Annotated in this window: 57 protein-coding genes, 1 other RNA gene and 3 pseudogenes (1 of these 61 cut by a window edge); 34 read left to right on the top strand and 27 right to left on the bottom strand. The window is 67.5% G+C overall.

Annotation, left to right across the window (positions count from 1 at the left end; translation table 11 throughout):
- The 4 genes in view from N415_RS00305 to N415_RS00290 are tightly spaced (at most 35 nt apart) and all read right to left on the bottom strand, a layout consistent with a single transcriptional unit that may run on beyond the window.
- Window positions 1–143: the 5' portion of a UBP-type zinc finger domain-containing protein gene (locus N415_RS00305; RefSeq protein WP_068175732.1), read on the bottom strand. The gene continues 211 nt to the left of window position 1, outside the view; the window shows 143 of its 354 coding nt (coding positions 1–143); the start codon lies at window positions 141–143; the stop codon falls past the left edge of the window.
- Between the two features lie 35 nt (window positions 144–178).
- Window positions 179–1,195, bottom strand: coding sequence for an NADP-dependent oxidoreductase (locus N415_RS00300; protein ID WP_068175730.1), 1,017 nt, complete (start codon window positions 1,193–1,195; stop codon window positions 179–181).
- 3 nt (window positions 1,196–1,198) lie between these two features.
- Complete coding sequence (locus N415_RS00295; protein WP_068175728.1) at window positions 1,199–2,164, bottom strand: LLM class F420-dependent oxidoreductase; 966 nt, start codon at window positions 2,162–2,164, stop codon at window positions 1,199–1,201.
- Window positions 2,161–3,285 (bottom strand): acyl-CoA dehydrogenase family protein, encoded by a 1,125-nt coding sequence (locus N415_RS00290; RefSeq protein WP_068175720.1) that lies wholly within the window; start codon window positions 3,283–3,285, stop codon window positions 2,161–2,163. The genes N415_RS00295 and N415_RS00290 overlap by 4 nt, the downstream gene beginning before the upstream one ends.
- Window positions 3,286–3,365: 80 nt before the next feature.
- On the opposite strand from N415_RS00290, the gene N415_RS00285 reads away from it, so the two are divergent.
- Window positions 3,366–3,848 (top strand): helix-turn-helix domain-containing protein, encoded by a 483-nt coding sequence (locus N415_RS00285; RefSeq protein WP_068175717.1) that lies wholly within the window; start codon window positions 3,366–3,368, stop codon window positions 3,846–3,848.
- 142 nt (window positions 3,849–3,990) lie between these two features.
- Here N415_RS00285 and N415_RS00280 read toward each other — a convergent pair whose 3' ends face one another.
- Window positions 3,991–5,181: a PE domain-containing protein gene (locus N415_RS00280; protein WP_081664987.1), complete on the bottom strand. Its 1,191-nt coding sequence runs from the start codon at window positions 5,179–5,181 to the stop codon at window positions 3,991–3,993.
- 204 nt (window positions 5,182–5,385) lie between these two features.
- Here N415_RS00280 and N415_RS00275 point away from each other — a divergent pair, with 204 nt between their 5' ends.
- Entirely contained in the window at window positions 5,386–6,981 is a 1,596-nt protein-coding gene (locus N415_RS00275; protein ID WP_152531181.1) for a protein kinase family protein, read from the top strand.
- Here the strand turns inward: N415_RS00275 and N415_RS00270 are convergent.
- From N415_RS00270 to N415_RS00240, 7 genes are all read right to left on the bottom strand, one after another.
- The gene (locus tag N415_RS00270) at window positions 6,968–7,876 is read right to left on the bottom strand and encodes a DUF808 domain-containing protein (protein WP_068175701.1); all 909 of its coding nucleotides are present in this window, start codon (window positions 7,874–7,876) and stop codon (window positions 6,968–6,970) included. The two genes, N415_RS00275 and N415_RS00270, sit on opposite strands and share 14 nt — an antisense overlap.
- A 25-nt stretch (window positions 7,877–7,901) precedes the next feature.
- Entirely contained in the window at window positions 7,902–8,717 is an 816-nt protein-coding gene (locus N415_RS00265; RefSeq protein WP_068175700.1) for a crotonase/enoyl-CoA hydratase family protein, read from the bottom strand.
- Between the two features lie 77 nt (window positions 8,718–8,794).
- Complete coding sequence (locus N415_RS00260; RefSeq protein WP_068175699.1) at window positions 8,795–9,262, bottom strand: glucose-6-phosphate dehydrogenase; 468 nt, start codon at window positions 9,260–9,262, stop codon at window positions 8,795–8,797.
- Window positions 9,263–9,424: 162 nt separating this feature from the next.
- Entirely contained in the window at window positions 9,425–10,156 is a 732-nt protein-coding gene (locus N415_RS00255; RefSeq protein ID WP_343203444.1) for an SDR family oxidoreductase, read from the bottom strand.
- Between the two features lie 29 nt (window positions 10,157–10,185).
- Entirely contained in the window at window positions 10,186–11,217 is a 1,032-nt protein-coding gene (locus N415_RS00250; RefSeq protein WP_068175691.1) for a phosphotransferase family protein, read from the bottom strand.
- Window positions 11,214–11,804 (bottom strand): TetR family transcriptional regulator, encoded by a 591-nt coding sequence (locus N415_RS00245; protein ID WP_161630261.1) that lies wholly within the window; start codon window positions 11,802–11,804, stop codon window positions 11,214–11,216. Before N415_RS00245 ends, N415_RS00250 begins: the two co-directional genes overlap by 4 nt.
- Entirely contained in the window at window positions 11,794–13,044 is a 1,251-nt protein-coding gene (locus tag N415_RS00240) for an acyl-CoA dehydrogenase family protein (protein ID WP_343203443.1), read from the bottom strand. Before N415_RS00240 ends, N415_RS00245 begins: the two co-directional genes overlap by 11 nt.
- Before the next feature lie 133 nt (window positions 13,045–13,177).
- Between N415_RS00240 and N415_RS00235 the strand changes: the two genes are divergently transcribed.
- On the top strand, window positions 13,178–14,179 hold the full coding sequence (locus N415_RS00235) for an NADPH:quinone oxidoreductase family protein (protein ID WP_068176126.1): 1,002 nt from the start codon (window positions 13,178–13,180) through the stop codon (window positions 14,177–14,179).
- A gap of 126 nt (window positions 14,180–14,305) precedes the next feature.
- Here N415_RS00235 and ssrA read toward each other — a convergent pair.
- The 10 genes from ssrA to prfB form a co-directional block, all read right to left on the bottom strand.
- Window positions 14,306–14,673, bottom strand: a transfer-messenger RNA (tmRNA) gene (gene ssrA / locus N415_RS00230).
- A 185-nt stretch (window positions 14,674–14,858) separates the two neighbouring features.
- Window positions 14,859–15,821 (bottom strand): hypothetical protein, encoded by a 963-nt coding sequence (locus N415_RS00225; RefSeq protein WP_068175684.1) that lies wholly within the window; start codon window positions 15,819–15,821, stop codon window positions 14,859–14,861.
- Window positions 15,822–15,969: 148 nt separating this feature from the next.
- Window positions 15,970–16,815, bottom strand: coding sequence for a maleylpyruvate isomerase family mycothiol-dependent enzyme (locus N415_RS00220; RefSeq protein WP_068175680.1), 846 nt, complete (start codon window positions 16,813–16,815; stop codon window positions 15,970–15,972).
- Window positions 16,816–16,848: 33 nt separating this feature from the next.
- The gene (locus N415_RS00215) at window positions 16,849–17,598 is read right to left on the bottom strand and encodes an EamA family transporter (protein WP_193376373.1); all 750 of its coding nucleotides are present in this window, start codon (window positions 17,596–17,598) and stop codon (window positions 16,849–16,851) included.
- 92 nt (window positions 17,599–17,690) lie between these two features.
- Complete coding sequence (gene smpB / locus N415_RS00210) at window positions 17,691–18,200, bottom strand: SsrA-binding protein SmpB (protein ID WP_068175674.1); 510 nt, start codon at window positions 18,198–18,200, stop codon at window positions 17,691–17,693.
- 2 nt (window positions 18,201–18,202) lie between these two features.
- Window positions 18,203–19,096 (bottom strand): permease-like cell division protein FtsX, encoded by an 894-nt coding sequence (gene ftsX, locus N415_RS00205; protein WP_068175672.1) that lies wholly within the window; start codon window positions 19,094–19,096, stop codon window positions 18,203–18,205.
- Entirely contained in the window at window positions 19,097–19,786 is a 690-nt protein-coding gene (gene ftsE / locus N415_RS00200; protein ID WP_068131799.1) for a cell division ATP-binding protein FtsE, read from the bottom strand.
- Between the two features lie 43 nt (window positions 19,787–19,829).
- Window positions 19,830–20,309: a hypothetical protein gene (locus tag N415_RS00195; protein ID WP_068175667.1), complete on the bottom strand. Its 480-nt coding sequence runs from the start codon at window positions 20,307–20,309 to the stop codon at window positions 19,830–19,832.
- Window positions 20,306–21,301 (bottom strand): mechanosensitive ion channel family protein, encoded by a 996-nt coding sequence (locus N415_RS00190; protein ID WP_068175665.1) that lies wholly within the window; start codon window positions 21,299–21,301, stop codon window positions 20,306–20,308. Before N415_RS00190 ends, N415_RS00195 begins: the two co-directional genes overlap by 4 nt.
- On the bottom strand, window positions 21,291–22,409 hold the full coding sequence (gene prfB, locus N415_RS00185) for a peptide chain release factor 2 (RefSeq protein WP_068175662.1): 1,119 nt from the start codon (window positions 22,407–22,409) through the stop codon (window positions 21,291–21,293). Before prfB ends, N415_RS00190 begins: the two co-directional genes overlap by 11 nt.
- Before the next feature lie 140 nt (window positions 22,410–22,549).
- On the opposite strand from prfB, the gene N415_RS00180 reads away from it, so the two are divergent.
- Window positions 22,550–23,920, top strand: a complete 1,371-nt coding sequence (locus tag N415_RS00180) for an FAD-dependent oxidoreductase (protein WP_068175659.1) — start codon at window positions 22,550–22,552, stop codon at window positions 23,918–23,920.
- 9 nt (window positions 23,921–23,929) lie between these two features.
- Here N415_RS00180 and N415_RS00175 read toward each other — a convergent pair whose 3' ends face one another.
- Both N415_RS00175 and N415_RS00170 read right to left on the bottom strand, forming a co-directional pair.
- A complete protein-coding gene (locus N415_RS00175; RefSeq protein ID WP_275450748.1) occupies window positions 23,930–24,580 on the bottom strand; it encodes a response regulator transcription factor in 651 nt (216 codons plus the stop codon).
- 10 nt (window positions 24,581–24,590) lie between these two features.
- Complete coding sequence (locus tag N415_RS00170; RefSeq protein WP_068175653.1) at window positions 24,591–25,382, bottom strand: universal stress protein; 792 nt, start codon at window positions 25,380–25,382, stop codon at window positions 24,591–24,593.
- A 400-nt stretch (window positions 25,383–25,782) separates the two neighbouring features.
- Between N415_RS00170 and N415_RS00165 the strand changes: the two genes are divergently transcribed.
- On the top strand, window positions 25,783–26,955 hold the full coding sequence (locus N415_RS00165) for a PPE family protein (RefSeq protein ID WP_068175650.1): 1,173 nt from the start codon (window positions 25,783–25,785) through the stop codon (window positions 26,953–26,955).
- 3 nt (window positions 26,956–26,958) lie between these two features.
- Here N415_RS00165 and N415_RS00160 read toward each other — a convergent pair whose 3' ends face one another.
- Complete coding sequence (locus tag N415_RS00160) at window positions 26,959–27,288, bottom strand: hypothetical protein (RefSeq protein WP_068175648.1); 330 nt, start codon at window positions 27,286–27,288, stop codon at window positions 26,959–26,961.
- 22 nt (window positions 27,289–27,310) lie between these two features.
- Here N415_RS00160 and hisN point away from each other — a divergent pair, with 22 nt between their 5' ends.
- The 3 genes from hisN to N415_RS00145 all read left to right on the top strand — a co-directional run bounded on the left by hisN (window position 27,311) and on the right by N415_RS00145 (window position 30,827).
- Complete coding sequence (gene hisN, locus N415_RS00155; RefSeq protein ID WP_068175645.1) at window positions 27,311–28,090, top strand: histidinol-phosphatase; 780 nt, start codon at window positions 27,311–27,313, stop codon at window positions 28,088–28,090.
- Window positions 28,091–28,179: 89 nt separating this feature from the next.
- Window positions 28,180–29,589, top strand: a complete 1,410-nt coding sequence (locus tag N415_RS00150) for an acyl-CoA dehydrogenase family protein (protein WP_068175642.1) — start codon at window positions 28,180–28,182, stop codon at window positions 29,587–29,589.
- Between the two features lie 32 nt (window positions 29,590–29,621).
- The gene (locus tag N415_RS00145) at window positions 29,622–30,827 is read left to right on the top strand and encodes an acyl-CoA dehydrogenase family protein (RefSeq protein ID WP_068102903.1); all 1,206 of its coding nucleotides are present in this window, start codon (window positions 29,622–29,624) and stop codon (window positions 30,825–30,827) included.
- Here N415_RS00145 and N415_RS00140 read toward each other — a convergent pair.
- Complete coding sequence (locus tag N415_RS00140; RefSeq protein ID WP_068175640.1) at window positions 30,820–31,341, bottom strand: GNAT family N-acetyltransferase; 522 nt, start codon at window positions 31,339–31,341, stop codon at window positions 30,820–30,822. The genes N415_RS00145 and N415_RS00140 overlap by 8 nt on opposite strands.
- Before the next feature lie 136 nt (window positions 31,342–31,477).
- Between N415_RS00140 and N415_RS00135 the strand changes: the two genes are divergently transcribed.
- The 26 genes and pseudogenes from N415_RS00135 (at window position 31,478) to nuoN (ending at window position 56,853) form a co-directional block, all read left to right on the top strand.
- Window positions 31,478–32,449 (top strand): NADPH:quinone oxidoreductase family protein, encoded by a 972-nt coding sequence (locus N415_RS00135; protein ID WP_068175636.1) that lies wholly within the window; start codon window positions 31,478–31,480, stop codon window positions 32,447–32,449.
- Window positions 32,450–32,713: 264 nt separating this feature from the next.
- Entirely contained in the window at window positions 32,714–33,805 is a 1,092-nt protein-coding gene (locus N415_RS00130; protein ID WP_068175634.1) for a homogentisate 1,2-dioxygenase, read from the top strand.
- Entirely contained in the window at window positions 33,805–34,980 is a 1,176-nt protein-coding gene (locus tag N415_RS00125) for an alpha/beta fold hydrolase (RefSeq protein WP_068175631.1), read from the top strand. Before N415_RS00130 ends, N415_RS00125 begins: the two co-directional genes overlap by 1 nt.
- A complete protein-coding gene (locus N415_RS00120) occupies window positions 34,977–36,176 on the top strand; it encodes a CoA transferase (protein WP_068175628.1) in 1,200 nt (399 codons plus the stop codon). Before N415_RS00125 ends, N415_RS00120 begins: the two co-directional genes overlap by 4 nt.
- Window positions 36,173–37,069: a hydroxymethylglutaryl-CoA lyase gene (locus N415_RS00115; protein ID WP_068175626.1), complete on the top strand. Its 897-nt coding sequence runs from the start codon at window positions 36,173–36,175 to the stop codon at window positions 37,067–37,069. Before N415_RS00120 ends, N415_RS00115 begins: the two co-directional genes overlap by 4 nt.
- Window positions 37,069–37,686 (top strand): TetR/AcrR family transcriptional regulator, encoded by a 618-nt coding sequence (locus tag N415_RS00110; protein WP_068175622.1) that lies wholly within the window; start codon window positions 37,069–37,071, stop codon window positions 37,684–37,686. The genes N415_RS00115 and N415_RS00110 overlap by 1 nt, the downstream gene beginning before the upstream one ends.
- 2 nt (window positions 37,687–37,688) lie before the next feature.
- Window positions 37,689–38,927 (top strand): acyl-CoA dehydrogenase family protein, encoded by a 1,239-nt coding sequence (locus N415_RS00105; RefSeq protein ID WP_068175620.1) that lies wholly within the window; start codon window positions 37,689–37,691, stop codon window positions 38,925–38,927.
- Window positions 38,924–39,922 (top strand): phosphotransferase family protein, encoded by a 999-nt coding sequence (locus N415_RS00100; protein WP_068175618.1) that lies wholly within the window; start codon window positions 38,924–38,926, stop codon window positions 39,920–39,922. The genes N415_RS00105 and N415_RS00100 overlap by 4 nt, the downstream gene beginning before the upstream one ends.
- A complete protein-coding gene (locus N415_RS32145; RefSeq protein ID WP_068175615.1) occupies window positions 39,919–40,260 on the top strand; it encodes a DUF6285 domain-containing protein in 342 nt (113 codons plus the stop codon). Before N415_RS00100 ends, N415_RS32145 begins: the two co-directional genes overlap by 4 nt.
- Before the next feature lie 68 nt (window positions 40,261–40,328).
- Window positions 40,329–40,730, top strand: a complete 402-nt coding sequence (locus N415_RS00090; protein ID WP_068175612.1) for a nuclear transport factor 2 family protein — start codon at window positions 40,329–40,331, stop codon at window positions 40,728–40,730.
- Between the two features lie 34 nt (window positions 40,731–40,764).
- On the top strand, window positions 40,765–41,301 hold the full coding sequence (locus N415_RS00085) for a YceI family protein (RefSeq protein WP_068175609.1): 537 nt from the start codon (window positions 40,765–40,767) through the stop codon (window positions 41,299–41,301).
- A 29-nt stretch (window positions 41,302–41,330) separates the two neighbouring features.
- Window positions 41,331–41,732 carry a response regulator transcription factor gene (locus tag N415_RS00080; RefSeq protein WP_068175606.1) on the top strand — a complete coding sequence of 134 codons (402 nt, stop codon included), beginning with the start codon at window positions 41,331–41,333 and terminating at the stop codon, window positions 41,730–41,732.
- A 263-nt stretch (window positions 41,733–41,995) separates the two neighbouring features.
- On the top strand, window positions 41,996–42,373 hold the full coding sequence (locus tag N415_RS00075; RefSeq protein WP_068175601.1) for an NADH-quinone oxidoreductase subunit A: 378 nt from the start codon (window positions 41,996–41,998) through the stop codon (window positions 42,371–42,373).
- A gap of 8 nt (window positions 42,374–42,381) precedes the next feature.
- On the top strand, window positions 42,382–42,936 hold the full coding sequence (locus N415_RS00070) for an NADH-quinone oxidoreductase subunit B (protein ID WP_068175599.1): 555 nt from the start codon (window positions 42,382–42,384) through the stop codon (window positions 42,934–42,936).
- 14 nt (window positions 42,937–42,950) lie between these two features.
- Window positions 42,951–43,586 (top strand): annotated as a pseudogene (locus tag N415_RS00065) (NADH-quinone oxidoreductase subunit C); the annotation flags it as partial.
- A complete protein-coding gene (gene nuoD / locus N415_RS00060) occupies window positions 43,586–44,878 on the top strand; it encodes an NADH dehydrogenase (quinone) subunit D (protein ID WP_068175594.1) in 1,293 nt (430 codons plus the stop codon). The pseudogene N415_RS00065 and the gene nuoD, both read left to right, overlap by 1 nt.
- On the top strand, window positions 44,875–45,597 hold the full coding sequence (nuoE, locus tag N415_RS00055; RefSeq protein ID WP_068175591.1) for an NADH-quinone oxidoreductase subunit NuoE: 723 nt from the start codon (window positions 44,875–44,877) through the stop codon (window positions 45,595–45,597). The genes nuoD and nuoE overlap by 4 nt, the downstream gene beginning before the upstream one ends.
- Before the next feature lies 1 nt (window position 45,598).
- Entirely contained in the window at window positions 45,599–46,915 is a 1,317-nt protein-coding gene (nuoF, locus tag N415_RS00050) for an NADH-quinone oxidoreductase subunit NuoF (RefSeq protein ID WP_068175590.1), read from the top strand.
- Complete coding sequence (locus N415_RS00045; RefSeq protein WP_239645415.1) at window positions 46,915–49,212, top strand: NADH-quinone oxidoreductase subunit G; 2,298 nt, start codon at window positions 46,915–46,917, stop codon at window positions 49,210–49,212. The genes nuoF and N415_RS00045 overlap by 1 nt, the downstream gene beginning before the upstream one ends.
- The gene (gene nuoH / locus N415_RS00040; RefSeq protein ID WP_068175566.1) at window positions 49,209–50,426 is read left to right on the top strand and encodes an NADH-quinone oxidoreductase subunit NuoH; all 1,218 of its coding nucleotides are present in this window, start codon (window positions 49,209–49,211) and stop codon (window positions 50,424–50,426) included. Before N415_RS00045 ends, nuoH begins: the two co-directional genes overlap by 4 nt.
- Window positions 50,419–50,832, top strand: a pseudogene (gene nuoI, locus N415_RS00035) (NADH-quinone oxidoreductase subunit NuoI); the annotation flags it as partial. The gene nuoH and the pseudogene nuoI, both read left to right, overlap by 8 nt.
- Window positions 50,833–50,843: 11 nt before the next feature.
- A pseudogene (locus N415_RS00030) lies at window positions 50,844–51,518 on the top strand (NADH-quinone oxidoreductase subunit J); the annotation flags it as partial.
- A gap of 125 nt (window positions 51,519–51,643) precedes the next feature.
- Window positions 51,644–51,943 (top strand): NADH-quinone oxidoreductase subunit NuoK, encoded by a 300-nt coding sequence (gene nuoK, locus N415_RS00025; protein WP_068175563.1) that lies wholly within the window; start codon window positions 51,644–51,646, stop codon window positions 51,941–51,943.
- Between the two features lie 10 nt (window positions 51,944–51,953).
- A complete protein-coding gene (nuoL, locus tag N415_RS00020) occupies window positions 51,954–53,834 on the top strand; it encodes an NADH-quinone oxidoreductase subunit L (protein ID WP_068175561.1) in 1,881 nt (626 codons plus the stop codon).
- Window positions 53,831–55,336, top strand: a complete 1,506-nt coding sequence (locus tag N415_RS00015; RefSeq protein WP_161630260.1) for an NADH-quinone oxidoreductase subunit M — start codon at window positions 53,831–53,833, stop codon at window positions 55,334–55,336. Before nuoL ends, N415_RS00015 begins: the two co-directional genes overlap by 4 nt.
- Window positions 55,333–56,853: an NADH-quinone oxidoreductase subunit NuoN gene (nuoN, locus tag N415_RS00010; RefSeq protein ID WP_081664982.1), complete on the top strand. Its 1,521-nt coding sequence runs from the start codon at window positions 55,333–55,335 to the stop codon at window positions 56,851–56,853. Before N415_RS00015 ends, nuoN begins: the two co-directional genes overlap by 4 nt.
- A 10-nt stretch (window positions 56,854–56,863) precedes the next feature.
- Here the strand turns inward: nuoN and N415_RS00005 are convergent.
- A partial coding sequence (locus N415_RS00005) for a type I glyceraldehyde-3-phosphate dehydrogenase (protein ID WP_161630259.1) occupies window positions 56,864–57,460 on the bottom strand: 597 nt, incomplete at its 5' end.

Below are 57,460 nucleotides of genomic sequence, written 5' to 3'. Positions count from 1 at the left end.
TGCCGTGCCAGCGAATCGTCGCAGCAACCGACGTTGCCGCAGGCGGCGCACCGCCGCAGGTGCACCCACCAGCCGCCGGTGGCATCACACTCGGCGCAGCCGGTCCCACTGGGCGGCACCGATGGATCGACAGCAGCAGTCATCGCGCCTCCCGGAACAATGTGCCAATAATCGAGCCCTAGCGAGGGCCGTCGAGCGCGAGAACCAGTTTGCCGGTGTTATGCCCGCGAAACAACGCCAACAAGACCTCGGGAAAGTTGCCGACGTCGCCGTGGATGACCTGCTCACGCGAACTCAACTCGCCGCTGCGAAGCCAATTCGCCAGCTGCGCAACGGCTTCGCCGTATCGATCGGCATAGTCGAAGACGACGAAGCCGGTCATCGATGCCCGCGCGACCAGCAGCTGCATGTAGTTCGCCGGGCCGCGGCGTTCGCTCGCGGTGTTGTACTGCGAAACAGCCCCGCAGATGACTACACGCGCGCCGCGCGCCAGCCGGGACAGCGCGACCTCCAGGGCCTCTCCCCCGACGTTGTCGAAAAAGACGTCAATGCCGTTGGGAGCGTGCGTCTTCAGCTCCGCACGAAGGTCGCCGGCCTTATAGTCGATGGCGGCATCGAATCCGAGCTCTTCCACGAGCCAACGACACTTGTCCGCGCCGCCGGCGATGCCGATCACCCGACAACCGTTGATCCGGGCGATCTGCCCGACGATGTTGCCCACCGAACCGGCGGCCCCGGAGACGACGACCGTCTGGCCCGGCTGCGGGCGACCAACGTCGAGTAGCCCGAAGTAGGCCGTCAGTCCGCTGCCGCCGAGGGCGCCGAGATGCACCGGAGCGGGCGCGAGGGTGGTGTCGACCGAGGTTACGCCGGCCCCATCGGAGAGCGCGTAGCGCTGCACCCCGAACATGCCATACACCTCGTCGCCGACCGCGAAATCCCCGTTACGCGAATCGATCACGCGCCCGATGCCGCCAGCACGCATGACCTCGCCGATCCCGACTGCCGGCACGTATGACCGCCCCGCGTTCATCCACGTCCGCATCGCCGGATCGACCGACAAGTACTCGACGCGCACGAGGAACTCGCCGTCCGCGGGACTTCCGGCGGGCTCTTCGGTGATCTGCCAATCCGACGGCTTGGGCAGGCCGCTCGGACGCGCGGCCAGGCGGCATTGGGTGTTGATGAGCGTCAAAATTCACCTCTTCTGGATAGCGCCGAGGGTTTCCCGTCCGCCCGGGTCTTCGGCGGTCGAGGGCACCACCGCGACGCAGTCGGCGCCGGCTTCGCGGTAGGCGTCGAGCCGTTCGGCGACTCGATCGGCGGTCCCCAATGCGCCCACCCGGTCGGGCAATTCGACGGGAATGGCTGCGGCGAGTTCGCGGCGGGTGGCACCGGCACGAGCCTTGCCGACGAGGTCGGCAAAGCCCAAGGCGCTGAACATTTCCCCGTAGCCGGGCGGGCCGAGATATACCGCCAGCTGAGCGGCCAGCTGGGCGTGCGCGGCGGCACCGGGGTTGAGCGCGGCGGGCACCCACACCGTCAGGCGCGGGGCGGGGCGCCCGGCAGCGGCGGCTGCGGCGTCGATCGCCTCACGAACCCCGGCGACGCGGGCCGTCGAGGCGAGGTTGAGCACGACCTCGTCGGCGCGCCGCGCGGCCAGGCGGATCATGCCAGACCCAAACGCCCCCAAAGCAATTCGCGTATCGGGACGCGGATCGCGCAGCCGAAACCCATGACTGCCGACGTGCCGGCCGCTGTACTCGACGCGCGTGCCCGTCAATATCGCCCGCAGACATTCGATGGTTTCCCGCATGACAGGGACGTGGTGCGCCCATTCACGGTCATGCCAGCCGGTCACGATCGCCGGACTGGAGGCCCCCAACGCGATGTCGACCCGGCTACCGGTGAGGGAGGCGACCGAACTGACACCCAGCGCCAGTCCCACCGGGCCGCGAACACCAACGGCCAGCGGCCCGATCTTCAGCGTCATGCCGGGCGCGCGCAGCCCGACCGCGGTCGCGAGCGCGAACGCGTCATAGGTGGCCATCTCGCCGATCCACACCGCGTCGAAGCCCGCATCGGACGCCGCCAGCGCAACGTCCATTGCCTCGTCGTCGGGCCGGTCCAGCCAGAACGGCAGGGCGACTTCGATGCCGGTCACAGCATCGACGCGTCGGAGGGCACGTCGAGCAGGACCCGGCCGGGCAACTCGCGCGATGCCTCGTTGACCTGGAAGTGGGCGGTGGCCGTGAACGCGTCGCGCAACCGGCGCTGCAGGGGTGCGCTGTCATAGATCGCGCTGCCACCCGCCAGGTCATACATGGTGCGCACCACGTCGGCCGACGTCCGCACTGCATGCGTGGCCGCCAGCCGGAGCCGGTTGCGCATTGCCACCGGCACCGCGTCAGGATTTTGGCTGGCCCGCCAGGCCTCCTCGATTGCCTCGTAGTACAGCGCGCGGGCGGCGCCCAGCGTGGCCTCGGCGGTCGCCACCGCCGCCTGGGTCGCCGCCCGTTCGGCCAGAGTCCGCGTCGCGCCCAGTCCCTTCTTGGCGCCGGCCAGCTCGACGAGATCGTCGATCGCGGCCCGCGCATTCCCCAACGCGGCCGCACCGATGCACAACGCGAAAAATCCGAACACCGGGAAGCGATACAGCGGGCGGTCTATCACCGGCCCGTCGAACACCGAGAGCACGCGATCGGCCGGCACAAAGACCTCCTCGGCGACGGTGTCGTGGCTGCCGGTGCCGCGCAGGCCCAACGTGTGCCAGGTGTCGAGCACCTGCAGGTCGTCTTTGGGTAGCGCGACGACGGAGGGCACGCGCTGCTCGTCGACGAAGCAGCCGGCGAACATCATGTCGGCGTGGTTGATCCCGCTGCAGAACGGCCATCGCCCGGACACCACCACCCCGCCGTCGACCGACCGGGCCTTGCCGCGCGGCGCCCACACCCCCGCCGCGACGCCCCGGCCGCCGCCGAACATCTCGCCGCGGCTCGACGCCGGCAGGTAAGCGACCAGCAGCGCGCTGGTGATCGCGATCGACACGCACCATCCGGCCGATGCGTTGCCGCGCGCCACCGCTTCGGCGCACCGCAGCGCCGGTCCGGGCGCCAGCTCCAGCGCCTCGACCTCCCGCGGCATGGTGGCGCGCAACAGCCCGGCCTCGCGCAGCCGGGCTACCAGTTCGTCCGGAAGTCGGCGATCGCGGTCGATCTCGGCCGACATCTCCCCGGCCGTCAACGCGATCTTCTCGGCGAGGGTCTCGGTGTCGCTATGAGTCATTGGGGCTCCCGGTGGCTGTAGTGGTTCAATTACGTTACCACCTATGGTTCAGCAATTGAACCGGGTACAGTTATTGAACTATGGCCGCCGATCTGTCCCACCGCTTCGAAGGGGAGTCGGTCGGGCGTGCGCTCGAATTGGTGGGCGAGCGGTGGACGCTGCTGATCCTGCGCGAGGCGTTCTTCGGGGTGCAGCGCTTTGGTCAGCTCGCGCGCAACCTCAACATTCCGCGGCCCACGCTGTCGTCGCGGCTGCGGATGCTCGTCGATGTGGGCCTTGTTGACCGGGTGCCCTATTCCCGGGATCCCGAGCGACACGAGTACCGGCTCACCGATTCGGGACGGGAACTCTTCGGGGCGATCGTCGTGCTCATGCGGTGGGGTGACGAGCACTTGCCGAACCCCGACGGGCCACCGATCGTGCTGCGCCACCAAACCTGTGGCGAGTCCATCGAGCCCCGCCTCATCTGCGCGCACTGCGGCGACGAGATCACCGCACGCAATGTGACACCCGAACCCGGGCCGGGCTTCCGCGCCCACCAGGCATCGCGTAGCCGGCCGTGACTGGCTCAGAGGGCCGCCTGCGAGACGACATTTCCCGTGAGCGGATCTTGCTTTGTACTGCTGCTGAGGATTCCGCCGTCGACGGCGGGCCAGCTAGCGCAATGGACTAGTTAAATCCCCCGCGCGCTTACGTGGCTCAAGGTCAGTGCACGAGACCGAGTTCCTGATCGATCTGCGCCCAGTAACGGGGGCCGGTCGGGGTCAGCAGAATCCAGTCGTGAACTTGGCCCTGCGCAAGCACGAAGCCCATCGGGGCCCCGTCGGCCAGGGCTATTTGCTGGAGGGCAAGCGTCTCGTTGTAGAGGGAATCGAACGAGCCCGAGTAGACATATGTCGGGGGCAGGCCGGTCAGCGGCCCGTACAGCGGACTCACCTCGGGATCGGTGATGGAAAGGCCGCCCGCCCACACCCTGCCGATCTGACCCCCGTCGTGCGCCAGGTCGAGCCAGGGAGAAAGCAGGACCATCGACGACGGCACCGGTTGACCGTGGGCCACCAGGTATTTGGCAGCCGCCAGGGCGAGGTTGCCGCCCGCGGAGTCACCGGTCACGCTGACGTGCGAGGCACCGTGCAGGGTGATCTCCTGCGAGATGAGGCCGGCGATATTGGGCACCACGGTGTTGGCGGTGCCGCCCTGCTGCAGCAGCGGGTAGATCGGCACCTCGATGGTCGCGCCGGTCTGATAGGCCATCACCGTGTAGTCGATCCAATGGAAGATCGACGGCGGCAAGATGAACGCGCCACCATGAATGGCCACCACGTAATCGCCGTTCGGATGAGCCGGCGTGATCTGCACGACGGGCATCCCGTTATAGGTGGTGTGCTGCACCGTTTCTCCGAGCAGCAACGTCAACAACCGCGGCGGGTTGTTGGTTCCGATGATGCCCGTGAACGGATTGTCGCCGGTAAGCAGCGCCAACAGGGGTGAATGCGGGTCTGCGAACAGAACATCGAATCCCTGGCTGACACCGTTCCCCAGCGCCGTGGGGATCTGCTGGATTTCCTGCTGCACACCGAGCAGCGCCTGCTCGAGCGCCGCCAAAGGCGATGCGTTGGCCGCCTCGGCGGCGGAGTACGCGCCGGATGCGCCGCTCAAGGCCTGCACGAACCGGTTGTGGTAGGCCGCCGCCTGCGAACTGAGGGCCTGATAGCCCTGGCCGTGCGCGGAGAACACGGCGGCGATCGCCGCGGAGACCTCGTCCTCGGCCGCGGCCAACACCTCCGTGGTGGCGCCTGCCACGCCGCGGTTTGCCGTCGCGACCACCGAACCAATCGAAGCCACGTCCGTGGCCGCGGCGGACATCACCTCTGGCAACGCAACAACATACGACACCGAGCCGCTCCCATTACCGATCGCCGAATAGCCTGAGCCTATGCCCGCGCCGCGGAGTCAGGGGCAAGTTTGCGAGTACCTCTGCCCCCTGCGAATACAGGGTTTAAGAGTGTCCACCCCCGGCTATGTATGGATGACCAATATCAGCGTCCGTGCGCGTCCGGCCGATGCGGTCGATGAGCACCGCGGGAGCGAGACGAAGCGATGACCGCCACGCAACCGGTTACACCTGATCCGCCGACGACTGACATTCCTCGCTACTGGGCAGAGCCGTATTCGCCCCGAGAAAAGGCGCCCCTTGTTGCCGGTGCCACGATCGCGGGCGGCCGGATTCGGCTAATGATCTTCTACGGCAAATCTTCGCATCTTCAGTTCTGGCAAGCCGCTGACACGGTCACGGGGCAACATCTGGCCGTCACGGTGGTCGACTCCGAGAACTCGCTCCCGACCAGCACTGTCGACGCGATTCTTTCCAACACCTCAAGCCTGCGCGGCATCGAGTCGCCGGGCTTGGCGAGGGTAATTGATGTGGGACGCGACTGGTGCGGCGGAGTAGTTGTTTCCGACTGGACGCGCGGTGCCACGCTGAAAGAAGTAGCCCGCACGCAGCCGTCGCCCGTCGGGGTCGCAGACGCGGTGTTATCCCTGGCGGAGACCGCCGACGTCGTGCACGGGGCAGGTTTCGCGTTGTCAATCGACCATCCCGAGCGAATCCGCGTCAGCGTCGACCGGCGCCTGGTGTTGGCTTTTCCGGCGACCATGCCAAATACAACGCCGCGGGATGACCTTCGGGGCATCGGTGCGGTCATGTATGGATTGCTTGTCAACCGCTGGCCCTCCAAAGTCGGTGCCCCGGTTGAGGATTGGGAGAGCGTCGAAACCGATGCAGAGGGCCTGATCCCAGCGCCCGCGGTCCTCAACCCGCAAGTTCCGTTCCTGATTTCATCCACCGCCGCGGGGCTAGTGCGTGATGGCGACGGCATCCGCAGTGCCAAGACGATTTCGACGCTGCTGCGTGAGGCCAGCGACGACGCCAAGAATTACGCGGGGCCCTCCACCACTCGCGAGCTGCTCTTACCTCCACCGCCCGGCTGCTATGCCAGCTTTCGCAATTTCGGACCGGCCGAAAAGGCCGAATACGCGCGCCGTCAGCTGTTGAAAACAATGCTAGGGACAGCGGCGGCTGTCGTTCTCGTCGTGTTGATGACGTTCGCTAGCGCAATCAGTCGGATTGTGGGCGCCGTCAACACCGACGCAGCGATGCACCCGGACAGGCTGGGACTCCAGACCACCACGCCGAGTCCGGCGTCGCCGGCAGCGCCTCCGCCTGCGGCACGAAGTGGAACGGTAAAGCCGCTCAAAGCCTCAGTCTTTTCACCCGGCGGCTCCCCGGACAGCCCAAACTCGGCCGGGCTGGCGATTGACGGTAATCCCGCCACGGCGTGGTCGACCGACACTTACTTTGACCCCGAACCGTTCCCAAAGTTCAAGGACGGGGTCGGATTACTGTTGGAACTTCCCGAACCGACATCGCTGAGTGCCGTGACCGTCGACCTGGACAGCACCGGCACGGTTGCACAGATACGGTCATCGGCGGGCGCGGCTCCCGCCAAGCTCAGCGACACCGCCGAACTCAGCCCGCGAACCGGGTTGCGGCCCGGCCACAACGTCATCTCCGTGAACAAGCCCGCCCCGGTGACCGTCGTGGTGCTGTGGATAAGCACCCTCGGCAGCACTGGCGGGAAAAGCCACTCCGACATTTCCGAGGTAACGCTTCAGCGGGCAGTCAGCCCAAGGTGATGAACAAAGCAGTCCGGATCCGCTTGGACAGTCGTATGAGCGCGAAGACCACGAAACCGACGACCAGTCCCACCACCGCGGACACTCCGGTGTCGACCAACCAGCCCAGCACCGCACCAAAAGACTTGGCGCTGTTGCGAACCTGATCCTCGGCATGGTGGAGCAGGTCATACGGCGGGTGCCAACCGAGGCGGTCGCTCCCCGCCAGCAGTATGTGGCCCCCGACCCAGAGCATCGCCAGCGTGCCGACGGCTGAAAGCGCCGAGAGCACCATGGGCATCCCCGCGACGAGACCTCGGCCGACCCGTTGCCCGATTCGGGATCTGGTCTCGGTGAGGCGCAGGCCGACGTCGTCCATCTTGACGATGACGGCGACGACGCCGTACACGACGACGGTGAGGACCAAGGCGACGACGATGAGAATGATGAGCCGCGGCACCAACGCCTGGTCGGCCACCTCGTTGAGGGCGATCACCATGATCTCGGCGGACAAGATCATGTCGGTCCGGATCGCCCCGCTCACCACTTCGTGCTCGGCGACCGGCGGAGCGTCGGCATCATGACCGCGGATGCTGTCCCAAATCTTCTCGGCGCCTTCGTAACACAGGTAGGTGGCGCCGAGCATCAAGACCGGGGTCAGTAGCCGCGGCGCGAACTGACTGAGCAGCATCGCGACCGGCAGGATCACCACGAGCTTGTTACGCAGGGATCCGATCGCGATGCGTTTGATGATCGGCAGCTCGCGCTCGGCGGCGATGCCGTGGACGTATTGGGGCGTCACCGCGGTGTCGTCGATGACGACCCCGGCGGCCTTGGCGGTCGCGCGGCCGGAGGCGGCGGCGAGTCGTGCGAGGACCGCGACGTCGTCGAGTAGTCCGAACAGGCCGGCGCTCATCGCGTCTCCCCGATCGCGTGGGAGGTTATGCGGGGTCGGCTGCGGGGTTGGCGAAGACGGGTTGCTCCCCGGACATTCCGGCGACGACGGCAGCGATCTGGTTGGGCGTGCCGATCAGCCCCCTTTGCAGAACTGATTCCCGCGCAAGAGCCGTCGCGGGTTCGTCGCTCATCCATGTCTCGTTGTAGAGGCGCTTCGCGGCCCGGACGGCATCCGGTGACTTCAGCGCGATCTCGCCCGCGAGTGCCAGCGCCGCCGACAGCGGATCCGCGGCTGTCCGGGTGACCAAGCCGAGCTCGGAACCCTCGCTGCCGGAAACGATACGGCCGGTGAACGTCAACTCCTTCGCGACGTCGATCGGTAGAAGTCTCGGCAGTGTCTGCGTGATGCCCATGTCGGGAACGAGGCCCCACTTGATCTCCATGATGCTCAGCCTCGCGTCCGGCGCCGCGATCCGGATGTCCGCGCCGAGCGCGATCTGCAGACCGCCGCCGAAGCAGTTGCCGTGGATCGCGGCGATGACCGGCGCCGGTACCAACGACCAGTCGTAGCTCACGCGCTGAGCGAGGTTCGCGGGCCGGTCCTGGTCTCTGTCCAACAGGACGCCGGTGCCACGTTCGCCACCCATGAAACTCGCGACGTCCAAACCCGAGCAGAAGCTCTTGCCCTCACCGTGCAGAACGACCGCGCGGACCGACGTATCACCGGCCAGCTTCTCCGCGGCGTCCACCAAGGCTTCGAACATCGCTTGGTCGAGCGCGTTGTGTTTGTCGGCGCGCACCATCGTCGCCGTTGCCACGCCGTTGTCCGCGGCCCGCACACGGACCCTGTCCTCGCTCACGCTTAGCAATCTATCGGGCCGGCACCCGACCAAGTCGGCCGCGGCAACCAAAGGTGGAGCTGCCGGAAATCGAATAGCTAACCGGGCAGACCCACTCGCAGCGCAAGGTGCTCATCGAGTATCCGGCGCAGCGCAGCGTCCATCGGATGAGCGGATGCGAGGTCGCGGCCGAACCGATTGTCCACCGCAACCGCCGCGCCTTCGCGCAACTCGGCGGTGTCGACCTGATCGACGAAGGGATCGAACAACGCGGGCGGCGTGGCCAGGTAATACAGCGCCCGGCGCGACTCGGTCAACCCGACCGCATACATCAGTCCGTGTTGGGTGATCACGAAGAGTTCGGAGGTGACCCTGGCGTTCGGGGTCTCGGTCTCGCCCCATGCCATTGCGGCGCGCCGGCTCTGCGCCAATCGATCCGGGACGTGGTCAGTGAGCGTGAGCAAACTATCGACGAGTGCTCCGCCGGTTCGCGGATATGCGCCGATCGCTGGTCCGAAGTACCGCTGGAAGATCTCGCCGAAAAAGTCGTACTGTTGCTCGCTCATCGCGCACTCCCGGGTTTCAGACAGGCCCTTCAATTGTGCGCCCAAAATCGTCAGCTGGGCAGCACGAGTTTGGCCAGGACGGCGACCTCGCTGATGTCGACGTCCTTCAGCCGAACGGCCCACCCGCGGCATCAACAACGGGCCGCGATCGCGGCCAGCGCGTCATACAGCGACGCCGCCGTCGACGGTCATCAGTGATCCAGTGGTGTAGCTCGAAGCATCGGACAGCAGATAGATCACGGCGCCGACGATTTCGTCAGGACGTCCTATCCGGCCCAGTGCGATGGGTCGCAGGATGTCAGGCAGGAGTGCAGCGTCCCGCACGAAGCCCGAAGCCGCGTCGGTGTCAAAGGTTCCGCAGATGATTCCGTTGACTCGAACACCCACTTGCGCGTATTCGATGGCGGTCGCGGTGGTCAGCGCGTTCAACCCCGCCTTGGCCGCGGCGTAGACCGTGGTGACGGGCGTGGGTCTTACCGACGCAAGCGAGCTGACGTTGACGATCGATCCGCCGCCGGTGCGGGCCATGGCCGTTGCGACCAGCGCCGTCAGGCGCGTCGGCCCCTTGAGGTTGACGCCGATCACCTTGTCGAACAAGGTCTCTGAGGTCTCCAACAGCGACGGAGCCAATGGACTCATCCCGGCATTGTTCACCAGGCCGTCGAGCCGCCCCCACCGCGCGGCGGCGGAATCGACGACGGCATCCAGCGTGTCCCAGTGACCGACATGGCAGGCCAGCGGATGAGCGTGACCGCCCGCATCGGTGATCCGGGCGGCGAGTTCTTGGCACGCTGACACCTTTCGACTGGCGACGATCACCCGCGCCCCGCGCTGCGCGAGGCCGAGGCTCATCGCGGCGCCGAGGCCCCGGCTGCCACCGGTGATCAGCACCACGCGGTCACTGACGTCGAACAGTGGATCGGTCATTGCGCGAACCTTTCGGCGCGCAGGAGGAGTTGGTCGGCGATAGGCCCGAATAGCTCGTGCAGCGGGTTGCGGGATTCACCACGAAGGAACGTTGCGTAGGAACCTTCGAGCACGATGGCGAGCTTCCACGCGCTGAACGCCTGATACCACCCGAATAGGGACAGGTCGCGTCCCGTGGCATCCGCGTAGCGGTTCACCAATTCCGAAGGCGGCTGGCAGGATTCGGACGCCATGCCGTTGGGCGTGCCCGGGGCGGCCAGGGCGATGGAGTTGCCCTCTTCTGGCCAGAAGATCATGGCCCACGCCAGGTCGATGAGCGGGTCGCCGACGGTGGTCATCTCGAAGTCGACGACGCAGGCGACCCTCGGTGGCGCGGCCGGCGCCCAGATCAGGTTGTCCACCTTGTAGTCGCCGTGCATGACGGTCAGTTCGCCGTGTTCGGGCATGTTCGTCTGCAGCCAGCGCGCGATGTCGTCGACGCCGGCGAGGCTGCGGACCCGGTAGCTGTCGAGTTGAGTCATCCAACGATCGACCTGCCGGTCCAAAAAGCCCGCCGGGCGCGATATCTCGGCAAGCACTGTCCTGGTCCAGTCCACCGCGTGCAGATCGACGAGCGTGTCGATGAGTTGCTCACCGATCAGCCGCTGCGAGCCGGGGTCGTCGCGCAGCTGCGATGGCAATCCGTTTCGGCGGATGACGCCACCGTCGACGAAGGACATCACGAAGAACGGAGCCCCGAGGACGCTGACGTCTTCGGTCCACGCCAGCACGTGAGGCACCGAAACCCGCTGTTCCGCCAGCGACTCCATGATGCGCGCCTCGCGAACGACTTGGTGGGCCGTATCGGACACCGCGGTCCGCGGGGCGCGCCGCACCACCCACGATTCACCGAGCCGGTCGACGCGGAACATCTCGCAGCTACCGCCCCCGCGAATCGCCGTCACCTCGAGATTGGCATGCTCGCCAGTTCTTTCCGCCAACCATGCGGCGAATCGGGGAATGTCGAAATCGACCGGCGGCGCGCTCATCGCGTTTCCTCGTCGCGCCGGATGCCCTCGATGAGGTATCCGATGTGGGCCGTGAACAATTCGTCGATCTCGCCGGACGTCACGCCGGCCGGGTCACTGCCGGCCAGTCGGTTCCGTCGTCGAGACCGTGTGGCCGATGGGGGGTGATCCATGGCGACGAAACCCACGGTCGCCCACGTCAGTAGCCGGCACGCGCGCACCGCTGCGTCCTTCGAAATTCCGTCGCGACGCATGCATTTGAGCAGCGGTCTGGTTGCCTCCAGGTATGTCGGCCGCTTCACCTGCAGAAAGAGCCCGCTGTCGGCGGCCTTGGTGAGGCGCCGGCGCATCTGCTGCGTCCAGCGTCGGGCGTAGTCCGGCCAGGGTTCGTCGGGCTTCACGGCAGGCGCGAGGTCGGCCAGGAAGTGCTCGGCGATCGCATCCAATAGTGCGTCCTTGTTGCCGATCCGCGCGTATACCGGGGGCGGGGTCACGCCCAGCCGACCGGCCACGTTGCGCATGCTCACCGCATCGAGGCCGCCTTCGTGCAGGATCTCCACCGCGGCGGCCACGATCTGCTGCGCGTCGAGCTCTATCTCATTGGGCACGTACACCTGCTGCCTCGCACAATTCGGACCATTTCCGTTGTGCGGCAGGTCGACGCGAGGGCAGGTGCTCGGTTGGCCACCCCTCGACGGGTCGGTACTTCTTGAGAACGTGACGCGCCAGCACGGACTTGTGCAACTCGTCCGGGCCATCGCCGATCGAACCGAAACGGGTCATGCGGTACCACTGCTCGACGGGCAGATCGCCGGAATATCCCAAGGCTCCGCATACCTGGATTGCCCGGTCGAGCACCGCCAGCACCACCTTGGACACATGTGCCTTGACCATGCCCAGCTCGGCGCGCACCGCGCTGGCCCCGTCACGATCCATCTTCCACGCGGTCTGGAATGTCAGCAGGCGCGCGGCTTGAATCTCCATGTGCGATAGCGCGATATAGTCCTGCACCATCTGGTGCTCGCCGAGCAGCCGGCCGTGCGATCGCCGGGACACCGCCCGCTCCCCCATGATGTCCAGGGCACGCTGGGCTTGACCGAGCCAGCGCATCGCATGATGAATGCGGCCGCCGCCAAGTCGCTGTTGCGCCAACCGGAACCCCTCGCCGCGGGCCCCGATCAGATGATCGCCGGGCACGCGGCAATCGTCGAAAACCACCTCAGCGTGGTTGCCGCGACGGCCAAACTCGGGATTCGGGTGAGCCATCGTGGGAATCTCGCGCAGGATCTGCAACCCGGGCGTGCCCGCCGGCACCACGAAGATCGAGGCGTGCCGATGCGGACGACCGGCCGGATCGGTCTCGGCGACAACCAAAATGATGTCGGCGCACGAGGCATTGGTGGTGAACCACTTGTGCCCGTTGATAACCCAGTCGTTGCCGTCGAGCACCGCCGTGGTTTCGATCACGGTCGGATCGGCACCAGCGAGGAAAGGCTCGGTCAAGGCGAATGCGCTGGAGATCTCCCCGCGCAGATTCGGATACAGCCACCGCTGCTTCTGGGCTTCGTCGGCGCCGTGGGCGAGCAACTCCATGTTGCCGCTGTCGGGTGCCTGCACGCCGAACAACTCCATCGAGACCATGCAGCGGCCGATGATCTCCGACATCAGCGCGAGCTTGAGCTGACCCGAGCCCGAACCGCCGAGGCTGGGATCGAGAAACATCCCCCACAGGCCCTGGGACTTCACGCGGTCCTGCAACATGCGCTTGACCGCCGCCCATTCCGAGGCAGGCAGCTCCGCGAGGATGGGTTCGAGGGGGATGACCTCGGTGTCGATGAATTCGCGCATCCACGCAAGCTTCTCGTCGAACTCGGGGTCGGTCTCGAAGTCCCACGCCATCCTCGACCCCTTCCAATCGATCAAATCACAGTGTAATCATGGTGTGATCGTCGTTGGCAATACCGTCGACCGGAGGACTCCGATGAAGGCGTGGCAGGTGGATGGGGCCGGCGAGCCCGCCGAAGTCATGCGGCTGGTGGAGCGGCAGCTCCCCGATCCGGGGCCGGGCCAGGTGAAGGTCCGGGTATCCGCGGCAGGAATCGGATTGCCGGACGTCCTGATGTGCCGCGGCACCTACCCGCTGACGCCCCCGGTGCCGTTCACACCCGGACAGGAACTGGCCGGCACGGTTGTCGCGGTCGGTTCCGGCGTCGACTTGTCCCTCGGCACCCGGGTCATGGGTGTCAGCGACTTCATGAACGGCAACGGCTCGTTCGCCGGCGAGGCCCTCGCCTTGGCAGACACCGTCCTCCCGATCCCCAATGCCATGGATGATGTTGCCGCCGCTGGCTTTTGGATCCCCAACATGACCGCGTGGATCGGGCTGGTCGACCGAGGTCAGCTTCGGGCAGGCCAACGGCTCGTGGTCCTCGGTGCCGCCGGGGGCAGTGGAATCGCCGCGGTTCAGCTGGGCAAGGCGCTCGGGGCCGAGGTCGTCGCGGTCGCGGGCGATGAGTCCCGGGCCGAATTCTGCCGGTCATACGGTGCCGACGATGCGGTGGTGTGCAGTGGCGACATTGCCGCCGATGGACGGCCGCTCGCCCAGGTACTACGCGAGCTCAGCGATTGGCATGGTGTCGACATGATTTTCGACCCCGTCGGCGGCGTGCAAGGAACAAACGCGATGGGCGCACTCGCCCGCGACGGCAAGCACCTCGCCGTCGGATTTGCAAGCGGCACGTGGCCGACCGTCAACGTGCAGATGATGACGCTGACCAACACGTCACTGGTCGGAGTCCTCGCCGCCGGCTATTCGCGAGAGCACATTGAGGGAATTCTGCACGGCCTGACGGCCATGGTGAACCGCGGCGAACTTCGCCGAACCGTCCTAGAGACGGTGCCTTTCGGCGAGGTCCCCGCGGCGCTGACGCGGGTCGCGGCCCGAACGACGCTAGGGAAATGCGTTGTTGAAATCGCCAGGTGAGTGCAGGCGGGCAGGCTTCACCGGTCGCAACGGCCTAGGGGGTCATTCGCGCCATGCGACCGTCTGAACCACCGCTAAAAAACAGAAAACTAGCCAGGACTTTCGATACTGACTAGTTTTCTTCTGTTGTGGAGCTGCCGGGAATCGAACCCGGGTCCTACGGCATTCCCTCAAGGCTTCTCCGTGCGCAGTTCGCTATGCCTCTACTCGGATCTCCTGGTCACGCGAACCAGCCAGGATGACGATCCCAGTCGCTGTGTATGTCCCGATGAGTCCCGCGACCGGACTCACCGGTGGATCCCTCTAGCTGACGCCAGGCTCCGGGTCGAGGGCGTTCCCGGTCTGACGGACTAGCTGTCGCTTAGGCAGCGAGAGCGTAGTCGCGCTGATGTGAATCGGCGCTTATATGGTTGCAACGACGCTTACGGTGGTCTCTTGCCTGCACCGGCACGCTTCCCTTGATTCGATGCGCGAAGTCGAAACCTTTCAGCCCCTTGTCTTTGTTGCTTCGAGCATCCCCGCCGATTTTCGGCAGGACAATCAATGGTACGCGGTAACCAACAACGGGCAACGGAATTAACTTCCCGCGCCGACCGCCCCGACCGCCAAAAGCCGAGTACCCCCCGGTCGGGCGACTGCAGGGGGTACTCGGTGCCGAGACGGCGCTTTTGGGTATCGGTTACTTGATGCCGACGACGTCCTGCGCGATGGCGGCGACGTGGGTCTGCGCAGCGGAAACGATGCGTTGCCGGTTCTTGTGCGCCTCCTCGTAGGCGATGATCGCCCGAACGTCGCTGGGGTCCGTCAGCTTTCTGATCGCGGCCACCGCCTCGTTGACGTTGAGGTCGTCGTACTTGCGGATCGGCAGCTCCTTTGCGTCCAAGACACCGGCGGCCGTCCGGCCCGAGTGCAAGGCGCTGGCGGCCCCGTCGGCCCCCTCGGACCGGGTGACCCGCTCGGCGGCCTTCAGCGCCGCGCTCTGGGAAGCAGACAGCGCCTTCGCCGCGATCTCGCCGGCGTGGCCGCCCCGCTTGACCAGGTCGTTGAACGCCGGACCCGCCGAGCGCATCGCCTCAACGGTCCGGTCGACCCCCCGCGCCGACCACGCTGCCGGCAGGTTGACCAGCCTCACCGCGGTGCCGGCGGCCGCCTGCAGCGGCGTGCGGCGCAGCGCGGCCGGCCCGCCAAGCGCGTCCTCGGCCAGCACGGTCGTGAGCCAGTCCACGGTCGCCGAATGGGCAGTGATCAGGCGCTCGGCCAAATTCTCGATGTCCTGGCGCTTTGCGGCGACGGCCAGCGCCTTGAGGTACCGAGCGCGGTCCAACAGCTGGTCCTCGAGCGCGAGATCGCCCAGCAGCGCCTCGTCGAACGGTTGCGCCTGCTCGGTCAGCGCCTTGACTGCCGCGGCGGCACGACCCAGGAACGGACCGATGACGTCGGGGTAACCCCCCACCTTGCGGATCGCGGACTCAAGGGACTCGGCGCGCTTGCGGGCATTGGCCGCGTTCTGCGACAGCTCACGGCGCACGGCGTCGGTCCGCGCCTGGACAACGCGGGTTTCCGCGATCTGGATCTCGGTGTTGGTCAAGTCGAGCAGCGTGCGCAGCTGCGCGAGCAAACGGGTGGTGTCGGGTGCAGTCATTCCTGTCGGCCTCCTGGCGTTGACGATTTTGATATCGGCGCGAGGTGCGCCTGTAAGTTCCGGCTACCCGATCGGCCCCGGAGAACAAACCCCCGCGCGCCGGGTGTGAGATGTCGCTTCGCTTGTCGCGCGTGCGCCAAATATGGTCTTAGATCACGAAATTGAGGTTTTCAACGATCTGCCTGGCGATGTCTTTGTCGCCGCCCAGCTCGATGTCCTGGGCGCGCGCGGGGCACATGGGACGCCCGCCCGCCAGCCTGGTGAACTGCAGCCCGTCCAGCCGAATCGTCACCGTCGGGTCCTGGCCGCCGAAGTCCTCGACCAGCTGGGCGCGACCGTCGACGCTGACACGAATGTCGCGGGCCACCGGGCCGGTCAGCTCGAACAGGATGCGCGAACCGTCGGGCGCCTTGCCGCGCTTGCCGACCACGTAACCCATGGTGGCCGCGATCTCGTCGAGCGAAAGCTGTGACGCGGGCCCGACGAGCTCGCTCTCGGACGACGGCCGCGACAGCGCCTCGCGGATGTCCTGCTCATGCATCCAGCAGTCGAACGTGCGCACCCGCATGAACCGGCCGTACGTTTCCGGGCCCACCGGCGTCGGCATCACCGCGTTCCACTCCTCTTCCGACATGCCGGCCAGCGCCTTGCGTCGATCGGCGGTGATGTCCCTGAACCGGGCGAGCACTTCCGCGCCCGACTCCCCGCTGAGGTGGCGCACCCAGCACTCGTTCATCACGCCAATGTCGTTGCGCACGTGGTCGAGCGCCGACACGTCGATATCGGGCTGCGGGGCCGCGATGCCGGCCAGGAACGACTCGGTGCCGATGATGTGCGACACCACGGCCTTGACGTCCCAGCCCGGTAGCGGCGTCGGCGCCAGCCAATCGCCCTCCGGCAGCCCGTCGAGCAGCGCGTCGATGGAGTCCCACACGGCGAAGAGCCCGGACAGGACGTCGGATTTATCCAGCTGCGTGACGGGGCGGTCGGCCATGGACGGATAGTAGGCCGATCGCGAGCCGATCCGTTAGCTTGCGGCGATCATCGCCACGGAACCCATGGCCATCACCATGCCGACGCCCTGGCATCGGCTCACCCGCTCGCGCAGCACCACCATCGCCAGCACGACCGTCGCCGCCGGGTACAGCGAGATCAAGATGCTGGCCAGCGAGAGCAGCCAGGTGTGCAGCGCCAGCAGCATGGTCACGTTCGCGCAGATGTCCAGCACGGCCACGCCCAGCGCCAGCTTCAGCGGCTTGCCGGCCGGCATCTTCAGGTTCTTGCTCATCGCGGACATCGCGAAGACCACCGCGGAGGCGGACAGCCGGGCGAACACCAGCGGCCAGAGTTTGGTCTCGTGCGGCGCCTGATGAAGAAACACCAGGTTCAGCCCCATCGCCGAGCCCGCGACCACCGTGAGCCAGGCGACCTTCGGGGTGAATCGATACGGCGTCACTCCCTCGGTCGCGGCTTCGCGGCTGACCAGCATGACGGCGACCAGGGCCAGCACCACGCCCAATGAGGCCGCGCGACCCGGCCGCTCCCCCAGCGCCACACCGACCGCCACCGGTACCGCGGCATTGAGCACGGCGGCCAATGGAGAGACCACCGATATCGGGCCGGCGCCCAGCGCGGCGAAAAACGCCCACATCCCGAACGCCATCCCGACGCCGTACAAGCAGCCCCACACGACCGCGCCGGACTGAATCGGGCCGCCCACCACGACGGCCAGCAGACCGAGCAATACTGCCTCGACCGGGTAGGCCACGAGCATCACTCGCAGCGCCGCTACCCGTCGAGCGGCCACACCGCCCACGAAATCGCTGACGCCGTACGTAACGGCCGACAGCTGGGCGTAAGCCGCCCCGATCAGTTCATGCCCTTGGCGCGTCGCCCCAGTTCGCGAAGCACTTCGCGTTGGGCATCGCGCTGGGCCATGTCCTGACGTTTATCGTGGGCCCGCTTGCCTCGTGCCAGCGCGAGCTCAACCTTGACCTTGCCCTCGGAGAAGTAAAGTGACAGTGGCATCAGGGCGAGGTTACCATCTCGTATCTTGCCGACCAGTCTGTCGATTTGTTGCCTATGTAACAACAACTTTCGGTTGCGACGCGGATCATGGTTGGTCCAGCTACCGTGCTGATACTCCGGAATGTGCAAGTTACGCAACCAGACTTCGCCGTCATCAATGGTTGCGTAGGCATCGGCCAGAGAGGCGTGCCCTTCCCGCAGGCTCTTTACTTCGGTGCCCTGCAAAGCGACTCCCGCCTCGAAAATCTCGAGGATCGAATAGTTGTGCCGCGCTTTGCGATTGGTGGCCACGATCCGTTTGCTGCCGGGCTTGTCGCCGGCCGCCTTGGCCCCGCGGGAGTCCTTGGCCACAGCTACCGCCGTACGTACAGGCGCAACGTCACGTAGGCGGTCAAGGCGGCCATCGACACGCCGAGCAGAAACAGCCAGGGCGAGATGTAGACGATGTCGGCGTAGTCGACCCGTGCGATCAGGTTGGCCTGGTAGAACTGGTTCAGCGCGTTGTCCAAAAACGTTGCCCGTACCAGGATTAACCCCGCGACCGAGATCGCGACACCGACCGCCGCGGCGACCATCGCCTCGACCAGGAACGGCAGCTGGGTATACCAGCGGCTCGCGCCGACCAGGCGCATGATCCCGATCTCCGTGCGGCGCGTATACGCCGCCACCTGGACCATGTTGGCAATCAACAGGATCGCGCCGACGGCCTGCACCAGGGCGACGGCAAACGCTGCCTTGCTCAGCCCGTCCAGGACCGCGAACAGGCGGTCGATCAAGTCTTTCTGGTTGAGCACCGAAAGCACCCCGGGCTGTCCCTGCATTGCAGAGTCAAAGTCCTTGTGCTGCTCGGGATTGTCCAGCTTGACGATGAACGAGGCTGGGAAGGAATCCTTTCCGGCAACGTCTTTGTACTGCGGGAACTTCCGGATCGCGTCGTCGTAGGCGTCCTGACGGTTGAGGAAGCGCACCGATTTGACGTCTTGCCGTGCTTCGATCTTTTCCCGCAGCGCCTTGCACGGGTTGGTGCCGCAGGACGGGTCGTTCGCAGACACGTCCTCGGTGAGGAAGACCTGCGTCTCGACGCGGTCCAGGTAGATGGCGCGGGAATGGTCGGCCAAGAGGACCACCAGCAGCCCGCCGCCGAACAGGCCGATCGAGATCGCGGTCGTCAGGATCATCGCGGCCGTCATCGTGACGTTGCGACGAAGGCCGGTCAGGACCTCGCTGAGCAGGAAGCCGAAGCGCACTTAGCGATCCATCCCGTAGACGCCGCGCTGCTCGTCGCGAACCAGCCGGCCCAGCGACAGCTCGACTACCCGCTGCCGCATGGAGTCGACGATGTGGTGGTCGTGCGTCGCCATGAGCACCGTGGTGCCCGTGCGGTTGATCCGCTCCAACAAATCCATGATGTCCTTACTGGTGTCCGGGTCGAGGTTGCCGGTCGGCTCGTCGGCCAGCAGCACCAGCGGGCGGTTGACGAACGCGCGGGCGATGGCGACCCGCTGCTGCTCGCCGCCGGACAACTCGCCCGGCAGCCGGTTGGCCTTTCCGGACAGCCCGACCGTCTCCAGCACCTCGGGCACCGTCCGGTTGATCGCCTCCCGGCGCTTGCCGATGACCTCCAGCGCGAAAGCGACGTTTTCGTACACGGTCTTTTGCTGCAACAGCCGGAAATCCTGAAATACGCAGCCGATGACCTGACGCAGCTTCGGTACGTGGCGTCCGGGGAGCTTGTTCACGTGAAACTTCGATACCCGGATGTCACCGGTGTTCGGGCTCTCCTCGGCCAGCAGAAGCCGCATGAACGTCGACTTGCCCGACCCCGAAGGGCCGATCAGGAAGACGAATTCACCCTTGTCGATTTTGACGTTGATGTCGTCCAGCGCCGGACGAGCCGACGCTTTGTACTTCTTGCTGACGTTGTCAAGGGTGATCATCACGGCACGCCAGTGTAGCCGTGAATTTCGCTGGCGAACCAAGTCAGCTGGCCGGCGGCGGGGAACTCGGCACCGGACCGGGCCCGGGCTGGGGTAGCTGCGACGGCGTCGGGGTCGGGCTGGTGCTGGGCGGGCAGAAGGGCGGCGGCAGCAGGCACGGCGGCGTGGGCAACTGGAATGGCGGCGGCGTGGTGGTCGTCGTCGTGACGGGCGGGGGCGTGGTGGTGCTTGGGGTCGTGGTCGGCGTCGGCGTGACCGTCACGGTGGCCGGCGGCTGCTGCACGCGGCTGCGCGGGACCCAGGTGTAGTTGGGGTCGGGCACGAAGCCCGGCGGCACCACCTGCGGGGCCGGGGGCTTGGGGGTCGCTTCCGGACGGTAGGTGTCGTAGACCCACCACACCGCCAAGAACGCGATGATCAGCACCAGCGTGGACGTGCGCATGCGGCCGCCGAACAGGTGGCTCCAGCGTCGTCGTTGCTTTTCCTCGCTGCGCTTCTCGAAGATGCTGAGGGTCAACTTCACCGCCGCTGCACCGCGTCTTCGACTTTGCCATCGGCCGACCCTTCGGCGGCTTCGGCGGCCGGGACGGACGGGTCTTCGACCAGGCCCACCGTCGCGTCGGCCGCGGTCACGATGCCGACGCGGGCCAGTGCCCGAATGACCATGACACGCAGCTGGCGGCCTACCTCGAACTGTTTGCCTGGCAGGGTGCGGGCCACCACGCGCAGGGTGACGGTGTCGACCTGGATGCTTTCCACGCCCATCACGGTCGGCGGATCCAACAGCAATTCCCCGAGGACCGGGTTCTCCATGGCGCGGTCGCATTCCTGGTGCAAGACCTCGTAGACCCGGTTCAGGTCGGCGCTGGTCGACACCGGGATGTCCACCACGGCGCGCGCCCAATCCTTCGACAGATTGACCACCTTGACGATCTGCCCGTTGGGAATGGTCAGCACCTCGCCGTCCGGTGAACGCAGGCGGGTGACGCGCAGCGTGACGTTCTCGACCGTGCCGGTGGCTTCCGTCGAGGAGACAACGGTGAGGGTGACCAGGTCGCCGAACCCGTACTGCTTCTCCACCAGGATGAAAAAGCCGGAAAGCAGGTCCCTGACCAGCTGCTGGGCGCCGAAGCCCAGCGCGGCGCCGACCACGGTGGCGGGTGCGATGAGTCCGCCCACCGAAAACTGCAGGATGCTGGCGATCTGCATCATTACCCAGATGCCGATGATGACGACGGACACCCAGGAGATCACCGACGCCACCGCCTGGCGGTGCTTGGACGTCTCCGAGCGCACCAGCGCGTCGCTTTCGGCGAAGCCCTCGGTGAGCTGGCGCGTCACCTGCTGCGCCACCCAGTTGACGAAGCGGGCCATCAGCATGGCCGCGATCAGCACCATGACGATGCGCAGGCCGCGGGTGATGATCCATTGGCCGGCTTCGCCGCGCCAGAAGTCGTGCCAGCCCAGCGCGTTTATCGAAGCGGTCGATGCATGAACAGTGGTGTTAGTCGTCATCTTTTCGGTTGCGCCACCGGATTCCCGCTTCCAGGAACCCGTCGATGTCTCCGTCCAGGACGGCGGCCGGATTGCCCACCTCGTACTCGGTACGCAGATCCTTGACCATCTGATACGGGTGCAGTACGTAGGAGCGCATCTGGTTACCCCAGGAGCTGCCGCCCTCACCCTTCAACGCGTCCAGCTCAGCGCGCTCTTCTGATCGCTTGCGCTCCAATAACTTTGCCTGAAGCACTCGCATTGCCGAGACCTTGTTCTGCAGTTGCGATTTTTCGTTCTGGCAAGTCACGACGATACCCGTTGGGATGTGGGTTAAACGAACCGCCGAGTCGGTGGTGTTCACCGACTGACCGCCCGGACCGCTGGAGCGATAGACGTCCACTCGCACGTCCCCGTCGGGGATGTCGATGTGGTCGGTGGTCTCCACCACCGGAAGCACCTCGACTTCGGCGAAGGAAGTCTGGCGCCGGCTCTGGTTGTCGAACGGGCTGATCCGCACCAGCCGGTGCGTGCCCTGTTCGACGGACAGCGTGCCGTAGGCGTACGGCGCGTGCACCGCGAACGTGGCGCTCTTGATCCCGGCCTCTTCGGCGTAGGAGGTGTCGAACACCTCGACGCCGTACTTGTGTTGCTCGGCCCAGCGGATGTACATCCGCATCAGCATCTCGGCCCAGTCGGCCGCGTCCACGCCACCGGCGCCCGAGCGAATGGTTACCAGCGCCTCGCGCTCGTCGTACTCGCCCGACAACAGCGTGCGCACCTCGGCGGCCTCTATATCGGCGCGCAGCGCTTTGAGTTCGGCGTCGGCCTCGGCGAGCGCGTCGATGCCGCTGGCGGCATCCCCTTCTTCTGCCGCCAGCTCGTACATCACCGGAAGATCGTCGAGGCGCTGGCGCAGCTCTTCGATGCGGCGCAGCTCGCCCTGCGCGTGGGACAACTGGCTGGTCACCCGCTGTGCGTTGCTCTGGTCGTCCCACAATTTGGGATCGGACGCCTCGTGCTCGAGCTTCTCGATGCGGCTGCGCAGACCGTCGACGTCGAGCACCCGCTCCACCGTGGTCAGGGTGGAGTCAAGGGCGGCAATGTCGGCTTGACGGTCGGGTTCCACAGCCGCCCACGTTACCGGCGACGAATGCTCAGCTCGTCGTCCGGGCCGCAGCGTTTAGCATCAGGTGACCCGTATGTGCAGCCCGGACCGCGACGCTCAACCCCCTCGCGCACGGCCCGGCACGAGTAGAAGGCTCGAGGATGCGCTTATATCACGTCGCGATTGTTGGCTCCGGGCCGTCGGGTTTCTTCGCCGCGGCATCGTTGCTCAAGGCGGCCGACGCGTCGGAGGACATCGACGTGGCGATCGACATCCTCGAGATGCTGCCGACGCCCTGGGGTCTGGTCCGCTCCGGCGTCGCGCCCGACCACCCGAAGATCAAGTCGATCAGCAAGCAATTCGAGAAGACCGCCGAAGACCCCCGCCTTCGCTTCTTCGGCAATGTGGTGGTCGGTGAGCACGTGAGCGCCGCCGAACTCGCCGAGCGCTACCACGCGGTGATCTACGCCATCGGGGCGCAATCGGATCGGTCATTGAAGATCCCCGGCGAGGACCTGCCGGGCAGCATGGCCGCCGTCGAATTCGTCGGCTGGTACAACGCGCACCCGCACTTCGAGGCGTCGACCCCTGACCTGTCGGGCGCCCGGGCGGTGGTCATCGGCAACGGCAACGTCGCGCTGGACGTCGCCCGCATCCTGGTGACCGACCCTGACGAGCTCGCCCGCACCGACATCGCCGACCACGCCCTGGAGTCGCTGCGCCCGTGCGGCGTCGAGGAGGTGGTGGTCGTCGGCCGGCGCGGGCCGCTGCAGACGGCGTTCACCACGCTGGAGCTCCGCGAGTTGGCGGATCTGGAGGGGGTCGACGTGATCGTTGACCCGGCGCAGCTGGAGGGCATCAGCGACGAGGACGCGGCCGCGGCGGGCAAGACGACCAAACAGAACATCAAGGTGTTGCGCGACTACGCCGCGCGGGCGCCGCGCCCCGGCCACCGCCGAATAGTCTTCCGCTTCCTGACTTCGCCGATCGAGATCAAGGGCGACGGCAAGGTCGAGAGCATCGTGTTGGGCCGCAACGAACTGGTCACCGATGAGAGCGGGTGGGTATCGGCCAAGGACACCGGCGAGCGAGAGGAACTGCCGGCCCAGTTGGTGGTGCGGTCCGTCGGATACCGCGGAATGCCCACGGCCGGGCTGCCTTTCGATGACAAGAGCGCAACCATCCCCAACACCGACGGCCGCGTGCACGGCAGCCGCAACGAGTACGTCGTCGGGTGGATCAAGCGCGGGCCGACCGGTGTGATCGGTACCAATAAGAAGGACTCCCAAGACACCGTCGACACGCTGCTGAACGACCTGGCCGGCTCGAAACAACAGGGCGCGCTCGCGGAGTTTCCCGACGACCACGCCGACAAGCTGGCCGAGTGGCTGGAGTCCCGGCAGCCGAAGGTCGTGACGTCGGCCCACTGGGAGGTCATCGATCGCCACGAGCGAGCGGCCGGCGAGCCGCACGGGCGTCCCCGGGTCAAGCTGCCGAGCGTGGCCGAGATGCTACGAATCAGCCACGGCTGACCCGGCACCTCAAAACCATTGGCGGTACGCCCGATTGGGCTGGCGGGACACCCCCAGTTTGACCAGCAGGCGCGACACGTGGTTTTTCACGACGTCTTCGCCAAGCAGCGTCCGGTCGGCGATTTGCCGGTTGGTCAGGCCGTCGCCGAGCAATCCGAGCAACGTTCGCTCCCGCTCGTTGAAGGCCCACAGTTCGTCGCTGTTCTCGATGGTCCACCACAGTCTCGTCATCAATGCCGCCGCGGCATGAGTGTCGAGCAGCGACCGGCCCGCGCCCACATCCTTGATGGCGCAGGCCAATTCCATTCCCTTGACGTCTTTGACGACATAGCCGCTGGCACCGGCCAGGATCGCGTTCAGCATCGCCTCGTCGGAGGTGAACGACGTCAGGATCAGGCAGCGCAGCTCCAGCATGCAGGACAACAGTTCTCGGCATAGCTCGATGCCGTTGCCGTCGGGCAACCAGTCGTCGAGCACCGCGACGTCGGGGCCGACCGCGGGAATCTTGTTCATCGCCTCGGCGAAGGATCCGGCCTCGCCGACGCAGTCGAGTTCGGGGTCCGCACAAAGCAAATCGACCAGGCCGCGCCGCACCGCCTCGTGATCGTCGACCAGAAATACTCTTAACGCCGCTCCTCCGGAGCCCAACCGAGTCCCCACCCGTAAGCCTCTACAAGTTGCTCGAACGCGCGGCGAGAACGGAGGTTCCCGGGTGATGCGCGCCGCACAGGTCGAAACAGGTGCGCGCGTCGGTGACGAACAGCTGATCCCGCTCCCCGTCGGCGGCCAGGTATTGATCGACCGACCCGCGCACGACGGCGGATTCGACGGGCACGCCGGGATACAAGCGAGTCCACCGCGCAATCCGCCGCCTCAGTTGGGCTCCGGCCGAACATTTCGTGTCGGCATCGTCGTCCCCCGCGGCCACCGCGATCGCCAGCACCGGCGCGTGGCGCAGCATCGCCTCCTCGAAGGCATGGCGCAGCGCCACCGCGTTGTCCGCCTGCACGATGACGCGGTCGAGCTTGGCGGTTGCCGGCCTGCCCGCCGGGCGGCGGATGACGGCTACCGGACAGAGGGCCGACGCGGCCAGGCTCGCCGACAGGGACCCGGCCCCACGGGCCGCATGACGCAGTCCGACGGATCCGACACAGATCATCGCCGCCGACCTCGACTCTTCGGTTAGCTTGGCAAGCGGGCTGCCCCAAAGGATTTCAGCTTCGATCTTCACCTGTTGCCCGGTCGCCTCGACCGCCCGACGAGCGTCGTGCAACACGGCGCGGGCCGCGGCCAGTCGGCCGTCATGGGCCCAGCGTGGTGGAGAATCCGGCGGCGCGACCACATACACCAACCGCAGCGGTATGTCTCGGCTGACCGCCTCGTCGACCGCCCAGCGCGCCGCATCGGTGGCCGTTTTCGACCCGTCGACACCAACGACGACCGTCGGGGCTGGCTGAAGCATCGCGGTCTCCTGTGCTGATCAGAGGGGACAAATCACGGATTCGTCCCACCCAACGCTATTGAGCGGAGACCGCCGCAACCCAGGGGCATTCGGTTCACAAATGGGGGCCATTGGTCCCTATCGATGACGGGGCAGACGGTCACCTTCGTCGCAATGCCGCATCGCTTCGCGGATTCCGCTGCGGGCGCCCGACCCCATAAACGAATTCGGTCGTTTTCAGGTATCAAAACCCGGCGCACATTATCGCAATGACCCACTTGCCTTTTCGCCTTAAAACTCCAGTAGAAACGCGGACTGGCGCCTACATTTTTATGACCACCGCCGACGGGCCGGCGGCGGAAAAGGTGCCGATTCGGGCTCGGCACGGTTCACCCGGCACACCCTTAAGGGAGATCTGACAATGGATTACGCCTTTTTTCCGCCCGAATTCAATTCCGCCAGGATGTACAGCGGTCCGGGTTCCGGGTCGCTTTTGGCGGCGGCGGGAAGTTGGGACTCGCTGTCCGCCGAACTGGGCACCACGGCCGAAACGTATGGCTCGGTGCTCTCGGCACTGACCACGCTGCACTGGCACGGCCCGGCGTCGGCAGCGATGACCGCCGCGGCGACTCCCTACGTCGAGTGGCTGACCATAACCGCCCAGCAGACCAAGCAGACCGCGATGCAGGCGCGGGCGGCGGCCGCGGCGTTTGACCAGGCGTTCGCCATGACGGTGCCCCCACCGGTGATCGCGGTCAACCGCGCGCAGCTACAGGCGCTGATCGCGACGAACTTCTTCGGCCAGAACACCGCGGCGATCGCGGCCACCGAGGCCCAGTACGCGGAGATGTGGGCCCAGGACGCCACCGCGATGAACGGCTACGCCGCGACCTCGGCGGCCGCTTCCCGATTGACGTCCTTTGCGGCCCCGCAGCAGACCACCAACCCCGATGGCGTGAACGAGCAGACCGCCGCGGCCAATCAGGCGGCCAGCGACCCGCTGTCGCAGTTATACGACACGCTGCTCGGGTTTAGCACGCAGATCTCCAACGGTCTGCAGAACTTGCTGAATCTCAGCCCGATTCCAATCAGCCCCACCAGTTGGAACAACGTCAGCGTGCTCGACTCCATCCAGCTCGTGAACACGGCGATCTCCGGGACCGGAACCATGGCCGGGATCCCGGCGTCGCTGAGCGGTAACACAGCCAATCTCTTCGGCATCCAAGCGAATATGGCGTACCTCGCTGGCCTGGGGGCACCCGCGCCCGCGCTCGGGCCGATAGGGCTCGGCCAATTGCAGGGCGCCGCGACGGGGGTCGGCGGATTACCGAACGCGATCACGGTGAGCATGGGGCGGGCCAACGCGATCGGGCCGATGTCGGTGCCGGCCAGCTGGTCGGTGCCGTCGGCCAGCCGCGTCTCGGCGCTGCAGCCCGCCGGCCTCACCACCCTTCCGGGCACCGACGAGCTGGCCGGTTCCGGCTATCCGGGTGTTCCCGGGATGCCGGCGGGGACGTTGGCCCGGGCGTCGGGCGTCCTGCCGCGCTACGGGACCCGGCTCACCGTGATGACGCGCCCGCCCGCGGGCGGGTGACCGCTACGCGGCCGGCGGTTCGGCGGGAGCGAACCGCCAGTTGTCGGGGTTCGTGGGCGAATAGACCACCGGGAGCAGCTGGCCCATGGTCGGCCAGTGGTCGACGTCGACCGCCATGCGCTGATATACCTCGTGCTCGCTGACCGTGGGTCCGTTGATGACGCCGGCGACCGTGACGTACTGCTCGCCGGTCGCGTCCGGCCGCGGGCTGACGCCCGTCACCAGGAGGGTGCCGTGCGCGAGCTCACCGCGGGGGCCGCGCGGGGCGAACCGCTGCGCAAGGGCCACTCCCAGGACCGCGACGAGCAGAATCAGCACACCGTATTCCCACATCCGGCCATGGTAGGACTGCTCAATGACCGACGACGATCTGGCGCTGGCACTCGCGTTGGCCGATCACGCCGACGCGCTGACCTCCGCGCGGTTCGGGGCGCTTGACCTGCGCGTCGACACCAAACCCGATCTGACCCCGGTCACCGACGCCGATCGCGCGGTCGAAACCGAACTGCGTGACGTGCTCGGGCGCGAACGGCCGGACGACGACGTCGCCGGCGAGGAGTTCGGTGGAACCGCCACCTTCAGCGGGCGGCAGTGGATCATCGATCCGATCGACGGCACCAAGAATTTCGTGCGCGGGGTGCCGGTGTGGGCCAGCCTGATCGCGTTGCTCGAGGACGGCATATCGTCGGTCGGCGTCGTGAGTGCACCGGCGCTGCACCGCCGGTGGTGGGCGGCGCGTGGGCGCGGCGCGTTCGCCGCGGTCGACGGCGGTCCCCCCCGAGCGCTGTCCGTTTCCTCAGTGGCACAACTGGATTCGGCGAGCCTGTCGTTCTCCAGCCTGTCGGGATGGGCGCAACGCGGGCTGCGCGATCGCTTCGTCGGCCTGACCGATGCGGTGTGGCGGGTACGGGCCTACGGCGACTTCCTCTCTTACTGCCTGGTCGCCGAGGGGGCGGTCGACATCGCCGCCGAACCGGAGGTGTCGGTGTGGGACCTGGCGGCGCTCGACATCCTGGTGCGCGAGGCGGGCGGAACGTTCACCGGCCTGGACGGGACCGCGGGCCCGCACGCGGGCAGCGCCGTGGCGACAAACGGACTGCTGCATGAGCAGGTGCTTTCGCGCCTGCGGGCCTAGTCTTTGTGAATTAGTTAACAGGCGGTCGCATCTATCTTACTCCGGAGTAAGATCGGTTTTATCCGCAACGCCCATCGATAGAGGCTGAAATGACCGACACCCGTTCCGGTTCAAAACAGACTTCAGAAAACACTCGCTCACGCATCCGGCGGCGCGGCCGCAAGACCGGCGTCGGGCTGCAACCGCACAAGCGCACAGGCATCGACATCACCCTGGCGCTGCTCACCCCGTTGGTCGGCCTGGAGTTTTTGGACAAATACCACCTGCGCGACCCACTGAACCGGGGCCTGCGCTACGGCACGAAGACCGTCTTCTCCACCGCCGCGGCGACTTCCCGCCAGTTCAAGCGGGTCCAGAACCTGCGCGGCGGACCGACCCGGCTGAAGTCCAGCGGCAAGGACTACTTCGACCTGACGCCCGACGACGAGCAGAAGATGATCGTCGAGACCCTCGACGAGTTCGCCGCGGAGGTGCTGCGTCCCGCGGCGCACGACGCCGACGAGGCCGCGACCTACCCGCCCGATCTGATCGCGAAGGCCGCCGAGTTGGGCATCACCGCGATCAACATCCCCGAGGACTTCGACGGCATCGCCGCGCACCGCTCCAGCGTGACCAACGTGCTGGCGGCCGAGGCGCTGGCCTACGGCGACATGGGCCTGGCGCTACCTATCCTGGCACCCGGCGGCGTCGCCGCGGCCTTGACCCATTGGGGCAGCGCCGACCAGCAGGCCACCTACCTGCAGGAGTTCGCCGGCGAGAACGTCCCGCAGGCCTGCGTGGCGATCGCCGAACCGCAACCGCTGTTCGACCCCACCCGGTTGAAGACCACCGCCGTGCGCACCCCGAGCGGCTACCGGCTCGACGGCGTCAAGTCTTTGGTTCCCGCCGCGTCCGACGCCGAGCTGTTCGTCGTCGGCGCCCAGCTGAACGGCAAGCCCGCGCTGTTCATCGTCGAATCGTCCGCCAAAGGCCTTACCGTCAAGGCGGATCCGAGCATGGGAATCCGCGCCGCGGCGCTGGGCCAGGTCGAGCTGTCCGGGGTGTCGGTGCCGCTGGGTGCCCGCCTGGGCGAGGACGAGGCCTCCGACGAGGATTACTCCGAGGCGATCGCGCTGTCCCGGCTCGGCTGGGCGGCGCTCGCGGTCGGCACTTCGCACGCCGTGCTCGACTACGTCGTCCCATACGTCAAGGAGCGCCACGCCTTCGGCGAGCCGATCGCGCATCGTCAGGCCGTGGCCTTCATGTGCGCCAACATCGCCATCGAGTTGGACGGACTGCGGCTGATCACCTGGCGCGGCGCCGCCCGCGCCGAACAGGGCCTGCCGTTCACCCGGGAGGCAGCGCTGGCCAAGCGGCTCGGCGCCGACAAGGGCATGCAGATCGGCCTGGACGGCGTGCAACTGCTCGGCGGCCACGGCTTTACCAAGGAGCACCCGGTCGAGCGCTGGTACCGCGACCTGCGGGCCATCGGCGTCGCCGAGGGCGTTGTCGTCATCTGAGTCGTCATCTAAAACGAGCCGAAAGTTCAACCATGGCAATCAATCTGGAACTGCCCCGCAAGCTGCAGTCGGTGATCGTCAAGACCCACCAGGGCGCCGCCGAGATGATGCGGCCGATCGCGCGCAAGTACGACCTCAAGGAGCACGCCTACCCGGTCGAGCTCGACACCCTGATCAGTCTTTTCGAGGGCGCGTCCGAATCGGTGGCATTCGCCGGGGCCGACGCGCTGCGCGACGAGGACGAGGACAGGGACCGAAACCACAACGGCGCCAACATGGCCGCGCTGCTGCAGACGATGGAAGCCTGCTGGGGCGACGTCGCGATGATGCTGTCGGTTCCCTACCAGGGGCTCGGTAACGCCGCGATCTCCGCGGTCGCCACCGACGAACAACTGGAACGCCTGGGCAAGGTCTGGGCGGCGATGGCCATCACCGAGCCGGGCTTCGGGTCCGACTCCGCGGCGGTGTCCACCACCGCCAAGCTCGACGGCGACGAGTACGTCATCAACGGCGAGAAGATCTTCGTCACCGCGGGCTCGCGTGCCACCCACATCGTGGTGTGGGCCACGCTGGACAAGTCCCAGGGCCGCGCCGCGATCAAGTCGTTCATCGTGCCGCGCGAACATCCCGGCGTCACGGTCGAACGCCTGGAGCACAAGCTCGGCATCAAGGGTTCGGACACCGCGGCGATCCGGTTCGACAACGTCCGCATTCCCAAGGACAACCTGCTGGGCAACCCCGAAATCGAGGTCGGCAAGGGCTTTTCGGGGGTGATGGAGACCTTCGACAACACACGCCCGATTGTCGCCGCCATGGCCATCGGGGTCGGCCGCGCCGCGCTGGAGGAGATCCGCAAGATCCTCACCGAGGCCGGGGTCGAGATCTCCTACGACAGGCCCTCACACGCCCAAAGCGCGGCCGCGGCGGAGTTCCTGCGGATGGAGGCCGACTGGGAGGCCAGCTACCTGCTGTCGCTGCGCGCGGCGTGGCAGGCCGACAACAAGATCCCCAACTCCAAAGAGGCCTCGATGAGCAAGGCCAAGGCCGGGCGGATGGCCAGCGACGTCACCCTCAAGTCCGTCGAATTGGCAGGCACCGCAGGGTATTCCGAGCAGTCCATGCTGGAAAAGTGGGCGCGCGACTCCAAGATCCTGGACATCTTCGAGGGCACCCAACAGATCCAGCAGCTGGTGGTCGCGCGGCGGCTGCTGGGGCTGTCGTCCGCGGAGCTCAAGTAGCGATCGGTCGCGGCGGAGCCGCATCCTCGTCGGGGCCGAGCAGGTCGAGCTGCCACCACTCGACGTCGTGCCACGCGCCAAGCTTCCACCCCACGCGCGGGTAGTAGCCCACCGGCCGAAAGCCGAACGCCTTGTGCAGCGCGTTGCTGGCCTCGTTGGGTTGGGCGATGCCGGCGAACGGCCGCCGGAAACCGCGTTCGGCGAGCCGGCGCAGCAGTTCGGTGTAGAGCAGCCGACCCCCGCCGGAGCGCAGTCGATCCGGGGCGAGGTAGATGCTCGTCTCGACCGACCATCGGTACGCCGCGCGCGGATTGAATTGGTGCGCATAGGCGTAACCGGTCACGACGTCGTCGTCCTCGAGCACCAGCCATTCACGGGCGCCGGCGATTCGGCGCGCCATCTCCTCGACGGTCGGCACCTCCGTCTCGAACGAGATGACGGTGTCCAGCACGTAGGGCCGGTAGACGTCGACGCACGCCGCGGCGTCGGCGGCGGTGGCGGCCCGGACGCGCATCAAGGAGCGAGGGCGCCCAGCCGCACCGAGGAGGTGGCGGTGATCGGCGGCCGAACGGTTTCCATGAGGTGAGGTTAGCGTCGCCGGTATGGACAGGTTTCCGGCGGATTCCGAGCCGGCGTTAGGCTGTCCGACCATGCGGGCGGCACGGGTGACTCGGTTGGATGGTCCAGACGCGATCGAGGTGGCGGAGGTCGACGAACCAGCCGGGGACGGTGTGGTCGTCGAGGTGCACGCCGCCGGCGCGGCGTTTCCCGACGCGCTGCTGACCCGCGGTCTGTATCAGTACCGGCCGGAGCCGCCGTTCGTGCTCGGAGCCGAGATCGCCGGCGTGGTGCGGTCGGCCCCCGACAACATCCACGTCAAGGCCGGCGACCGGGTCGTCGCGCTGACGATGCTGTCGGGCGGAATGGCCGAGGTGGCCGTCGTGCAGCCCGACCGGGTGTTCAAGCTGCCGGACAACGTGAGCTTCGAGGCGGGCGCCGGGCTGCTGTTCAACGACCTGACGGTGTACTTCGCGCTGACCGTGCGCGGCCGCCTGGCCAACGGCGAGACCCTACTGGTGCACGGCGCGGCGGGCGGGATCGGGACCTCGACGCTGCGGCTGGCCTCGCTGCTGGGGGCGTCGCGCACCATCGCGGTCGTCAGCAGCGAAGACAAGGCCGACGTCGCGACGGCCGCCGGGGCCACCGACGTGGTGCTGGCCGAGGGGTTCAAGGACGCCGTCAAGGAACTCACCGGCGGCCGCGGCGTCGATGTGGTGGTCGACCCGGTCGGCGGCGACCGCTTCACCGATTCGCTGCGCTCGCTCGCGCCCGGCGGTCGGCTGCTCGTCATCGGGTTCACCGGCGGTGAGATTCCCACCGTCAAGGTGAACCGGCTGCTGCTCAACAACATTGACGTCGTGGGCGTGGGTTGGGGAGCCTGGACCGCGACCCACCCGGACGCGCTGGCCGAGCAGTGGGCCGGCCTGGAGCGCCTGCTCAGCTCGGGCGAGCTGGCCGCCCCCACGCCGGAGGTCTACCCGCTGGAGCAGGCGGCCGCGGCGGTCGCATCGCTCGAGAATCGTACGGCCAAGGGCAAAGTCGTGGTGCGCATCCGCGACTGACGCACTCCGTTCACGTGTGCCACACAGGCCGCAGCGGAGAAGGAATTGCCTCTTTGCCCGCCTCGCAGCGACAACGGCCGCGCCCGGTCTTGCACCAAGGAACTTGTCGCTGAGAGGCGGGCACAAAGGGTGTCCCTTCCTCCGGGAGACGCTCGGGGCGGATGTGACCAAAGCTACGAAGCCCTCGCCCCTTGTGCATCCCAAAAACAAAAAGTAATGTCACTTTCAGTTTTGCCGCCGCCGCCGGAGCCCAGGAGTCGCCCCATGGAATCCTTCGTTCACCTGCGAAAAGGCAAGACGCCGCGGCGGCTGCACGCCGACCTCGACGGGCTCAAGGACGACGAGCTTGGCCGGGGCGGATTCACCGGGCGGACCGCCAACATGTACCGGCGCAACGACCCCACCGCCTATCGGTCGGTCGGCGCGCTGCGCCCGGTCGACGTGCTCGCCGGAGAGCTGAAACCCAGCGATGCCACCGACGCCGGCGGCGGCCCGCTGCTGATGTTCAGCAACGACGACTGCCGAATCCTGTTGAGCCGCCGCCACGAGCCGATGCCCTTCTACGTCCGTCACGTCGACGGCGACCTGCTGTGCTTCGTGCACCGCGGCGCGGGTCTGCTGGAGACCGAGTTCGGGCCGCTGCGTTACAGGGAGGGCGACTGGCTCTACATCCCGAAGGCGTGCACCTGGCGGCAGCTGCCCGATAACGAGACGACGCTGCTGATGATCGAGGCCAGCGACGAGTTCCGGGTGCCGCCGCCCGGCGCGCTCGGCCGCCACTTCCCGTTCGACCCGTCGCAGGCCACGATCCCCGAACCGCAGCCGATCGACGATGACGGGCGCGACGAGTACGAGATTCGGCTCATCCATGCGGGCGGCCCGACAACGCTGTTCTACCAACACAATCCGATCGACGTCGAAGGCTGGCGCGGTGACAACTTTCCGTTCACCTTCAACATCTCCGACTACAACGTGGTCACTTCGGACAGCGTTCACCTGCCGCCGACCGTGCATCTGTTCATGCAGGCCACCGGCGTCTACGTGATGAACTTCCTGCCCAAGCCTGCCGAGGGGGTCCCCGGCACCGAACGCACACCCTGGTATCACCGCAACGTCGACTACGACGAGATCGCCTTCTTCCACGGCGGGTCCCTCTACGGCATCCCGATGCCGCCCGGCCTGATCACCCATGCGCCGCAAGGGGTTCACCACGGCGCGCCGGAGAAGGCGCGGGAACGCGCGCGCCGCAAGTTCGACGAGCATTCGCGGGTGGACTGGCAGGTCATCGCCGTCGACACCCGTCGGCGGCTGACCCCGTCGGCCGAGGTGCTGGCGCACGACCTCGGGCAGCACTGATGAAACACGAATACGACCGCATCCCGTATCTCGTTGCGTTCCAGAACAATTCCGCGGTGCGCGACGTGTACGGCGGGCTGGCCGAGATCACGGTTCTGGAAAGCTATCTGCTCAAGCCCAGGGACAAGCCGTCCGACACCGTGTTGGTGTTCATGCATCCCATCGGTGGCGGCGCCTACCTGCCGATGATCAACGCGCTGGCCCGCGCGGGCCACCACGTCATCTACTGCAACAGCCGGTTCCGCGGCACGGATTCGGGACTGCTGATGGAGAAGGTGGTCGAGGATCTCGGCGAGTGCATCAAGGACGCCAAGAAGAGGCTGGGCTACGCCAAGGTGGTGCTGGCCGGATGGAGCGGCGGCGGCTCGCTGTCGCTGTTCTACCAGCAGCAGGCCCAGCACGCGACCATCACGTCGAGCCCGTCCGGGGACGGCCCCGACCTGACGCGGCTCGACCTGCCCGCTGCCGACGGCGTCATGCTGCTCGCCGCGCACATCAGCCGGCACGGCACACTCACCGAGTGGCTGGACGCGTCGATCCTCGACGAATCCGACCCAACCAAGCGCGATCCCGAGCTCGATCTCTACAACCCGGACAACCCCAACCAGCCGCCCTACTGCCACGAATTTCTGGCCCGTTACCGGCAGGCGCAGATCGACCGCAACCGGCGCATCACCGCGTGGGTCAAGGAAAAGCTCGCCGAACTGCGGGACTCTGGCCGCCCCGACGACGAATTCTGCTTCGTCGTGCACGGCACCATGGCCGACCCGCGTTGGCTGGATCCGGCCGTCGATCCCAACGAACGCACCCCCGGAACGTGCTACCTGGGCGATCCTCGACTGGTGAACATGAGCCCGGTCGGGTTGGCCCGGTTTTCGACGCTGCGCGGCTGGCTGTCGCAATGGAGCTACAACGACGCCCGCGGCGACGGGGTGGCGTGCGGGCGCGACCTCGCGGTCCCGGCGCTGGTCATCGGTAACCTGGCCGACGACGCCTGCACGCCCAGCCACACCCGACGGCTTTACGAGGCGATCGGGCACCCGGACAAGGAGATGCACGAAATTCCCGGCGCCACACACTATTACGCCGGCCCCGACCAGCGGGACAAGCTGCGCCACGCCGTCGACGTCGTCACCGACTGGCTGGTCCGCCACGACTTCGCGAGCAAAGAGTGACGGGCCCGCTGGACGGCATCCGGGTGCTGGAACTCGGCACCCTGATCGCCGGGCCGTTCGCCGGCCGGCTGCTCGGCGACATGGGCGCCGACGTCGTCAAGGTGGAACCCCCCGGTGCGCCGGACCCGCTGCGGACCTGGGGCCAGGCCGACGTGGACGGGCACCACGTGTTCTGGACGGTGCACGCGCGCAACAAGCGCGCCATCACGCTCGACCTGCGAAAGCCACGCGGCCGCGGGCTGTTCCTCGACCTCGTCGCGAAATCCGACATCGTCGTGGAGAACTTCCGCCCGGGCACCCTGGAGAAATGGGAGCTGGGCTACGACGTGCTCTCCGAGCGCAACCCGGGCATCATCCTGGTCCGGGTATCCGGCTACGGGCAGACCGGCCCCGAGGCGCACAAGCCCGGCTACGCGTCGGTGGCCGAGGCCGCCAGCGGGCTGCGGCACCTCAACGGATTCCCCGGCGGCCCGCCGCCGCGGCTGGCGCTCTCGCTCGGCGACAGCCTGGCCGGCATGTTCGGCGCCCAGGGCGCGCTGGCCGCGCTGTATCGCCGCGGCGTGACCGGGCGCGGGCAAGTGGTCGACGTTGCGTTGACCGAATCGTGTTTGGCGGTCCAGGAATCCACGATCCCCGACTACGACGTCGGCGGCGTGGTGCGCGGGCCGTCGGGAACCCGGCTGGAGGGCATCGCGCCGTCCAACATCTACCGCAGCGCCGACGGGTCGTGGGTGGTGATCGCCGCCAACCAGGACACCGTGTTCGCGCGCCTGTGCAAGGCGATGGGGTGCCCGGAGCTGGCCACCGACGACCGGTTCGCCACACACGGCGGCCGCGGCCGCAATCAGGACGAACTCGACGAGATCATCGGCGCGTGGGCCGCCGACCGCCAGCCCGGCGAAATCATCGAAACCCTTTCCGCCGCAGGCGTGATCGCCGGGCCGATCAACACCGTCGCCGAGGTGGTCGACGACCCGCAGTTGCGGGCCCGCGGCATGCTGGTCGAGCACTACGACGAACGGGTCGGCCGCAACGTGCTCGGACCGGGCGTCGTCCCGGTGCTCTCGGACTCCCCCGGCGGCGTCCGCTACGCCGGCCCCGCGCGCCCGGGACAACACAACGACGACGTCTACATCGGGTTGCTCGGCAAGACGGCCGCGGAGCTCGAAGAACTAAGGGCTGAGGGGGTGTTATGACACAACACGTCGACATTCGCGAGGTGGCCCTGCGCGACGGCCTGCAGATCGAAATGCCAATCCCGTTGGCCGCCAAGCTGGAGCTGCTGGCCGCGGTGGCCGCCACCGGGGTGCGCGAGGTCGAGGCCACGGCGTTCGTGTCGCCGTCGAAGGTGCCGTCGATGGCCGATGCCGCCGAAGTCGCCGCGCACCTGCACAACTACCCCGACATCGAGTTCTCCGCGCTCGTGGCCAGTCCCAACGGCGCCCGGCGCGCGGTCGCCGCGGGGCTGCGCTCCGTCGAATACGTGGTGGCCGCCAGCGACGCGTTCAGCGAGGCCAACGTGGGGCGCGACAGCGCCGAGGCCACCAGGCACATCGAGGAGATCGTCGCCATCGCGCACGACGCCGGCGCCACCGTCGAGGTCATCGTCGCCACCGCGTGGGACTGCCCGTTCGAGGGGCCGACGCCGCCCGGGCGGGTGCTCGAGATCGCCGCGGCCGCCCAAGAACAACATATCGACCGGTTCTCCATCGCCGACACCATCGGCACCACCACCCCGCGACGGGTGAGTTCGCTCGTCGCCCAACTGCGTCCGGTGATCGGCGACATGCCGCTAGGCGGCCATTTCCACAACACCCGCGGCACCGGGTTGGCCAGCGCCTACGCGGCCGTCGAATCCGGGGTCACCCGGCTGGACGCGTCGGCCGGCGGGCTGGGCGGCTGCCCCTTCGCCCCGGGCGCCACCGGCAACATCGCCACCGAGGACCTCGTTTACCTGTTGACCGACAGCGGTGTCGACGTCGACGTGGACCTCCGGGCCGCCATCGCCGCGGCCGAGGTCGCCAAATCCGTTGTCGGCCACGACCTGCCGAGCGCCCTGCTGCGCGCAGGCGACCGAATCCGGAACTGATGCCGACCGACACGTTGACCGCAAAGGGCCGCCAGACCAGGCAGGCCATCGAGCAGGCCGCCCGGAAACTTTTCGCCGAACGCGGTTTTCACGGCACCACGCTGGCCGACATCACCTCGGCCGCGGGCAAGTCACCGGCCGTCTTCTACCGGTATTTCGATGACAAGGAAGACCTGCTGGCCGCCCTCGCGGAGTCGTTTCTGCACGAGGTCGTGGCGCCGCCCGGATTGCGCCTCGAGCTCCCCGAATCCCCCGACGACGACGCGTTCTTCACGTCGGTGGTCACCGGGTACTGGAACATGTTCAAGCAGAACATCGGCATCATGATCGCCGTGGCACAGCTGGCGGCCACCCAGCCGCGCTTCGCGAGCGTACAGAACGAATTCCGGCGCTTCGGCATGGACATCGTCGCCGCCTCGGTACGCCGCGCGCAGCAGCAGGGCTACGGAACCGAGCTCAATCCCCAACACACGGCGGCCGCGATCGCGCTGCTGTTCGAGAACTTCACCACCGTCTTCGCGGGCCCGTCGGGCCTGGACCTTCAGATCAGCGACCACGACGCCATCACCACCTTGTCGACGGTCTGGAAGAAAACCCTCTACGGCACAAAGGAGTAACCGTGGATTTCACTCTGCCAGAGCATCTTCCGGGAGTGCTCGCCGAGATGGATGCGTTCATCGAGTCGGAGATCAAGCCGCTGGAACGCGACAACATCCAGTATTTCGACCATCGCCGCGAGCATGCTCGCACCGATTGGGACAACGACGGCATCCCGTCACGCGAGTGGGAAGATCTGCTCGCCGAGATGCGCAGGCGCGCCGACAAGGCGGGCTGGCTGCGCTACGGCCTGCCGGCGTCGCTGGGCGGCCGCGACGGCACCAACCTGGACATGGCCGTGATTCGGGAACACTTGGCGCACAAGGGCCTTGGTTTGCACAACGACCTGCAGAACGAGTCGTCGATTGTCGGGAATTTCCCGCAGGTGATCATGATGGAGCGCTTCGGCACCGACGAGCAGCGCCGCGACTGGTCGGAGGCGTTGATCACCGGGGAACGGTCGATGGCGTTCGGGCTGACCGAGCCGCGGCACGGCTCCGATGCGACCTGGCTGGAAACCCGGGCCGAACGCGACGGTGACGGCTGGGTGCTCAACGGCTCGAAGCGGTTCAACACCGGGGTGCACCGGGCCACTCACGACCTGATCTTCGCGCGCACCTCCGGCGAACCCGGGGCCGCGCTGGGCATCACCGCGTTCCTCGTCCCGACGGATGCGCCCGGGTTCCGCGTCCCCTACTACTGGTGGACGTTCAACATGCCCACCGACCACGGCGAGGTCGAGTTGACCGACGTGCGGGTCCCCGCCGACGGGGTGCTCGGCGAAGTCGACCGCGGCCTGGAAGTCGCGCAAACCTTCCTGCACGAGAACCGGATCCGGCAGGCGGCGAGCAGCCTGGGTGCCGCCCAATACTGCATCGACCGTGCCGCCGAATACGCCGGCAGCCGCATGGTTTTCGGCAAGCCCCTGTCGGTCAACCAGGCCGTCCAGTGGCCGCTGGCCGAGCTGCAGACCGAGGCCCAGATGGTGCGGCTGCTGGTGCAATACGCGGCCTGGCATCTGGACCGAAACCACCACATGGAGGTCTCGGACAAGGTGTCGATGGCCAATTACCGCGCCAACCGGCTGGTCTGCGACGCGGCCGACCGGGCCATGCAGGTCTTCGGCGGCCTCGGCTACAGCCGCCACGAGCAGTTCGAGCACATCTACCGCCATCACCGCCGCTACCGGATCACCGAAGGCGCCGAGGAGATCCAGATCCGGCGGGTGGCGCAGCGGCTGTTCAAGTTTGGCCACAAGTGACCGACAACGGCGAACTGGCCGGCAAGCTGGCCCGGGTGCTGGAGCCGGCGCTCGGCGCGACCCCGGCGATCGAGAACCTGCGGGCGCTGACCGGCGGCGCCAGCCGCACCACATGGGCGTTCGACGCCGTCGCGGGCGAGCAACGCCGTTCGCTGATCCTGCGCACCGGCCCGCCCGACGACGTGCACGCCGGCATGGAGCTCGAAGCACGCGCCCAGGCCGCGGCCGCGGCGGCCGGTGCGCCGGTCCCCCACATCCTGGTCGCCGACGATTCGCTTGCCGCCCTGGGCAATCCGTTCCTGATCTGCGACGCGATCGGCGGCGAGACCATCGTCCGGCGCATCCAGCGCCAGCTCGAGGCCGCCGACGGCCACGCGGGCCGCACTCGCCTGCTGCACCAGTGCGCGCGGGCGCTGGCCGCCATCCATCGCGCTGATCCGGACATTCCCGGCCTCCCCCACGAGGACCAACTCGCGCAGTGGCGCGAGCGGCTCGACGCCATGGGCGACACCACCGCAACCTTCGAGTGGGCGTTTCGCTGGCTCGAGGCGAACCGGCCGCAAAAATCCGAGCCGTCGAGCCCCGTTCTGGTGCACGGCGACTACCGGATGGGAAACCTCATCGTCGACGGGTCCGACCTGGCCGCCGTCCTGGACTGGGAGCTGGTCCACCTCGGCGAGGCGTACGAGGACCTGGCCTGGTTCTGCATCCGCGCCTGGCGGTTCGGCGCCCCGGCCGGCCTGGCCGCCGGCGGCCTCGGCAGCATCGAGGCCTTTCTCCGCGCCTACGAGGAGGCCGGCGCCGCCGGCGTCGACCGGGTGGCGTTTCACTGGTGGCTGGTGCTGGCCACGCTGCGCTGGGGTGTCATCTGCCGCTACCAGGCCGAGCGGCACCTGAGCGGCGAGTTCCGCTCGGTGGAGCTGGCGACGATCGGGCGCCGGGTCTGCGAGACGGAGTGGGACCTGCTCGACCTGCTGGAAGGAGCGCCAGCGTGATCGGCGCATACGGCCGACCGCTCGCCGCCGAGCTCGTCGCCGCGGTGGCCGAGTTCCTCGAAACCGACGTCCGCGAGGCCACCACCGGGCAGGTCAACTTCCACGCCAGGGTCGCCGCGAACGCGCTGCGCATCGTCGAGCGCGAACTGCTTGACGAGAGCGAGGCGGAGGCCGGCGCGGCGCTGGCCGGCCTGGGCTTCGCCGACGAGGAAGAGCTTGCCGCCGCGATCCGGGCCGGCGAGCTGGACGGCCGCGCCAACGCCGTCACCGCCTGCCTGCGCACGCTGGTCCGGCGCCGCCTGGCCATCGCGCATCCCGGATACGAGCAATCGGACTAGGAGGGTGACGATGCGCGCCGCGCTGGGGCGCGAGGAGGAACCCGACAATCGGACTAATAGGAGCCCTCATGCCCGCAGCCACCGCACAGACCATCGTCGACGTGGCCGACCGCCTGTTCGCGGCGATCGAGAACACCGACGTGCCCGCGGTCGATCGACTGTGGAGCGACGACATCGCGGTCTGGCGGACGGGCGCGCGCCGCGATAACGACAAGGCCCGCGCGATGCGGGTCATCGACTGGTTCATCACCGCCACCACCGAGCGCCACTACGAAATCCTCGACCGGCGGCTCTTCGATGACGGCTCCGTCGCGGGCTTCGTGCAACAGCACATCCTGCACGCCACCGGCCATGCCGGCCAATCGATCTCCATGCGGGTCTGCATCGTGATCAGGGTGGGCGCCGACGGGCTCATCGATCGGATCGACGAATACTTCGACCCCGCCGAGATCGCGCCGTTGCTCGCCTAACGGCTAGATTTGCCACGAGTCAGAAGGGGGGACGATGACGACGCTGGAGACGCTGCTGAGCGATCCCGACCTGGCCGGCGTGTGGAACCTGGTTCCCGATCGCTCGACCATCACCTTCAAGGTCAGAAACTTCTGGGGCCTGCTGAACGTCAAGGGCCGCTTCGGCGAGTTCAGCGGCGACGGGCAGCTCACCGGCAAGGGCGCCGTTTTCGGCCGCGTCGACATCCGGGCCGCGTCGCTGTCCACCGGCATCGGCCGCCGCGACAAGCACCTGCGCTCGGCCGACTTCTTCGACGTCGAGCGTTTCCCCGAGATCAGCGTCGTCGTCACCGGGGTGAACCCGACCAGAGGCAACGCCGCGGAACTTCGCGCCAGCTTCACAATCAAGGGCGTCACCGCCCCGCTGGCGCTGCCCGTCACGATTACCGAGCTGGAGGACGGTTCGATTCGGATCTCGGGCGAAACGAAGGTCGACCGGTCCCAATTCAACCTGGGCTGGAACAGGTTCGGCATGGTCGGCGCGACGGCAACGGCGGCGGCGCAGGCGGTCTTCGTTCGGGCAACCCGGTAGGGCTTGCGCGCCACCAGTACCATCTGAGCGTGCCCGACTCCAGCAGCGCCCTGCGGATCCTCGTCTACAGCAACAACGTCGAAACCCGCGAACGGGTGATGCGCGCATTGGGCAAGCACCTGCACCCGGACCTACCCGAGTTGACCTACGTCGAGGTGGCGACCGGCCCCATGGTGATCCGCACGATGGACGAGGGCGGCATCGACTTGGCCATTCTCGACGGCGAGGCGACGCCCACCGGCGGCATGGGCATCGCCAAACAGCTCAGGGACGAACTCGAGACCTGCCCGCCGATCGTGGTGCTCACCGGCCGCCGCGACGACGCGTGGCTGGCCAGCTGGTCGCGCGCGGACGCCGCCGTGCCGCATCCGCTGGACCCCATCGTGCTGGGCCGCACGGTGCTCGGCCTGCTCCGCGCCCCCGCCCACTAGCAATCACCGCTCTCACCTGCGCCGACACGGAACCGTGGACCGTGTGGGCGGGTGCTCAGCACCCCCGCGACGACTCGCCCAAATGCGGGGACGTTAAAACCGGGCAAATAGCACCACCCCGAGCACGTGCGCCGACGCCAACGACGCTATGTTGAAAGTCACTGTGACGGGCCACAGACCCGGTTCGTCACAGCAGCCCGGTCACCGCCCGGCCGCCCGCTCAGTCGAGAAGGCGGCCGCATTACGACGGATCATGGAGCGAGTTGAACGTCTACATACCCATCCTGGTACTCGGCGGGATTGCCGCCGCCTTTGCCGTCGGCTCGGTCGGAATCGCGAGCGTGGCCGGGCCGAGGCGCTACAACAAGTCGAAGTTGGCCGCCTACGAATGCGGGATCGAGCCCACCGAATCCCCGGTGAGCGGCCCGCACGCGACGGCCGGACAGCGGTTCCCGGTGAAGTATTACCTGACCGCAATGCTGTTTATCGTCTTCGACATCGAAATCGTGTTCTTGTATCCCTGGGCCGTTAGCTACGACGCCCTCGGAACATTTGCGTTGGTCGAAATGGTGGTGTTCATGCTCACGGTCTTCGTGGCCTACGCCTACGTGTGGCGCCGCGGCGGACTGACATGGGATTGAGGTAAAGAGTGGGCCTGGAAGAACAGCTGCCCGGTGGCATCCTGCTGTCCACCGTCGAGAAGGTGGCCGGCTACGTCCGCAAGAACTCGCTGTGGCCGGCGACGTTCGGGCTGGCGTGCTGCGCGATCGAGATGATGGCAACCGCCGGACCGAGGTTCGACATCGCGCGCTTCGGCATGGAACGGTTCTCGGCCACCCCGCGGCAGGCCGACCTGATGATCGTGGCCGGGCGGGTCAGCCAGAAGATGGCCCCGGTGCTGCGCCAGATCTACGACCAGATGGGCGAGCCGAAATGGGTGCTGGCCATGGGCGTGTGCGCGTCGTCGGGCGGAATGTTCAACAACTACTCGATCGTGCAGGGCGTCGACCACGTCGTCCCGGTCGACATCTACCTGCCCGGCTGCCCGCCCCGCCCGGAGATGCTGCTGCACGCAATCCTGAAGCTGCACGAGAAGATTCAACAGATGCCGCTGGGCGTCAACCGCGAAGAGGCCATCGCCGAAGCCGAACAGGCCGCCCTGACCGCGAAACCGACCGCCCAGCTCGAAGGGCTGCTGCGATGACGACCGGCGGCCAGCGCCGCGGAATGTTCGGTGTCGCCGGGACCGGCGACACCTCCGGCTACGGCCGGCTGCTCCACCCGGTCGTGGTTCCGGGCGGCGCCTCCCGTCCGTATGGCGGCCACTTCGACGCGGTGGTCGATGCGCTTGCCGCCGCGCTGGGCGAGCACGGCTACGCCTACGCGATCCAGCGGGTGGAGATTCACCGAGGCGAGCTCACGCTGCACGTGCACCGCCAGGAACTGCCCACCGTCGCCAGGGTGCTGCGCGACGATCCCCGGCTGCGGTTCGAGCTGTGCCTGGGGGTGAGCGGCGTGCACTACCCGAACGACGCCGGCCGCGAGTTGCATGCCGTCTATCCGCTGCTGTCGATAACCCACAACCGGCGCGTCCGGTTGGAGGTCGCCGCGCCGGACGCGGATGCGCGCATCCCGTCCCTGTTCTCCGTTTATCCGACCGTCGACTGGCACGAGCGCGAGGCCTACGACTTCTTCGGGATCATCTTCGACGGTCACCCGTCGCTCACCCGGATCCAGATGCCCGACGACTGGTTGGGCCATCCGCAGCGCAAGGACTACCCGCTGGGCGGCATCCCCGTGGAATACCACGGGGCCAGCATCCCCCCACCGGATGAGCGCAGGGCATACACCTGATGACCGCCGACACGCTCGTCGCCGTCGGCGGCAACGACTGGGACCGCGTGGTGGCCGCGGCCCAGGAGCACGCGAGCCAGCGGCTCGTGGTCAACATGGGACCCCAGCATCCGTCCACCCATGGGGTGTTGCGGCTGATCCTCGAGATCGAGGGCGAGACCGTCACCGCGGCGCGCTGCGGCATCGGGTACCTGCACACGGGCATCGAGAAGAACCTCGAGTTCCGCAGCTGGACCCAGGGTGTGACGTTTGTGACCCGAATGGACTATCTGTCACCGTTTTTCAGCGAAACCGCGTACTGCCTCGGCGTGGAGAAGCTGCTCGGCATCAGCGACGAGATCCCCGAGCGGGCCAACGTGATCCGCGTGATGCTGATGGAGCTCAACCGCATCTCCAGCCACCTGGTGGCGCTGGCCACCGGCGGGATGGAACTGGGCGCCATGACCGCGATGTTTCTCGGCTTCCGCGAGCGCGAGCTCATCCTGTCGCTCTTCGAGACCATCACCGGCCTGCGGATGAACCACGCCTACATCCGCCCCGGGGGCCTGGCCGCCGACCTGCCCGACGAGGCCATGCCGCAGCTGCGCGACCTGTTGGCGGTGCTGCCCGGGCGGCTGCGCGACCTGGAGAACCTGCTCAACGAGAACCAGATATGGAAGGCGCGCACCGCGGGCATCGGGTACCTGGACCTGACCGGCTGCATCGCGCTGGGCATCACCGGTCCGGTGCTGCGGGCCACCGGGCTGCCGCACGACCTGCGCCGGGCGCAGCCCTATTGCGGTTACGAAACCTACGATTTCGACGTCGTCACCGACGACCGCTGCGACTCCTACGGCCGCTACCTGATCCGGGTCAAGGAAATGCGCGAGTCGCTGCGGGTCGTCGAACAATGCGCGGACCGGCTCTCCCCGGGCCCGGTGATGTTGCAGGACAAGAAGTTGGCGTGGCCCGCGGATCTGGCGCTTGGGCCTGACGGCCTGGGCAACTCGCACGGCCACGTCGCCAAGATCATGAGGCGATCGATGGAGGGGCTGATCCACCACTTCAAACTCGTCACCGAGGGCATTCGCGTCTCGGCCGGCCAGGTTTACACCGCGGTGGAATCGCCCCGCGGCGAGCTCGGTGTGCACATGGTCTCCGACGGCGGCACCCGCCCTTACCGCGTGCACTACCGCGATCCGTCATTCACCAACCTGCAGGCCGTGGGGGCCATGTGCGAGGGCGGCATGATCGCCGACGCCATCGCCGCGGTCGCCTCCATAGACCCGGTGATGGGCGGGGTCGACCGGTGACGGTGTTTTTGCCGCTGGGCGCGAAACCCGACGAGCCGCAAGGCCTCGGCGGCCCAAGGTCATATGCGTCGGAAACGCGTGCCCGGCTGGCGGCCGAGGCGTCCGAGATCATCAAGCGATACCCGCACATTCGCTCCGCGTTGCTGCCGTTGCTGCATTTGGTCCAGGCCGAGGACGGCTACCTCACGGCCGCCGGTATCGAATTCTGCGCCGCTCAAGTGGGTTTGACCGGCGCGGAGGTCACCTCGGTGGCCACGTTCTATTCGATGTACCGGCGCACCCCAACCGGCGACTACCTCGTCGGCGTCTGCACCAACACGCTGTGCGCCGTCATGGGCGGCGACGCGATACTTGTTGCGCTGCAAGAGCATCTGGGCGTTGAACCCGGGCAGACGACAGACGACGGCCAGGTCACCCTGGAGCACGTCGAGTGCAACGCCGCCTGCGACTACGCCCCCGTCGTTATGGTGAATTGGGAGTTCTTCGACAACCAGAGCCCGTCGTCGGCGCGCCGACTCGTCGACGCGCTGCGCGCCGGCCGCCCCCCCGCGCCGAGTCGCGGCGCGCCGCTCTGCACATTTCGCCAAGCCCAGCGGGTCCTCGCGGGCTGCACGCCCGAGCACGCCGACAGCACGACCGCGGGTGCGGCGACGGTGGCCGGGCTACAGGCCGCGCGGCAAAAGGGAATGGCCGCACACGGTTTGGAAGGCGAGGACTGAGATGGCGCTTACCCCCGTGCTGAGCCGCTACTGGGATCACCCGCAGTCGTGGGCGCTCGACGTTTATCGCGCGCACGACGGCTATCGGGCGCTGCAGAAGGCGCTGGCCATGGAGCCCGACGAGGTCATCGACACGGTGCAGCGCTCCGGCCTGCGCGGCCGCGGCGGCGCCGGTTTCCCGACCGGCGTGAAATGGTCGTTCATCCCGCAAGACGACGGCCCGGGCGCCAAACCCCACTATCTCGTCGTCAACGCCGACGAGTCCGAACCGGGCACGTGCAAGGACGTTCCGCTGATGATGGCCACGCCACATGTCCTGATCGAGGGCACCATCATCGCCGCCTACGCGATCCGGGCGCGGCACGCATTCATCTATCTGCGCGGCGAAGTGATTGCGGCGCTGCGCCGGCTGCAGACGGCGGTGTCCGAGGCCTACGCCGCGGGATTCCTCGGCGGGGACATCCTCGGCTCCGGCTACCGCTTGGACCTGGTGGTGCACGCAGGGGCGGGCGCCTACATCTGCGGTGAGGAAACCGCGTTGCTCGATTCACTGGAGGGCCGCCGCGGCCAGCCGCGGCTGCGGCCGCCGTTCCCCGCCGAAGCCGGGCTGTACGGGTGCCCGACCGTGGTCAACAACGTCGAGTCGCTGGCATCGGTCCCGCCGATCATCCTCAACGGGATCGACTGGTTCCGCTCGATGGGAACCGAGGACGCGCCGGGATTCACGCTGTATTCCCTTTCGGGCCATGTCAACCGGCCCGGCCAGTACGAGGCGCCGCTGGGCATCACGCTGCGCGAACTGCTCGACCACGCCGGCGGCGTGCGCGACGGGCATCGCCTGAAGTTCTGGACGCCCGGCGGCTCGTCCACCCCGATGCTGACCGCCGACCACCTCGACGTTCCGCTCGACTACGCGGGTGTGACTTCGGCCGGGTCGATGTTGGGCACCAAGGCACTTCAGATCTTCGACGAGACCACGTGCGTGGTGCGCGCGGTGCGCCGCTGGACCCAGTTCTACGCACACGAGTCATGCGGCAAGTGCACCCCGTGCCGGGAGGGCACGTACTGGCTCACCCAGATCTACGAGCAGCTGGAGACCGGCTCGGCAACCACCGACGACCTGAATCTGCTGCTGAACATCGCGGACAATCTGAACGGAAAGTCGTTCTGCGCGCTGGGAGATGGGGCCGCGAGCCCGATCCTGTCGTCGGTGCAGCATTTCGCCGACGAGTACCGCGCCCACCTGACCACCGGTGGATGTCCCTTCGACCCGCGCGAGTCGATGCTGCAATCGCCCGAACTGGCGGTGCGGCCTTGATAACGCTCACCGTCGACGGCACCAGCGTGACGGTGCCCAAGGGCACGTTGGTGATCCGGGCCGCCGAGTGCGCGGGCATCCAGATCCCGCGGTTCTGCGACCACCCCCTGCTGCAGCCGGTCGGGGCCTGCCGGCAGTGCTTGGTGGAAGTCGAGGGCCAGCGCAAGCCGATGGCGTCGTGCACCACCGCGGCGGCCGACGGCATGGTGGTGCGAACCCAGCACACGTCCGTCGCCGCGGCGAGCGCGCAGCAGGGCTTGATGGAACTGTTGCTGATCAACCATCCACTGGACTGCCCTGTGTGCGACAAAGGCGGGGAATGCCCGCTGCAGAACCAGGCAATGTCCAACGGCCGGGTTGAATCCCGCTTTCGCGGCGTGAAGCGAACGTATCCCAAGCCGGTCAGCATCTCGTCGCAGGTGCTGCTGGACCGCGAACGATGCGTGTTGTGCGCGCGCTGCACCCGGTTCGCCGAGCAGATCGCCGGCGACCCGTTCATCGAGCTGTTGGAACGCGGCGCGGACCAGCAGGTGGGCATTTACGCGACGGAGCCCTTCGAGTCGTACTTTTCCGGCAACGCCGTGCAGATCTGCCCCGTCGGCGCCCTCACCGGCAGCTCCTACCGGTTTCGGGCGCGTCCATTCGACCTGGTGTCCAGCCCCACCGTCTGCGAGCACTGCGCGTCGGGTTGCGCTCAACGCACCGACCACCGGCGCGGAAAAGTCTTGCGCCGCTTGGCCGGCGACGATCCGAAGGTCAACGAGGAGTGGAATTGCGACAAGGGACGCTGGGCGTTCACCTACCTGCGGCAACCCGACCGGATCACGACTCCGCTGATCCGCGGGGCCGACGGCACCTTGGAGCCGGCGTCGTGGTCGCGCGCATTGCGGGTCGCGGCCACCGGGCTTCGCGACGCCTACAAGCGAACCGGCGTTCTCACCGGGGGCCGCGTCACCTGGGAAGACGCGTATGCGTACGCGAAATTCGCCCGACTGGCGTTGGGAACCAACGACATCGACTTTCGCGCCCGTCCGCACTCCGCTGAGGAAGCCGACTTCTTGGCGGCGCGCGTCGCGGGCAGGCCGATGACCGTGACATACGACGACCTGGAGGCGGCGCCCCTCGTCCTACTCGTGGCGTTGGAGCCGGAGGAGGAATCACCGATCGTCTTCCTGCGCTTGCGCAAGGCCGCCCGCACCCGCGGGCTGCCGGTGTACTCGATCGCGCCGTTCACCACCCGCGGCCTGACCAAGATGGCGGGCACGCTCCTGCGGGCCGCGCCCGGTGCGGAGCCCCTCGTCCTCGACGAGCTGCATCGCGGGCGGCTGGCTGCCCAGCTGCGCCAACCGGGCGCGGTCATCATGGCCGGAGAACGCCTGGCGTCCGTGCCCGGAGGACTTTCGGCGGTGTGCCGGCTGGCCGATGCCACCGGCGCGCGGGTGGCGTGGGTGCCGCGGCGTGCGGGCGAGCGCGGCGCACTCGAGGCCGGCGCGCTGCCGAATCTGTTGCCCGGCGGCCGCCCCGGCGGTCAGCCCGGCCGCGACACCTCGGGAATCCTGGCCGCCGCGATCGATGGCACACTGGATGCCCTTTTGGTCGGCGGTGTGGAGGTCGCGGACCTGCCGAAACCGCATGTCGCCCGGGAGGCGCTGTCGCGGGTGAACTTTCTGGTCAGCCTGGAGCTGCGCCGCAGCGACGTCACCGAGCACGCCGATGTGGTACTTCCGGTCGCGCCCGTCACCGAAAAGTCCGGGACATTTCTCAGTTGGGAAGGGCGACAACGGTTCTTCGCGGCGGCGCAGGGCGACTCCGGGGCGCTGACCGACCTGCGGGTGCTCGGCGCGATCGCCGCGGAGATGGGCGTCGGACTCGGCCTCCCCGATGCCGCCGCCGCGCGCGACGAAATGCGCCGGCTCGGGACCTGGGCGGGCCCGCGCCGAGACATGCCCGCGACGCCCCCGGCCTCGCCGCCGAGCCCCGGCGCCGGCCGGGCGATCCTGGCCGGGTGGCGGATGCTGCTTGACAACGGCCGGCTGCAGGACGGCGAACCGAACCTGGCCGGAACGGCGCGAACGGCGGTCGCCCGGCTCTCGTCAGCGACCGCGTCGGAAAACGGTATGGCAGAAGGGGACCCGGTGACGGTGGGAACGGATTGGGGCGCGGTCACGCTGCCGCTCGAGATTTCGGACCTGCCCGACCGGGTGGTGTGGCTTCCGATGAATTCGGGCGCCTCGGAGGTGCACGACCGGCTCGGCGTGACCGCTGGAGATGTAGTGACGATCGGAGCGCCGAGATGACCGATACCTGGTGGCTGGTCACCGCGAAGGCGGTCACCGTCTTTGCCTTCCTGCTGGTGACCGTCCTGGTGGCGATCCTGGCCGAGCGGCGGGTGCTGGCGTGGATGCAGATGCGGTGCGGCCCGAACCGCGTGGGACCCGCCGGGCTGCTGCAAAGCCTGGTCGACGGCATCAAGTTGGCGCTCAAGGAAGGCATCACCCCGAGAAGCGCGGACCGGGGCGTGTACCTACTTGCCCCGGTCATCTCGGTGATCCCGGCCATCGTGGCGTTCGCCGTCATCCCGTTCGGCCCGGACGTTTCGGTCGCGGGCCACCGCACGGCACTGCAATTGACCGACCTTCCGGTGGGTGTTCTCTACGTGCTCGCCGTCGCCTCCATCGGCGCCTACGGGCTGGTCCTCGGCGGCTGGGCGTCCGGCTCCACCTATCCGTTGCTCGGCGGCCTGCGTTCCACCGCGCAGGTGATTTCGTACGAGATCGCGATGGCGCTGTCGTTCACGACGGTGTTCCTCTTCACGGGCACCATGTCGACCGCGGGCATCGTGGCGGCCCAGGGCCGCGTCTGGTATGTGCTGTTGCTGCTGCCGTCCTTCCTGATCTACCTGACCTCCATGGTGGGCGAGACCAACCGGGCGCCGTTCGACCTGCCGGAGGCCGAGGGCGAATTGGTCGGCGGGTTCCACACGGAGTATTCGTCGTTGACGTTCGCGATGTTCATGCTCGCCGAATACGTCAACATGACAACGGTTTCCGCGCTGGCCACGACGGCATTCCTCGGCGGCTGGCGCGCCCCATGGCCGATCAGCGCCTGGGCGGCCGCCAATGCCGCGTGGTGGCCGCCGCTGTGGTTCGCCGCGAAGGTATGGGGCTTTCTCTTCCTGTTCATCTGGCTGCGCGGCACCTTGCCGCGGATGCGCTACGACCAGTTCATGGCGCTGGGCTGGAAGGCGCTGATCCCGATCTCGCTGGTGTGGCTGATGATCGTCGCGACGGTACGCGGCCTGGGTGGCGGCGCGCGCACGTCGGCGTGGGCCGTCGGCGCCGGTGAGCTCTGCCTGATCGTGGGTGTTGCGCTTGCCGCGAAAGTCCTTGGCAGGCGGGCGAAGCGATCCGACGTTGCGCCGCCGGCTCCCGGTTTTCCGGTGCCGCCGTTGCCGGGCCGACCCACGTTCGATCCGGTTTTCGTCATCCGTCGGGAGGAAATCGATGCCTAACGCCTTTGCGGGGATCGCCGGGTTCGCCGTCACCTTCGCTTCGATGTTCAAGCGACCGGTGACCGAGCGGTATCCGGAGCGGCCGGGGCCGGTCGCCCCGCGCTATCACGGCCGCCATCGGCTCAACCGCTACCCCGACGGCCTGGAGAAGTGCGTCGGCTGCGAGCTGTGCGCGTGGGCCTGCCCGGCCGACGCGATCTACGTCGAGGGCGCCGACAACACCGAGGAACTGAGGTACTCGCCGGGGGAACGTTACGGCCGGGTGTACCAGATCAACTATCTGCGCTGCATCGGCTGCGGCCTGTGTATCGAGGCCTGCCCGACCCGGGCCCTGACGATGACAAACGAGTACGAGATGGCGGGCGACACCCGCGCCGACCTCATCTGGGGGAAGGACAAGCTCCTGGAGGCACGCCAATGAACACGGTTCTGTTCTGGGTCCTCGCCGCCATCGCGGTGGCCGGCGCGCTGGGCGTGGTCATGGCCGCGAAAGCGGTCTACTCCGCGATGTCCCTGGCGATGACAATGATCGTTCTCGCCCTGTTCTACATCGCCCAGGACGCCGTGTTTCTGGGCGTCGTTCAGGTCGTGGTCTACACCGGCGCGGTGATGATGCTGTTCTTGTTCGTGTTGATGCTCATCGGCGTCGACTCCGCCGAGTCGCTGCGAGAAACCCTGCGAGGGCAGCGGATTGCGGCCATCGGTGTCGGTCTCGGCTTCGGAATCATGTTGATCGCCGGGATGGGCAACGTCGCCGGGACCCCGTTCACCGGCCTGACGCAGGCCAACGCCGGCGGCAACGTGCAGGGCCTGGCCGCGCTGATCTTCGCGCGCTACCTGTGGGCGTTCGAGCTGACCAGCGCGCTGCTGATCACCGCGGCGCTGGGCGCGATGGTGCTGGCGCACCGGGAACGGCTCGAGCCCCGCAAGACGCAACAGGAGCTTGCCCGGGAACGGTTCGGGCCCGGTGGGCACCCCACCACCCTGCCCGGCCCCGGCGTCTACGCCCGCCACAACGCCGTCGACACACCGGCGTTGCTTCCCGACGGCTCCCCCGCGCCGCAGTCGGTGTCCGCCACACTGCGGCCGCGACGCGTACCCGCGCGGGCTCCGCGGACCGCCGGAAAGTCACATCTGCGCCTGCTGACATCGGGACCGAGTGTCGGCACCGACTGGGTCGACGCATGGGCGGACGGCGCCGAAAAGAACGGCCGATCATGAACCCGGCGAACTACATCTACCTGTCCGCGCTGTTGTTCACCATCGGCGCCGCGGGAGTGCTGTTGCGGCGCAACGCGATCGTGATGTTCATGTGCGTTGAGCTCATGCTCAACGCGACCAACCTGGCGTTCGTCGCGTTTTCCCGCGTGCATGGAAACCTCGACGGCCAGGTGGTGGCGTTCTTCACCATGGCCGTTGCCGCGAGCGAGGTGGTGGTCGGCCTCGCCATCATCATCACTATCTTCCGAAGCCGTCGCTCGGTCTCGGTCGACGACGCCAGCGTGCTGAAACACTGAGGCCGACAACATGACTCCGGTGTGGCCGGTAATCGCGCTGCCGCTGGCGGGCGCCGCGATCCTTTTGCTCGCGGGCCGTCGCTGGAACGCGAGGGGCCATCTGCTGGCATGCGCGACGGCGGTCGCGTCGTTCGGGTTGGGCACGGCACTTTTCGCCGAAATGGCCTGCCGCGACGCCGAACACCGGGTCGACCACGAGACATTGTTCTGCTGGGTGCCGGTGGCCGCGCTTCGGGTGGACTTCGGTCTGCAGCTCGACCAGCTGTCCGTCTGCTTCGTGCTGCTGATCACGGGCGTCGGTTCGCTGATCCACGTCTACTCGATCGGCTACCTGGCCGAGGATCCCGGACGCCGACGGTTTTTCGCGTATCTCAACCTGTTCGTGGCCGCGATGCTGCTGCTCGTGCTCGCCGACAATTACCTGGGGCTCTACGCCGGCTGGGAGGGCGTGGGCCTGGCCTCTTACCTGTTGATCGGGTTCTGGTCGGAGAGGCCGTCGGCGGCGACCGCTGCCAAAAAGGCTTTCGTGGTCAACCGGGTCGGCGACCTCGGCCTGGCCGTCGCGGTGATGATGATGTTCGGCCACCTCGGGTCCGTCTCGTTCGCCGCCGTCTTCGCCGGCGCACCGCGGCTCGGCACGGGCGCGCTGACCGCGCTCGGCCTGCTGATGCTGTTGGCCGCCTGCGGAAAGTCCGCGCAGGTTCCGTTGCAGTCGTGGCTGGGCGACGCGATGGAGGGCCCGACGCCGGTGTCGGCGCTCATTCACGCCGCGACGATGGTGACCGCGGGCGTGTACCTGATCGTGCGGTCGGGCCCCGTATTCAACCTCGCCCCGACGGCGCAAACGGCCGTGGCGGTCGTCGGCGCGGTGACGCTGATGTTCGGCGCGATCGTCGGCTGCGCGAAGGACGACATCAAGAAGGCGCTTGCGACCAGCACCATGTCGCAGATCGGCTACATGGTACTGGCCGCCGGATTGGGGCCGGCCGGCTACGTCGTCGCGATCATGCACCTACTGACGCACGGGTTTTTCAAGGCAGGGCTGTTTCTCGGCGCGGGGTCGATCATGCACGCGATGAACGACGAGGTGAACATGCGCCGCTACGGCGGGCTGCGCACAGCCCTGCCCGTCACATTCACGACTTTCGGGCTGGGATATTTGGCGATCTTGGGCGTGCCGCCGCTGGCCGGCTTCTTCTCCAAGGACGGGATCATCGAGGCGGCGCTCGGCGTCGGCGGCGCAGAGGGTTTCGCGCTCGGCGGCGCGGCGATCCTGGGCGCGGGCGTCACGGCCTTCTACATGACCCGGGTCATGCTGATGACGTTCTTCGGGGAAAAGCGTTGGGCAACAGGCGTTCGGCCGCATGAGCCCGTCGCGGTGATGACGTGGCCGATGATCGTGCTGTCGGTGGGCTCGGTGGTGTCCGGCGCCGCGTTGGCGATCGGCGGGACGCTGCGGCACTGGCTGGAGCCGGTCACCGGCGTTGATGAGGCTGTTCACGCCACTCCCCCCGCCGGCATCGTCACCGCGGTGATTTTGGCGGTCGTCGCCGCGGGCGTCGCCGTGGCCTGCCGCATGTATGCGGCTAACCCCGTGCCCGCACCGGCGCCGACCGGGTCGGCTCTTACCGTCGCGGCCCGTAACGACCTCTACGGTGACGCGTTCAACGAACGGGTCTTCATGCGCCCCGGCGCGCAGCTGGCCCGCGCGTTGACGGAGATCGACGACCGGGGCATCGACGGGGTGGTAGGAGCGGTCGCGGCGCTGACGACCCGAGCGTCGGTTCGCTTGCGGCGGTGGCAAACCGGGTTCGCGCGTTCCTATGCCCTGTCCATGCTGGCCGGTGCGGTCCTGGCGGTCGCCGCCGTGTTGGTGGTGAGGGCGTGGTGAGTGAGTTGCCGTGGCTGACCGCCCTGTGGCTGGCCCCCGCCATCGGTGCCTGCACCGTGCCGCTTGTGCCGCGTTCCCGACCAACCGCGGTGAAGTGGGCGGGCCTTGGTGTGGCGCTGATCGTCCTGGCCTTGGCCGCCTTGCTGGTGGCTCGGTTCGACAGCGAGGGTGCGCAATACCAGTTCGTCGAATCTCACCGGTGGATACCGGCTTTGGGGGCCGGCTACGCGGTCGGGCTCGACGGCATCGCGCTCGTGCTGGTGGGGCTGACCGCCGCGCTGGTGCCGTTGCTGATCGTCGCGGGATGGATCGACGCCGCCGATCGCCCAATGGCGACCCACACCTACGTCGCGCTGATGCTGGCCGTCGAATCCTTGGCGCTGCTCTCGTTCGTCGCGCTCGACGTCGTGCTCTTCTACGTCGCCCTCGAGGCGACGTTGGTCCCGTTGTATTTCCTGATCGGTCGATTCGGTGGGCCCCGAGGTTCGTCGGCCGCTCTGAAGTTCCTGCTGTACAACCTCTTAGGCGGCCTGGTCATGCTCGCCGCGGTCGTCGGCCTTTACGGGCTCGCGACGGCGGCCGGGATAGCGACCTTGGACATCCGCGACCTGCTGAGCGCCACGCACGCAACGGATCCGGTGGCGCAGCAGCTGTTGTTCCTCGGTTTCATGACGGCATTCTCCATCAAGGCACCGCTGTGGCCGTTCCACACCTGGCTGCCCGGGGTGGCGACGTCGGCGACACCCGCGACGGCCGTGCTGATGATGGCCGTCGTGGACAAGGTCGGCACCTTTGGGATGCTGCGCTACTGCCTGCAGCTTTTCCCCGGCGCGGCAATACATCTCCGGCCGCTGATCACCACCCTGGCGGTGATCGGCATCGGCTACAGCGCCGTTGTGGCGATCGGCCAGAGCGACCTGATGCGCCTCATCGCGTACGCGTCGATAAGCCACTACGGGTTCATCATTTTGGGCATCTTCGCGATGACGAGCCAGGGCGAGTCCGGCTCCGCTCTGTACATGGTCAATCACGGCGTCTCGACCGCCGCGCTGTTCCTCATCGCCGGGTTCCTGGTGTCGCGCAAGGGCACCCGCGCGATCGCGGACTACGGCGGCGTGCAGAAGGTCGCGCCGGTGCTGGCGGGCACCTTTCTCGTGGCGGGGCTCTCGGCTCTGGCGCTTCCGGGCTTGGCCCCCTTCATCAGCGAATTCCTGGTCCTGATCGGCACCTTCACGCGCTACCCGCTAGCAGCGGTCGCCGCGGTCGTCGCCCTGGTGCTGTCGGCCGTCTACATACTGTGGATGTATCAGCGAACCATGACCGGCCCCGTCAAGGCGGGTGACGACCGCCTGCGTGACCTGGTGCCGCGTGAGGTCACGGTCGTGGCGCCGCTCATCGCGCTCCTGCTCACGCTGGGCGTCTACCCGAAAGTCGCTCTCGACGTGATCAATCCGGCCGTCGCGCACACACTGACCAGCGTCCCGGAGGTGACAGCGAAGTGACCGTTGGCGTGCCGAGCGTCGAGTACGCGCGGCTTTCCCCCATGCTCATCGTGTTCGGCGCCGCCGTCGTGGGCGTCGTCGTCGAGGCCGCGCTGCCCCGCGGCCGTCGGTATGCCGCGCACCTCGCCTTGGCCTCAGCTGCCCTCGTCGCGGCCTTCGCCGCGGTGGTTCTGGTCGCCGGCCGGCGCGGCGGCGCCGTCATGGGATCGGTGATGGCCGACGGGCCCGCGTTGTTCTTTCAGGGCGCCGTCGTGGTGCTCGGCATGGCCGCCCTGTCGCCGATCGCGCAGGACCGCCTTGCCGCCTTCGCGCGCCAGGGTTCCGCCGTGCCCGGCGTCCCGGAGGAGCGGCGGCTCGCGGGGCGCGGGATCATCCAGACCGAGGTCTTTCCGCTGTTCATGCTCGCCGTCGGCGGCATGCTGGTGTTCTGCTCGGCGGCGGACCTGCTGACGGTCTTCGTTGGGCTGGAAGTGCTTTCGCTGCCGCTGTATCTGCTGTGTGGCCTTGCGAGACACCAGCGGTTGCTGTCCCAGGAAGCGGCGCTGAAGTATTTTCTCCTGGGCGCGTTTTCGTCGGCGCTGCTCTTGTATGGCGTCGCACTGCTATACGGATACGCCGGGACGCTGACGTTTTCGGGTATCGGCGGCGCGCTGGCGGGCCGCGGCGGCCAGACATCGCTGGCATTGACCGGAGTCGGGTTGCTGATCGCCGGGTTGTTGTTCAAGATCGGCGCGGTCCCGTTTCATTCGTGGGTTCCCGACGTGTACCAGGGCGCCCCGACCCCGATCACCGCGCTGATGGCGGCGGCGACGAAAATAGCCGCGTTCGCCGCCCTCGCGCGGGTCTGTTACGTGGCCCTGCCCAACCTAGTTCTCGACTGGCGGCCCGTCCTCTGGGCAGTGGCTGCGCTCACCATGGTCGTCGCGGCGGTGCTCACCGTGACCCAGACCGACATCAAGCGCCTGCTCGCCTATTCCTCGGTGGCCAACGTCGGGTTCCTGTTGCTCGGGTTTTCCGGGACCGAGGCCGGGTTGGCCTCGACGATGTTCTATCTGGCCGCATACTCGGTCAGCACGATGGGCGCCTTCTCGTTGGTCACCATGATCCGGCAGCCGAACGGCGAGGAAGTGCCGGAAACGTTGCACTGGGCGGGATTAGGGCGGCGGTCGCCGGTGGTCGCCGGCGCAATGTCGCTTTTCCTCCTGGCTATCGCCGGCATCCCGCTCACCAGCGGGTTCGTCAGCAAGCTCGCGATCTTTCAGGCCGCCGCGAGCCAGGGCGCGGTCGGGCTCGTTGTCGTCGGCGCGGTGAGCAGTGCGATAGCCGCGTTCGCGTATGCCCGCGTCATCATGACGATGTTCTTCCATGAACCGAATTCGCATACGCCGCAGTTGCATTCGCCGGCGCCAATTACCGCGGTGTCCGTCGCCGTGGCGGCGGCGACGACGGTGCTGCTCGGTGTCGCGCCGCAACCGCTGTTTGATCTGGTGGCTCAGACGAGCCAGTTCATGCCCTGAGGAGCGCGCGTCACAAGCGGGCGCCGACCAGTGCGACGAGGTCGATGAGGCGGTTGGAGTAGCCCCATTCGTTGTCGTACCAGGACACCACCTTGGCCTGGTTGTCGATGACCTTGGTCAGCCCGGAGTCAAAGATCGAGCTGTGCGGGTCGGTGACGATGTCGGACGACACGATCGGGGCGTCGTAGTACTTCAGGATGCCCTTCAGGCGGCCCTCCGCGGCGGCCTTGAACGCGGCGTTGATGTCCTCGGCGCTGGCGGCCTTGGCCAGCTCCACGGTCAGGTCGGTCACCGAGCCGGTCGGGATCGGCACCCGCAGCGCATACCCGTCCAGCTTGCCCTTCAGCTCGGGCATCACCAGCCCGATCGCCTTGGCCGCCCCGGTCGAGGTCGGCACGATGTTCAGCGCCGCCGCCCGCGCCCGACGCAGGTCCTTGTGCGGACCGTCCTGCAGGTTCTGATCCTGGGTGTAAGCGTGGATGGTCGTCATCAAGCCCTTGACGATGCCGAACTCGTCTTGGAGCACCTTGGTCACCGGCGCCAGGCAGTTCGTCGTGCACGAGGCGTTGGAGATGATGTTCTGGCTGCCGTCGTACTTGTCGTCGTT

This window comes from Mycobacterium sp. UM_CSW, from assembly GCF_000455205.1.
Lineage (GTDB): Bacteria > Actinomycetota > Actinomycetes > Mycobacteriales > Mycobacteriaceae > Mycobacterium.
The sequence above is the reverse complement of the archived record's forward strand: the minus strand, read 5'-3'. Positions and strand labels throughout refer to the sequence as shown.

Excerpts from the sequence above, each read along its gene's own strand:
- nuoH (WP_068175566.1), top strand. The coding sequence starts at position 49,209 with ATGACCGATACCTGGTGGCTGGTCACCGCGAAGGCGGTCACCGTCTTT.
- N415_RS00270 (WP_068175701.1), bottom strand. The coding sequence starts at position 7,876 with ATGAGCGCCGGCCTGTTCGGACTACTCGACGACGTCGCGGTCCTCGCA.
- nuoD (WP_068175594.1), top strand. The coding sequence starts at position 43,586 with ATGACCGCCGACACGCTCGTCGCCGTCGGCGGCAACGACTGGGACCGC.
- N415_RS00165 (WP_068175650.1), top strand. The coding sequence starts at position 25,783 with ATGGATTACGCCTTTTTTCCGCCCGAATTCAATTCCGCCAGGATGTAC.
- ftsE (WP_068131799.1), bottom strand. The coding sequence starts at position 19,786 with ATGATCACCCTTGACAACGTCAGCAAGAAGTACAAAGCGTCGGCTCGT.
- N415_RS00110 (WP_068175622.1), top strand. The coding sequence starts at position 37,069 with ATGCCGACCGACACGTTGACCGCAAAGGGCCGCCAGACCAGGCAGGCC.
- N415_RS00160 (WP_068175648.1), bottom strand. The coding sequence starts at position 27,288 with ATGTGGGAATACGGTGTGCTGATTCTGCTCGTCGCGGTCCTGGGAGTG.
- N415_RS00180 (WP_068175659.1), top strand. The coding sequence starts at position 22,550 with ATGCGCTTATATCACGTCGCGATTGTTGGCTCCGGGCCGTCGGGTTTC.
- nuoK (WP_068175563.1), top strand. The coding sequence starts at position 51,644 with ATGAACCCGGCGAACTACATCTACCTGTCCGCGCTGTTGTTCACCATC.
- N415_RS00130 (WP_068175634.1), top strand. The coding sequence starts at position 32,714 with ATGGAATCCTTCGTTCACCTGCGAAAAGGCAAGACGCCGCGGCGGCTG.
- N415_RS00085 (WP_068175609.1), top strand. The coding sequence starts at position 40,765 with ATGACGACGCTGGAGACGCTGCTGAGCGATCCCGACCTGGCCGGCGTG.
- N415_RS00135 (WP_068175636.1), top strand. The coding sequence starts at position 31,478 with ATGCGGGCGGCACGGGTGACTCGGTTGGATGGTCCAGACGCGATCGAG.
- N415_RS00115 (WP_068175626.1), top strand. The coding sequence starts at position 36,173 with ATGACACAACACGTCGACATTCGCGAGGTGGCCCTGCGCGACGGCCTG.
- N415_RS00240 (WP_343203443.1), bottom strand. The coding sequence starts at position 13,044 with ATGCGCGAATTCATCGACACCGAGGTCATCCCCCTCGAACCCATCCTC.
- N415_RS00275 (WP_152531181.1), top strand. The coding sequence starts at position 5,386 with ATGACCGCCACGCAACCGGTTACACCTGATCCGCCGACGACTGACATT.
- N415_RS00250 (WP_068175691.1), bottom strand. The coding sequence starts at position 11,217 with ATGAGCGCGCCGCCGGTCGATTTCGACATTCCCCGATTCGCCGCATGG.
- N415_RS00170 (WP_068175653.1), bottom strand. The coding sequence starts at position 25,382 with ATGCTTCAGCCAGCCCCGACGGTCGTCGTTGGTGTCGACGGGTCGAAA.
- N415_RS00145 (WP_068102903.1), top strand. The coding sequence starts at position 29,622 with ATGGCAATCAATCTGGAACTGCCCCGCAAGCTGCAGTCGGTGATCGTC.
- nuoF (WP_068175590.1), top strand. The coding sequence starts at position 45,599 with ATGGCGCTTACCCCCGTGCTGAGCCGCTACTGGGATCACCCGCAGTCG.
- N415_RS00290 (WP_068175720.1), bottom strand. The coding sequence starts at position 3,285 with ATGACTCATAGCGACACCGAGACCCTCGCCGAGAAGATCGCGTTGACG.
- nuoL (WP_068175561.1), top strand. The coding sequence starts at position 51,954 with ATGACTCCGGTGTGGCCGGTAATCGCGCTGCCGCTGGCGGGCGCCGCG.
- N415_RS00190 (WP_068175665.1), bottom strand. The coding sequence starts at position 21,301 with ATGACGACTAACACCACTGTTCATGCATCGACCGCTTCGATAAACGCG.
- N415_RS00235 (WP_068176126.1), top strand. The coding sequence starts at position 13,178 with ATGAAGGCGTGGCAGGTGGATGGGGCCGGCGAGCCCGCCGAAGTCATG.
- N415_RS00125 (WP_068175631.1), top strand. The coding sequence starts at position 33,805 with ATGAAACACGAATACGACCGCATCCCGTATCTCGTTGCGTTCCAGAAC.
- N415_RS00225 (WP_068175684.1), bottom strand. The coding sequence starts at position 15,821 with ATGACTGCACCCGACACCACCCGTTTGCTCGCGCAGCTGCGCACGCTG.
- N415_RS00220 (WP_068175680.1), bottom strand. The coding sequence starts at position 16,815 with ATGGCCGACCGCCCCGTCACGCAGCTGGATAAATCCGACGTCCTGTCC.
- hisN (WP_068175645.1), top strand. The coding sequence starts at position 27,311 with ATGACCGACGACGATCTGGCGCTGGCACTCGCGTTGGCCGATCACGCC.
- N415_RS00150 (WP_068175642.1), top strand. The coding sequence starts at position 28,180 with ATGACCGACACCCGTTCCGGTTCAAAACAGACTTCAGAAAACACTCGC.
- N415_RS00140 (WP_068175640.1), bottom strand. The coding sequence starts at position 31,341 with ATGCGCGTCCGGGCCGCCACCGCCGCCGACGCCGCGGCGTGCGTCGAC.
- N415_RS00285 (WP_068175717.1), top strand. The coding sequence starts at position 3,366 with ATGGCCGCCGATCTGTCCCACCGCTTCGAAGGGGAGTCGGTCGGGCGT.
- N415_RS00260 (WP_068175699.1), bottom strand. The coding sequence starts at position 9,262 with ATGAGCGAGCAACAGTACGACTTTTTCGGCGAGATCTTCCAGCGGTAC.
- N415_RS00090 (WP_068175612.1), top strand. The coding sequence starts at position 40,329 with ATGCCCGCAGCCACCGCACAGACCATCGTCGACGTGGCCGACCGCCTG.